This is a genomic window from Helicobacter apodemus, assembly GCF_000765745.2.
Taxonomy (GTDB): domain Bacteria; phylum Campylobacterota; class Campylobacteria; order Campylobacterales; family Helicobacteraceae; genus Helicobacter_D; species Helicobacter_D apodemus.
In genome coordinates this window covers 1-56700 of record NZ_JRPC02000011.1, presented here as the reverse complement: position 1 = coordinate 56700, position 56700 = coordinate 1, and the positions used below count along the sequence as shown (strand labels likewise).

Genomic DNA, 56700 nt, shown 5'->3' with positions numbered 1-56700 from the left:
ATTTTATCTTTCATCACAAGCGGACGCACTTGCAGACAATAAAGCTTATCCTCTTTAGTCATAGCAAATTCAACATCCAAATAATTGCATTCAAACAAAGATTCAAGCTCTAAAATCAAAGCGATAATTTTTTGCATTTGTGGATTCTTGCACTCTACAAAACGATAATGAAAAAAACTTACTACCTCTTTAGAAGTGCCATCAGTAATACCACTGCTAGAGCCACTTTTGTCATATTGCAAGCAAAAATAAGGCGAAAAATTTTCTTTATCGACACTAAACCCCACTCCACAAAGTGTAATACTCTTAAGCATAGGTTGAATGAGGATCTCATCCTCATCATTAGGCATAGAATCCGCTACTTCATCTAAAGCCTTAAGCAAAGAAGATTCTTCATTTTTGATATTTGCAAGACTTAAAAAAGCCCCCGCATTAGAACATTCTTGACTATCCTCATTACAAGAAGAACTCCTTATGATAACATATTCACTCCCTAAAGATTGTATTGCTAAAAGAGCCTTTTGCCTATCTTTAGCTTTAGTAATAACTAAGGGCAAAATTTCCGCACTCTTTAAAAGAGGCTTTAGCTGCTTAAGATTCTGTGCTTTAGAAAGAAATTTTAACGCCATTACTATCCTTTAACTTTTGTTAATCTTTAAGGAATTTAATCACTAAGACTGCATACAAATTTAAGTGCAAATTATACCGAAATTCTCTAACACCTTCACCCTAACATTCCTCCTCTCCCTCACAAATCCTAAGAAACTCTTGATAATATTTCCAAGACTTTACAATATCAGGTCTTACTTCCTTAATATGCATTAACTCCTCATCCAAAATAGCCTTTAGATTTTCTTTTACTTTTGTATTATCTCTCAAATATTCCAAAACATCCTTTTCTTTTAGCATCATCTCCTCTGTCCTATCAAGCTCTTCTTTAATAGCCTCACAAAAGTCTTTTAAATACTCTTTTGTAGCACTATAAAATTCTTTATCATTTTCTAAAATTTCTAAATGTTCTTTACTCACATAAACCCCCATATCATTACACAAATCATTTTGGATAATTTGGGGCAAAATATTAATAACATTTTTATCATTTTGTAGGCGATTAAGGGTTAAAACCACACTATTTTTTTCATCAATTAAAAAATTTTCCTTATTTTCTTGATCTTTTTTAAATAAATTTGGAATATCTGCTTTGTTTGCATATAATCTTAAGGGGAGCAAATACCTAATATATCCTCTAAATTCTTTCATCTTAAAAATCATCTTACTTTCTTCGCTTGGTGGATTAAATCCAAATTTATGAGCTAAATTAGTCATAGTTTCAAATGCTCTTTGTTGGCTTATCTCACTCATATCAATATAATAAATGTTACGAGTATTAAAATATTTTATCAATGCACTATAAATAAAACAAAAACGTTTCATATATCTAAAGTCATCATCATACATACTTCTCTTGCTTGGTTTCAAAAAATCTGAGTAATTATGCCAATTATGAGTCAAATTAAATTTGGTTCTATTTCTTTTATTTGCAGCAAAGAAGCCTCTAGCATCTCTCCCATAAACATGCTTAATCAATCCTATTGGATCTCTTATAGTAAAGACGATAGGTAAATTTTGATTAAATAATGATAAATATTTATCATAATCTTTTGTATAGACAAATTCAGAAATACTAATTACTTGAGCCTCTCCATTGTTGATAGGTCTATAGTTATTACAATATTTTCCTTTCCCATCTAATTCAATCCTAGGCAAGATACACGAAACCCCACAACATCTAATGAGGTACCTATAAAAAGCGGTAGCCCCAGCACCATGTGGTGTAATCCACAAAAATGTAGCGGGCAATGGCAAATTCAAATCCCAAGCAAGGGAAGCAGGAATACTCTCATAACTTAAGTTTGCATAAGGCTTTAAATTCTCTTGTATATTATCTCCTTGTTGCTTACTTAGCTCTTCTTTACTCTCCTTATCCTCTCTTTGAGATTTTACTTCTATGCTTTCTTTCTTATATAATCTCTTAGGATTAAGTAAAGGGGGATAAGGATGATTAGTCTTTATATATTGTTCTTTAAATTCTTTAGATTCTAACCATTCTAAAATAATTTGAGAATGGTTTAAAAGAAAATCTAAATGTTTAGAAAATAACACTTCAAAGTTAATAGCCCTAGCCTTTGCAATAATAAGTTCTAATCTTTCTAAAGGATAAGGATTAGTTTGTAAATCTTTGATGAGTATTTCTAATTTTTTAAGCGGAATAGTATTAAAGATAGAAGCATAAGTTTCTAAAAAAGCTTTTTGTTTTTGAAAGATTTTATAGTCTTCTTTGGCTTTTTTAAGATTAGTGTAGAGTTTTAAATATCCTCCCTTATACCAAGTTTTATTAGCTAAGATAAAAGCTTCTCCTAATTTATAAGAAAGATGATTTTTAAGTTTTATAACCTCTAAAGCAGGATAGGAAGAAAGCGGAGGATTTTTAAGTTGTGGGAATACCTCAAGGGCTTGGTTGTAGAATCTTGTATTAGTTTTATGTCTTTGCTTTATTTTATAAAGGCAAATTAATAAAGATATTTCCCCCCCCCCCCTCTTATAAAGTTATAGAGGTTAAGGAAAGGATTATTGCTATTCTTTAGCATTAAGTGTTGCTTTCTTTGTTTATCGTAATCTATAAGTTTAGAACCTAATTGGTATGCTAAATGGTTTTTTATTCTAAAGGAAAGGTTAAAAGAATTAAGGGGGGAATCTTTATAGGGATTGGGGCTGTTTGGATTAAAGTTAGGGTTAGAGTGAGACATTCAAGGATTCCTTATTGTTAAGATGTTTATTAATTTTGTTATTCATCATTAATGTTTTCTTTAATTGCTTTAGTTTATTTTAGCTTCATTGCTTTCTTTGAATAAAGATTCTCTTTTAGAAGATAAAAGTCAATTAATCTTAAACATAAACTATAAAAATAAAGAAATTATTATAGCAGATAATGGGGGGGGGATTAGGTAATATTAGCATCAGCACAAATCCTAAGAAACTCTTGATAATATTTCCAAAAGTTTCTTAGGATTTGTGAGGAGGTGGATTAAATCCTGATTACATAAAGATAAATAGAGTGAATGGCGTAATAAAGTCTCCTTGATTTTAATCAATATTAAAAAAAAATATATTATGATTAGGGCTTTAGTATGTTGTGCAAGGAGTGTAAGTGGGATTTGCGGATTTTTTTAAAAATTTTACGAAAGATGAAAGAGCTACTCCCCAAGAAGCCCCTAGTCATTGGGTGAAATGTCCTAGTTGTAATGCACTCACCTATTATAAGGAGGTAGTATTGCAATTCCATACTTGCCCAAAGTGTAATTTCCATATGAGAATTAGCCTTGATGATAGAATCGCTTTGCTTTGTGATGAAGGTAGCTTTATCGAATATGATAAAGAATTATCCCCTAATGATCCTTTGAAATTTGTTGATAAAAAAAGCTATAAAAAACGGATTGAGGAATACCAAAAAAAATGTGGGCGACCCAGTTCTATTGTTAGCGGTGAGTGCAAAATTGAAGGAATAGAAGTTGAATTAGTTTTGTTTGATTTTAACTTTATGGGGGGATCTTTAGCCTCTGTAGAGGGTGAAAAGATCGTGCGTGCTATTAATCGTGCTATTGCTAAAAAATTCCCTTTAATTATCATAAGTGCAAGTGGTGGAGCTAGAATGCAAGAATCTACCTATTCTTTAATGCAAATGGCAAAGACTTCTACAGCCCTTAATGCTTTAAGTGCAGAGAGATTGCCTTTTATCTCTATACTTAGTGATCCTACAATGGGGGGTGTTAGTGCTTCTTTTGCCTTTTTGGGTGATATTATTATGGCAGAGCCTGGAGCAATGATAGGATTTGCTGGTGCTAGAGTGATTAAGCAGACTATTGGGGAGGATTTACCGCCAAGATTCCAAACCGCGGAGTTTTTGTTAGAACACGGATTGATTGATATGATAGTACAACGCAAAGAGATGAAAAGCACCCTTGCACAGCTTTTAGAATATTTTAAAGTGAATCCTTGATTAAGGTAATAGTTTATTATATTGCAAAAGATGCTCTAAGCAATCATCTTTGTGAAGAGTATAAACGTCTAGTCTCTTATTTTAGAGTCAAAATGGAATTTGTGAATATGTTTTGCAAAAACATTAAGGATGGTCAAAAAAATAATGGAATAGAAGCAAAAAGGGCTTATACACAAGCATTTCTTAAAGTTTTTAAAGAAACTTCTTATAAGGTTGCACTCACTCCAGAGGGGAGAAGCCTAGATACCTTTGGGTTTGCTGAAATATTAAAAGATAAGGCAGAGATTGTATTTTTTATTGGAGGGGCTTATGGATTAGAACAGGGGTTTTTACACGAGTGTGATTTATGCGTTTCTTTATCATCATTAACTTTTAGTCATAGTATAGCAAGAATTGTATTGAGTGAACAAATTTATCGGGGTTTTTGTTTGTTAAACAATCATCCTTATCATAAGTGAAAGGGAGAGTTATGCATCAGGATAAGTTAGAGGGTTTTAAAAAGGTTTTGTTGGCTAAGAAGAATGCGATTTTGGAGCATAATGCTCAACACCAAAGCAATGTCGAACAAATGCGTAATATAAAAGGAGATGAAGCGGATTATGCAACAATGAGTGCAGAAAATACTTTAGAGAAGTCAATTTTTCAAAAGCATCGTCAAGAATTAGAATATATTGAGATAGCTTTAGAAAAAATAGAAAATGGAGTGTATGGGATTTGTGAAATGTGTAATGAACATATAGCACTTGGGAGATTAAAAGCAAAACCCCACGCAAAATATTGTATAGTATGCCGAGAAATTATTGAAAAAGATCTAAAGGATAAAGTATGAAATGGAAATATTATTTAGGAGCTTTGCTAGTCTTTGTTGTGCTTTTGGGATTGTATGTTTATTCTTTAAGTGGAGAGAGATATACTTATCATATACCTTTTAGTCCATATACTATTACATTACCTTTAGCAATTTGGTTTGTTATTCCTGTTTTATTGTTTTTTATCATTATTGTGTGTTTGCGTCTTGGTGGTATATATCGGATGTGGAGAAGAGAAAATAAATATAAAAATGATTATAAGCTTTTATTAGAACAAATTGAAAATCAACTCTTAGATAAGAAAGTATCCCTTAAGCAACCAAGTATGGATTGCTATAAAAGGCTTTCTATTTTACTTGATAATCTTACTTTTGGTGTTAAAGAGGGAGTGTTAGCAAAAAGTGGTGAGAGCAGATTAGATGAGCTTTTAGAGATTTTAGGAGATTTAAAGAAAGGAAAAGATGTGAATCTTAAACGTTTCTCGCTCCCTAATAATTCCTCTTTTATGCGTCAAAATACTTTTAATCAAATTGAAAATGATGAAAAATTTGCTTTAGAGGTTTTAAAAAAATCGCATTTTGACAATGAATATAAGCAAGCAGCGTTTAAGAAGATTCTTGATAAAGGTGCTACTAAGGATATTAAGCATTTTCTTAGTGAAGTAAAGATGAATAAAGATTTAGCCGATACAATGCTTGGAATGTGCTATGCTAAAAAAATCCAACTTAATAATGAAGAAATTGCTAAACTTTGCAAGGAAGTAGAATATACCAAAGAAGACTATTTGCATTTAGCACAAAAAATCAAAAAATGCTATGAGCCGGGTTTATGGGTTAGTTTATTTGAAAACTTAGCAAATGAGGATGAGAAAGCTGAAATGGCGTATTTTTATGTTTTATTAGATTTAGAAATGCTTGATGAAGCTAAAGAGCGATTAAATACTTATCCCCAAAATGAGTTTTTAAAGATTCGTGCCTATTTGGATTTAAAAAGCGTTGGCAAAAAATATCCCTTAGAACTCTTTTTGTTGGATTAGGAGAGATTGTGAAGCTTTGTGTTGCTCTTGATTTAGCAAGTGCAAAAGAAAATCTTGATTTATTAGAACTTTTAAGGGATTATGGGATTTGGGTTAAAGTTGGATTACGAAGCTTTATACGCGATGGACAAGCATTTTTGCATGCTATTAAAGCCATTAATCCTGCCTTTAAGATTTTTTTGGATTTGAAGCTTTATGATATTCCTAATACAATGGGTGATAGCATTGATGAAATCGCTAAGCTTGACGTTGATATGGTTACTCTACACGCTAGTAGTGGTAGAGGGGGTATGCGTGAAGTTATGGAACGTTTAAAAGTTATTGAAAATCCTCCTTTGGTTATGGCAGTTAGTGCTTTAACAAGCTTTGATGAAGAATCATTTTTTGAAATCTATCATAGGGATATTCCCTCCCAAGTCTTAGAGTTTGCAAAAATAGCTTCTAGCGTTGGAGTAAATGGCATAGTGTGTTCTTGTCTAGAATCTTTACAGATTAAACAAACCTTTAGTCGGGATTTTTTGACCTTAACACCAGCTATAAGACCTTTTGGTGAGGGAAGTGGAGATCAAAAGAGGATAGCGAATTTGCAAGATGCCAAAGAAGCAATGAGTGATTTTATTGTCGTAGGACGCCCAATTTATAAGGCGGCAAATCCACAAGAAGTTGTTAAGAAAATTTTAGAGACTATGGAATTATCTTGTTAGAAGTTTTAACACAAGATTCAAGCTTTACACTCTTTAATCAATATTTTGGTGAGCATTATCATAATCTCCGCGATGGTGCTTTAAAAGAAACAATGCATAAGCATATTTACCCAAGTTTTGCTTATGCTTTCTATAAAGATTCTTTAAAGGTTTTAGATATTTGTTTTGGATTAGGTTATAACACACTTGCCTTGATAAGCTATACAAGAGATAGGGGATATAAGGGTGTTTGGGAGATTCACTCTCCAGAGATAGATAAAACACTCCTTGCATCACTTAATGCTTATAACTACCCTAAGAATCTAGATAAGCATATTTTAAACAAACTCATCACAGAACAATATTATGAGGAGAAAAAACTTAAGGTTTATCTGCATTTAGGAGAAGCTAGAGAGACTTTAACGCATTTAAAAGGAAGCTTTGATATTGTCTTTCAAGATGCCTTTAGCCCTAAAAAGAATAAAATGCTTTGGACTTATGAGTATTTTAAAAAGCTTTTTGAAATGACTTCAGGGGATTGTATTATTACGACTTATTCGCAAAATTCTTCTATGCTCTATAGTGCTTATTTAGCGGGTTTTATACCTTATTTGTTAAAGCAAAAAGAGGTGCGGGATTCTGTTATTTTTACCAAAGTGGCTAATCCTTGTTTGGAAATTGAAAATGTTTCAAAAATTATAGCTATAGATATTCCCCATAAAATTGCTTTAAATAAGTGTTTAAAAGCCTTATATGATGAAAAATAATATATATTTAAATCTTAATTCCACAAACAAGAGCAGGATACTTAGCTTTTATCAACAAAGTTTTACTAAATGCAGATTTCAGGATTTCAATCCATAAACAAAAAAGTTTAGTTCAAAGGTAGAATATGCGTTTCTTGGTGAGTATTTTAGTGATCTTGCAAATTTCTTTAGCGGATTCTTTTGCTACAGCCAAGACTACTTTAATCCAGTTTTTACAAGATAATCCCCATTACCAAAGGGATTTTTATTGTAACACCCCTTTTAGGTGGGTGAAAAATAGCTTCCAGATTATTCCTAGCCCCTCTTATACCCCTAGAAACAGATACACTAAAGAGGGTAAAATCAACTTAAGGGCTAGACAAATAGAGCTAGAACATATAATGCCAGCACATACCTTTGGCAAACATTTAGCTTGTTGGAAAAGAGGAGGTAGGAGGGAATGTGCCAATGATTCTTTATTTAAGAAAATGGAGGGAGATTTGCAAAATATCGTTCCTACTATTGGTGAGATAAATGCCGATAGGGGGAATCTTCCCTTTAGAGAAGCCCCTAGAAGATGGCTTTTAAATCAATATGGACAATGTAAAGTTTATGCAAATTTCAAAGATAAAGAATTTTATCCAGCAAATTATTCTAAGGGTTGGATTGCTAGGAGTTATTTGTATATGGAAAAAACTTATAAAATAAGGCTCTCTAAAACAGAGCGTCAATTAATGCAGAGGTGGGACAAGATGTATCCTATGGATAAAAAAGAGCGGGATTTTAGGAATTTTTTAAGAGTGCAAAAAATGCAAAAACTTATGAGGTTTTAACGAGGTTTTTATGGTGGAGATGGATATAAAGCTGTAAAACCTCTAAACTAGCAGGTGTGATACCGCTAATTTCACTAGCTTCAAAAAGACTTTTTGGGGTGAATTTCTTGAGTTTTTCTATAATTTCTAGGCTAAGACTTGGGATTTCATAGTTAAAATTATCCGGAATTTGAATGCTTAACATTTTATCCATATTATCAATAAGCATTTGTTGCTTTTGGATATAGCTTGCGTATTTTGCTTCTATTAGAATTTGCTCTAAAGCACGGAGTGAAAAGGATTTAAAAGGCGTTGGAATGAGTGTAGAAATTTGTAGGAGTTTAGATAAATCAAAACTCCTGCGGCTAAAAATAATTTGCCAAGTTGTTTTATCGCTAATTTTTTCTTCTTTTAAGGATTGTAGGAGATTTAGAATTTCTAGTGTTGGGGTTATAGAAGTCTCCCTAAGCCATTTTAACCCCTCTTGTATGCATTGCTTATCTTTAAGTAATCTTTGATATTCTATCTGTGGCATTAAGCCTAATTTATAGGCTAATTCCCCAAGTCTAAAAATCGCATTATCTTCACGCAACAAGAGGCGATATTCTGCACGGGAACTAAACATTCTATAAGGTTCTTTTGTCCCTTTGGTAACTAAATCATCAATCATAACTCCCAAATAAGCTTCATTGCGTTTAAGGATAATAGGTTCTTTACCCTTAGCACTTAAGGCAGCATTGATACCAGCTAGGATTCCTTGAGCGGCTGCTTCTTCATAGCCAGTTGTTCCATTAATCTGCCCTGCACAATAGAGATTTTTTATTTTTTTTGTTTCTAGTGTATGTTTTAGCTCTGTGGGATTAATATAATCATATTCAATAGCATAACCATAACGCACAATTTCTGCATTTTCTAAACCTTCAATACTATGAATAATTGCTTCTTGAACATCAAAGGGTAGAGAGGTTGTTAAGCCATTAATATAATATTCATTAGCCTCTAATGTTTGGGGTTCTAAGAATAGCTGATGTCTCTCTTTATCGCTAAAGCGATAAACTTTATCTTCAATGCTTGGGCAATATCTTGGACCCACACCTTCAATTTGCCCTGTAAAAAGAGGGGTGCGATGAAAATTATCGCGAATGATTTGGTGGGTTTTAGCATTAGTGTAGGTTACATAGCAGGGTAGTTGGGTTGGGGCAAATGTTTGCTCCCCTAATTCTTTAGTGGTTTCTTGACTAAAATAAGGGGCTGGGGTATCGCCATAATGTTTTTCTAAACATTCAAAGTTAATGCTACTCCCTTTAATTCTCGCACAAGTTCCTGTTTTTAAACGCCCTATTTCAAGCCCTAAAGATTCTAAACATTTGCCAAGTTCCATAGCAGGAGGCTCTCCAGAACGTCCATTACTAGAAGTATTCTCCCCAATATGAATTTTACCCCTTAAAAATGTCCCTGTAGTTAAAATCACTTTTTTTGCCCGATAGATTTTGCCAATATTGGTTTTTACACCCTTAATGGCGTCTTTTTCTATAATAAGGGATTCTACGATTTGCTGGGAAACTTCTAGGTTTGGTGTTTGGTAACATAAATCTCTTGCTAAGATTTTATACCTATCCATATCAATTTGAGCTCTTGTCCCACGCACGGCTGGACCTTTTGAGGCATTAAGAGTGCGGAATTGAATCCCTGTTTTATCGGTGATATATCCCATAACTCCACCAAGTGCATCTACTTCTTTAACAAGATGCCCTTTACCAAGTCCGCCAACAGCAGGATTGCAACTTGCAGCACCAATTTGCTCTACTAAAATGGTTAATAAAAGTGTTTTACAACCCATTTTAGCCGCTATGATAGAGGCTTCAATACCAGCATGACCGCCCCCAATAACTAAAACATCATAATCCATTTCTAACCTTTAGGGAAATTTTGTGGAATTATAGCTAAGTTCTTTGTAATTCCTCATCATCCCCCTTAAGGGGCAAAATTCTTTTAAGATTCTAATCTATCTATCCTCTCTAGAAGTTAGACTAAGATTTTCTGTCTTGACCCTCTGAAATTTCTCATTTTTATTATCATAGACCCAATTCATACCCACACTTGTCCCAAGAAAGCTATTATCCTTACTTGTAATTTCTGCTTGCATGTATCTTGGTATAATCCAAACTTTCATTAATACAACATAGACAATGAGGCTTACAAAAAAACCTACTAAAAAAGCATAGCTCGTAAAATAAATGGCTAAACCCCCTCCAATTAACCAGCTTAAAAGACCTGCAAAATTAAAGCCTTTATAAAAGACAAACTGCCCATCATAGCGGTATAGATGAGGGACATTTACTTTTCTTTTGCGGATAATGTAATAATCTGCGATGATGATTCCTGCTATACCAGAGAGGACTGCACCATAGTAGCCAAGGAAAACAAAGAGATTATCTAAGATGAGCCAAGGCATAATGATAGTCCCAACGATACCTGCAAACACAACAGCGGTGAAATAATGAATCTTAGGTGCTCCAGCATTAACAAAGGCTAAAGCCGCAGGGATAAGGTTTGCAGGGGCATTAGTAGACCATTGAGAGAAAATCACCATAACAAGTAAAACAATCATTGTAAGCCCTGTGCCATTAGCCTGTATAACTTCTATAGGATTCCAAAGTCCTGCTGCTAAAAAAGAAATACCTCCAATAACACCTATCCAAGCCTGTGTAGCTGGAAGTGCTATAAGTTGTGCTATAAAGACATTTTTGTTTCTTTTAAAAAAGTTTTTTGCACCACTTTGGGTTTTTAAAAACGCGTGAGATTAGGAATATCTATGGCTAAAGCAGACCAAAAGGACATATTTGCAAAGAAAAAGACAAAGAGATTAATATTTTCGCTACCTGCAAAAGTCCAGATATTAACGCCCTTAATCTGTGCTAGCTCTTCTAATGTGAAATACATCCAAATCGTTACGGCAATAATACAAGGTGCTGCCACTGAAGTAATAACCTCCACGGCCCTAATCCCCATACCTGTGCTAACTATTTGAATAAAGGCAAAAAGCACATACCATATAAACCAATTATCAAAACCTAGTAGATATTCGGAGATTCCATTTAAGGCTAATGCCCCCAAATAGGTTTGAATCCCAAACCATATCGATGCTCCAATACCTCTTGCAATGGAAGGGAAATGTGTGCCTCTTATCCCAAAGGGGGCTCGTAAATACACCGCAAAAGAAAGCCCGTGTTCTACACCAATATCTGCTACAAGGGTCATAATAATAGCAATAGCCACATTGGCAATGAAAATTATGCCCAAAACTTCAAAAAGCGACATAGACTTAATGCCTGTCTCTCCTAGCGAAAAAGTAGCGATAATAACTGCCATACTTATCCACATCCAAATAAAACCTATAAATCCTATTGTTCTTTGGTTATTCCATACCGGCAATATAGCCTCTTCTAAGAGATGATTTTTTTCTTGCATACTTTGCCTTTTAAATTAAATGTATAAATTTACCTTATTATAAATGATATTGCTTAAAAACCTTTTTTTATGCCTATAAATTTATATAATATTCAAGTGATTTGAGTTTAACATATCATCTTTTAGGCTGTAATAATTTTGTTATTTTTTCTTTTGTTTTTTCTATAAAGTAACACAGGTTATAATTCTTATGTGAAACCTCATTTATTTGGGTAATTAAGAGTGTAACATAAATCACATTACAAGGGGATATTTAGAGCTAGTGCATCATAAAATAGTAATCTTAAGAACTTGTAATTTTACGATAAGATATTCTTAATCAACAAAAGTCTTTTTTTAAAAAAATAATAGTAAAATTTTACAAAGTTAAATCTATACAAGAAAAGGAAGATTATGAAGTTTAGCACCAAAGCCATATCTGTAGCTGAAGAGCCTAATTTAAGTGGTAAAACCTCAAGTGATGTTATAAGCTCTATCCATCTAGCAAGCACCTTTGCAAAACCAGATTTTGAAAATACTATTAGGGGATTTGGATATTCTCGATTAACCAATCCTACAAGGGAAGTTGTAGAGAGTAAATTAGCCGCCTTAGAGAATGCAAAATACGCCATTTGTTATGCAAGCGGTCAAGCGGCTGAATGTGTGAGTTTGCTAAGTTTTTTAAAATCTGATGATGAGATTCTTTGCTTTGATGATATTTATGGAGGGACAAGACGACTTTTAAGCAAAGTGTTTAACCATTTTAATATCAAGGTAAAATACCTTGATATGACAAAGCTAGAAAATATTCAATCTGCTATTACGAATAAGACTAAAATAATTTGGTTAGAATCCCCAACAAATCCACTTTTGCAGCTTTGCGATATAAAAGCTATTTGTAATATGGCTAAGAAGCATAATATTTTAAGTGTGGTAGATAATACTTTTGCTACACCTTATTTACAAAAACCCCTAGATTTAGGTGCCGATGTTGTTGTGCATAGTATGACGAAATATATTAATGGGCATAGTGATAGTGTTGGAGGGGCTGTTGTTTTAAATGATGATTCTTTGTACGAGAAATTGCGTTTTGTTTCTAATTCTACGGGTATGATTCTTGCTCCTTTTGATTCTTATTTACACGCTAGGGGATTAAAAACTTTAGCATTAAGAATGGAGAGGCATTGTAGTAATGCTTTAGAAATCGCACGATTTTTAGAATCTCATAATAAGATAGAAAAGGTGATTTATCCAGGACTCCCCTCACATCCCCAACACGAACTTGCAAAAGAGCAAATGAATGGTTTATTTGGCGGTGTTGTGAGTGTTTATTTAAAAGCAGAATATCAACAAGTGCAAGTTTTTGCTAAAAACCTTAAACATTTTATTTTAGCGGAGAGTTTAGGTGGTGCAGAAAGCCTCTTTGGCTGCCCTTATTATATGAGTCATGGAAGTGTGGATGAGGTGGTTAAAAAAGAGCTAAATATTACTAAGAATCTACTCCGATTGTCGATTGGGTTAGAAGATGTAGAGGACCTAAAAGAAGCATTAAGTAATGCTTTGGATAAAATATAGGAGGAGGATAATTAAGGAATAGGATTTTGGTTTTTAGATTGCTTGTTGGCAATTAGTATGGGGGAATTGATTAATAAATTTTTTTATTTATGAAGGTTTTTGTGAAGATTCTATAATTATCGTTATTTATTTAGAGGATATGTAGGAATCTTTTGGGTAATTATACAGAAGATTTAAAAAAGGATATTTATGAAAATAATCTATATAGCAAATTTAAGGACTTTGTATGCTGTTGCTTTAGTGGCTCTGATAGGGATAGTAGGCTTTATAGGTTGCAGCAATTCACAAGAGTTGCAATCACAAAATACTATTAAGGTTAAAGTAGGAAGTGAAGGGGCTTATAAGCCTTATAGTTATGTGGATAAAGAGGGTAAGGTTACAGGATATGATGTTGAGGTATTAAGAATATTAGAAAAAATAGATCCTACTTTATCTTTTGAGTTTAATTATGCTCCTTGGAGTGCTTTATTTTTAGGATTAGATTCTGCTAGATTTGATGTTTTGGCTAATCAAATTGTTAAAACTCCAGAGAGAGAAGAGCGGTATTTATTTAATAATCAAAGTTATTTTGTTTCAACTTCGCAGTTTATTACTAGGGCAGATGAGGAGAGCATTAATTCCATGGAGGATTTTAAGGGTAAAATTGCTGGTTGTGTGGTTGGATCGGCACATACAAAAATTTTAGAAGAATGGAATAAAACCAATGGAAATGTTTTGGAGATAAGATATTATAAGGATTTGAGTCCTCTTTTGCAAGATTTAGTCAATAAACGCATTGATGTGCATTTAAATGATCCTACAAGTATTGTAGATATTATTAAAGAGCAGAATTTGAAATTGAAAATTTTAGATGGTAGAGTTAAGGAAAGTAATGTTTATTTTATTTTTAGAAATGAAGAGGGTTCTAGGAAAATTATAGAAAAAATTGATGCTGCCTTAGAGAAAGCTAAAGAAACAGGAGAGCTTCGTGATCTTTCTATTGAGTTTTTTGGCATTAATCAAAGTCAATAATGCAACTTTTTGATTTTGAATATGCCTTAAGTGCTATTCCTGCTATTGCTAAGGGTGTGCCTCTATCTCTTGCCATAGCGGTTGTGGGGTTTGTTATAGGCTCTATTTTTGGATTAGTGTTAGCCTTATGTAGGATTTATAAAATCCTTTTTTTCTATCAAGTAGCTACATTGTATATTTCATTTTTTCGTGGGATTCCGGTATTAGTGCAAATTTTTTTAGCTTACTATGGTATCCCTTTAGTGTTAAGATATTTTAATCAAAAATATGGCTTAAATATTGATATTTCAAATATTAGTGCTATTTATTTTATGTATCTTGTGTATTCTTTATATTGTGCTGCTTATTTAAGTGAGATATTTCGTAGTGCAATTTTAAGTATTGATAAGGGACAATTAGAGGCAAGTTATAGTATAGGTTTAAGCACTCTTCAAGCTTTGTATTTAATTATCTTACCCCAAGGTTTATTAGTGGCTTTGCCAAATATTTTAAATTTCTTTATTTTACTCATTAAAGAAACTTCTTTAGTTTTTGCGGCTTCTGTTCCAGAGATTATGGGTGTTGCTACACTTGAAGCAGATAGAAGTTCAAAATTCTTAGAAGTCTATATTATTGCTGCTTTATTTTATTGGGGAATTAGCAGTATTTTAGAGAAAGTTTTTGGAATCTTAGAGAAAAAGATTGCAAGATATAAAAAGATTGTAGGCGCTAAATGATAGAAATTATGCATTTAAAGAAAAGTTTTCAAACACAGAGGGTTTTAGAGGATATTTGTTTAAAAATTGAAAAAAACAAAGTTTATGCCCTACTTGGTCCAAGTGGAAGTGGTAAAAGCACTTTGCTTAGGTGTATTAATTTGCTTGAGATGCCAGATAGCGGAATGATGAAAATGCAGGATTTAGTTATTGATTTTACAAAGATTTATAAAGGAGATTTACAAAGAATTCGTAAAAAAGTTGGGATGGTTTTTCAAAATTATAATTTATTTGCAAATAAAACCGCTTTAGAAAACATTACGCAATCTCTTATTAGTGTGCATAAGTATAGTAAAGCCGAAGCCAATAAAATAGGCTTTAAGTATTTAGATATGGTAGGATTAAGGGAGAGGGCGGAGTATTATCCAAGTATGTTAAGTGGAGGGCAGCAGCAACGAATAGGGATTGCTAGAGCCTTAGCTTTTAATCCCGAGATATTGCTTTTTGATGAGCCTACTAGTTCCTTAGATCCAGAGCTTGTTGAAGAGGTTTTAAATGTTATAAAGATGATTAAGGATAAGACGATGATTCTTGTAACACACGAGCTAAATTTTGCTAGAAAGATTGCTAATGAAGTGATATTTATGAGTGAGGGAAAAATATTAGAGCAATCCCCTCCAGAGAGCTTTTTTAATGCACCTAAAACGCATAGAGCAAAACTATTTTTACAGAAATTTAATAATGCTATATGAATTTTAATTTAAGCTCTTTAGAAAAGAAAACACAAAGCCCAATGATGATAATACCTAAACCTAGTATTTTTTGTAATGTAATAGGTTTGACGACTAGCCCAAAAGCTCCTATATTATCCAAAATAACACTCATTAAAAGCTGTCCTACAAGAGCTAGTAAAAACATATTAATTAACCCAATTTTAGGGGCAAGTAAAATAGTCCCAAAGACAAAAAATGCCCCCAAGATGCCCCCTAAGAGTTTCCATAAATTTTGTATAGAGAGTGTTTTAAGGGCAAAGAGATTCAAAGAGCCTTGCAAATAAGCAATAATTAGAAGACAAATAGAGCCTATAATAAATGAGGTTAGTGCAGCATTAATAGGAGAGTTTCCTAGAGCCTTAGCTAAAGAGGCATTAATAGGGGCTTGCATAGCAATAGCTATCCCCATACAAAAGGCGATAATATAATAGAGCATAGACTTCCTTTTAAACAATAAGTAAGAAAATTATAGCAAAGTCATTAAGCAAGTTGCGTTACTAGCATAAATCTCTAAGATTAGGAGGTAATTTTAAAAGGAAGTTAAAGATTTACTCAAAGCTAAGGGGGTTTGCAAAATCTAACTTTTATGGCTTGTAATCTTTTTGTATATAAAGGGTTTGTGCTATAAACTTCAATGTGATAGGGTGTTTCATTAGAAAGTTTATGATTTATTCAAGGTATTAAATAGCTAATCCCTACCCAAAGAATTTTAAAACCTTAAACATTAATTAAAGTTTTGTTGATTATTATCTAAAATTTATTTAAGCTATTGTAAAGCAAAGGGGAGGATATGGAGTTTAGAATCTTAAAAGCACAAAATACCCAAATATCTCAAAAGCGGAGACAACAAGCTTTAAAGGGATTTTAAAAAAATATGCAAAATCCAGAGTTTCCTTGTATTTTTGCACTTAAAGCCTATAAACTTCAAGGCATCTTATTTTTGTTTGTCCCTATTTGTCAGCCCAAAACATTCATAAAAGGTATGATGGAATACACAGAATTTGTAAAAATTACTCCCATTGATAAAAGACTTTATAATCCTTTGGTGATATTTTTTCAAAACTCTTTTACTAGCCTTTTTAAAGAGCAAATTTTTGCGTGGCAACAACTTCAATGTTTGCATAATAACGATACCAAAAAATGGCTAGAGCATATCCCTACAAATCCAAGTGATTCTGCGTGGAGTTTCTGCTTTAATGCAGTGGAATTGTTTTTTAATATAAGCTGCCCTCATCATCAAATTTTTAAAAATAGGAATTTAGGGGACTTTATTACATTTATAGTAAATCCTAGAGAAAATTTTGATTATGTAGCTAAGGGGGATAAAAAGCAAACATTTTCACAATGCCCTTTAAAAATCTTTAAAAGGAACTCTAATGCTTGAAGTTTTGTTTGCCTATATCTTAGCGGTTTTTTTGCTTATCGCTACTCCTGGTCCTGTGGTTGCACTTGTTTTACGCAATGCTTCATTTTATGGGTTTAAAGTAGCACTTTTTACAAGTATAGGCACAAATTTCGCTTCGCTAATTTTAATAGTCCTTGCTATTGCTGTGATTTTGGGCGTCTTTCAAGTTTCCCCTTTTGTGTTATCTCTACTTAGCCTTTTAGGTTGTGTATTTATCTTTTATCTGGGCTTTATCTCCCTTTATCAAACTTTTAAAAGTTATCAAGATGAATCTATTGATAATTCCAATGCACAACTACCAAAGCCTAATAATGCTAAAAAAACTTTTATTGCTAGCTTTTTAGAGGGTTTTGGCATCGCTATTAGTAATCCTAAGGATATTATATTTTTTATAGCATTCTTTCCACAATTTATTCACATAAGCCCTTCTATTACTCTAAGCTTAAGCTTATTGGTTGCAATATGGATTCTCCTTGATTTTAGTATCCTTATGAGTTATGCCATTCTTATGCAAAAGGTTATTTTCTTGCGGTATAAGAATGGTATTGGGATTGTTAGTGATAGTATTTTGATGTTAGTTGGGATATTTGGAGGTTATTATTTGTTGCGAGGCTTATATGAATCCTATTCTTTATAAGTGTAAGAAAAAATGCTTGATTTTTATAGATTAAGCTAGTTAGGGTTAATCTTTTATTTGAACAGCTCTCCTTAAGTATTAAGAGTATTCATAAATTACCTTTGTTATTGGCTTTAATACTAAGGATTCTAAGCTTCTTTAAACTATTAAATAGCTACAATCATAACTTCATTAATTTAAAAAATTTATCAATAAGGAATTTTATGCAAACACTTCTTATTTTTGCCCATACTTTTTGGGAGGATTCTAAGGTCAATAAAGCCCTTTTAGAGGCTGCAAAATCTCTTGATAATCTCACAATCCATAATCTTAGCACAACCTATAAAGATAACAACATTAATGTAGAATCTGAAATTACACTTTTACAAAAGGCTGATAAAATCATTTTTCAATTTCCGCTTTTTTGGTTTAGCACACCCTCACTTATGAAAGAATGGGAAGATAGAGTGCTAACCGCTATTCTCTATAGCTCTAATCCTAAATTATTACAAGATAAAACTTTTAGCATTATTACCACAGCACACGGGGAAGAGTCAAGCTATGATGGTCATCATGGTTATGGTATTAATACACTTCTCTCTCCCATTAATCATACTTTTGCTTATTTGGGTGCTAAGATAGAAGAAGCCTTTTGTATTTTTAGTGCTAATGCGGATAATCTCCCTTTATCGGAATACCTTACCAAACTAAAGGCTTAAAATTACCCAAAGATTCTCTAAGAATCTTTAGAAAGTCTAATTATTATATTCTTACCCCTTTTTTAATACAAAAACTCTTGCAATCCTTAAAGACTTATTAACTTTTATGAGAGATTTTGCAACTCTCCTTTTAGTAGCCCAACTAATGTCCGCACAATAAGCCATATAAATACTAGTGTTGTAAAGATTAATAGGCTTGTTGAAAAAAATGAAAATATTGTTTCAATATTAAGCAAGGGAGAAGTTAAGAGAGCAAAAGATTTTGGGAATTCTAAAATTTCTGTATTAATCCTTATGTTTGCGATACATATTGCCGCTAAAGGGAAGCTAATCGCCCACCAAGAGATTCTAAAAGGGCAACATTTTTTGATTTGGATAATTTGCGGCAATAAGGCAAAGAAAAGAAACAAACCAATTAAAAAGAGGATATAGGGTGTAGAATCCATTGCAAGAAATCCTAAAGAATTCTCTCCTAATGTAAGTGCTTGCATAGAAATAAAAACCATATATGCTCCAACACCAGCACCAAAAGGCGCAAGTAAAATAACTAAAGTAGGCATTAACTTATCAGGAAGCTTGGCAAAAAATACAATGCGTGCAAAGATAAGCGTGCAAAGCAAAATTGTAAAAGCAAAGCCCACTGCTAGGCAAAATATTGATATTAAAAACCCAACATCAGGCATTACATCAAATTGTGAAAAAAGCGGCAATGCAAGCGGTAAATCAAGTAATCCTACAACAGGGATAATCCAAGCAGGAGTTATATCAGATAATTCAAATTTGTGGCAAATCCAAAATTGAACAATATGCACACTAAAGATGAGCATTGATATTGCACCCATTATCCATATTATAAAGCTTATTATTTCAGGAACTTCAAGTCTTTGCAAAGTGAAGGGCAAAAACAATAGAGTGATACAAATAGTAGCAAAAAATGGACGCGTTATAGGAGAGAGAAACTCTTGTTTGCAACTTTCAAAACTTGTAATGAGCTTTATGGTATAAGCAATACTTAACATAATAAAAACAACAATGGCTAGAAGCGCAAAAATAAGCGAAAGCCTATCCGCAAAAGAAGGAGAGATAATAAAAGAGGATTGGGGAATATAGGTTAAATTATGTTGAGAATCTGTGGAATAAAGTAAGCTAAAATTTGACATTGCATACCACGCTACACTCATTGCACTTAACCCCATACACGCACCAAAAAAGCTTACAGGTAGAGAGCTTAACTTTTTATTTGGAGCTTCTTGCATTGGTTGGTCTTGTGGCATTGATATTCCTTTGATTAAACTTTAATATTGTTGTTGATTTGTATTATAAAATACAGATTATTAAGAGATAGTAAAAAATAAACCTGCCTTTAAACCTTTGCATAAATTAAGGAATCTTAGACTTTAGTCTTTGCCATAATATAACTTATTTAACTCTATTAACGAAATTATAGGCTCAAAGAATGGAGTAAATAATAACCCCCAAATACTCCAACAAATATTAAAATAATATTACTCATAAGCCCAATAATATTTTGGTATTTGAAAAAAATAGCTTTTTGTGTGAGTAAAACATAGCCAACAAGAATACCAACATCAAGGATGACCCATATAGTTACTAAAATGCTTAAGCTTAGAGTAATAGAATTAGTTATATGAATGAATTGTGGGAAAAACGCTACTAGGAATATAATATCTTTAGGGTTGCCAATAGCAAGTCCAAATCCTTCTAAAAAGCTAGAAGTTAAGGTTTTTTTTACATTTTTTTCATTGAGTGGTGTAGGAATCTTAGAGGATAATTGGTTTTTATAACTTTTAAAGGTGTGATAAAGGGAGCTAGCCCCTAAATAAAAGATAAATACACAGCCTAAAAGGCTAAGTAGGGATAATATAAGAGGAGAAACTTTTAATATACCTAAAATTATGGCAATAGCGGTTATTAGTAAGATTAAGGAAGCAAGATTTACCCCTATACTTGTAAAAAATCCTGTTTTAAATCCATAAAGTGAAGCATTGCGTATAATGAGTGCAATCACAGGACCTGGAGTTATGATGAGTAAGAAAACCGCTAGGGTATAAGTAAGTAAAAGCTCAATCATCAACATTCCTTGAAAAGGTGCTTAAAGGATATTGTAAAAACCTTGGGAAATTTGTTCCATTTTTGCTTTAAATGCTTTATAATAATCTATAAAGAAGCCATTTTAGGCTTTTATAAATTTTTAGAATATTTGTAGCACCTAAAAATTTCTATTCCATATTTGAACTTAGAAAATATGGAAAGATATAAAATTGCAGAAAATAAAAGCAATATTATTACATTGGTATTTTCAAAGGCAATCTCTACGAATTCCTTAATTGCAATCTATTTATAACGTTACATTCCAAGCATTCCATTAAAGTCATTTTCAATATTAAGTATATCCAGTGCTCCTGCAATCTGTCCGCGATGATGGGTTGCGTGGTTTAAAAGTGCTAAGATAAAGAATCCGCGAGGCTTTTTAAACTCTACACCAGGAAAGGTAAGTGTATCCACACTTTTAAAATCCTCAATAGATTCTATAAGCGTAATAATCTTGCTATCTACTTGACTTCGCAATCTCCCAAATGCCTCTATATCTTCATAAATTGCACTTTGCAATCTATGATCTGGATTAAGAGTTTGCAAAATTGCCTCCACTTCCTCTAAGGCTTTGGAAGAAAATGCTCTAAATCTTCCTAACATAATACCTATATCACTACAGAGAATATGCTCTGCTGTTTGCATTATACTGCCATAATATAATCCACAATCCCTATAAAGTAATTCTTTTGAAGCTTTTTTAAAAATTGCAATCATATTGGTATTAGCAAACTGATTGTATTGTGCTTGAAGTAATAAAGCCTCTTTCATTATATCTCCTTTAAATCTTAAAATGTGAATAGGGAATTTCAACCTTGTAATTTTATAGAACTTGGTATTAAAAAGCAAGTAAGATATTTTTTATCATATAGTATTATTTTTGATACTATTATGGTATATAGGGATATACTTATGTTATAATTTTTGAAAATTTTAGAATATCAAGAATGAGTAAGGAGGCAAAAATGAATGTATATATTTCATCTTGTCCAATCGAGACGACTTTAAATCTCATTGGCAATAAATGGAAAATCATCATTGTGCGGGATTTGCTTAATGGAACGAAGCGATTTGGCGAGCTTAAAAAATCTGTAAGTGTAACAAAAAATCAAAATATCTCTCAAAAAGTGCTTACACAAAACCTCCGAGAGCTAGAAGAGGCAAAGATTATAAAGCGTAAAATCTATGCAGAAGTGCCTCCACGTGTGGAATATAGCCTTACGACCTTAGGAAAAAGCCTAGATGTGGTGTTACACTCCTTAGAAACTTGGGGAGAACATTATAAAAGGAAGTATTGAAAAGAGCAATTTTCAATACAATATTATGAAAGCTGTATATACGCTAAATCCGTTAGATTAAACCTAATATAAAATAGGGCAATTAAAATATAATTTTAATAATTTTATACATTGTTTATATACTCTTTTAAAGAACCTAAAGATTTTTGTAGATTTTTAAAATCACTCAATCTCAACTCCAACTCATTAATCTTTTCCTTTAAATCACTAATCTCCTTTCTTAAGTTTTCATTTTCTAATGCAATGCTATTAGAGTTTATTAAATTATCATATTTGTGAGATTTAATTAAAGCAATCATCAATGCTGTAACATATCTAGGAAATTTATTCCTATTATTACCCCAATTATTTATAGAGTTATAAGGTAAATTAATAAAACGAGCAAAATCTTTTTTGGTTTTAAAACCAGCTTCATTAATTAAAAGCATAAAATTTTCTTTTGTTAATTTCATTTTGGATAAAAACCTCTTACAATAAAATAATTATATGTTTTTTATTTTATGTAATAACTACTTAAAGTAAATTTAAATCAAATTCAAATTACCAATTACTAAAAATTTTATTTAAATTAAAGTTTGCTTTTAAATGTATGCTATTTTTTGCATTCTTTTAGTGATTGTGCTATTTTCTTCACTAATACTACATTTCATTTAAAGGAACAAAAATGCCAACAGGAGAGCAAGAAACGCCATATAAAGACCTCGATTATGAAGCAATTTTAAATATGGATTATGGATATAGAACAGAAGCAACAATCGCACAAAATGCCAAAGACATTGCAAGAGAACATAATTTAGATGAATTAAGTGTGAAAGAAGAATTAGATAGGATTAATCAATTCCAACAAAAAGATAAAGAAACTAGAGAAGAAGAGATTGTAGAACAAAAGGAACAAGAAAAAAATCAGGAAGTAGGGCAGGTAGATAAAAAAATCGAAGAATCCACACAATCTATACAAAAACCTCTTATAATAGAACAATTAGAAAAAGAAATACAACAATGGGAAAAAACACAAGAGATAGAAACTAATAAAAACCATTCTCCTAGCCCTAAAGAAAAAATAGAGATTGCACAAAATACAATAACAGAGCTAAATAATAATAGCCCATTAGTAAAAGAAGCTATAGAAACAGAGCTTTCAAAACAAACTTTTCAAGAAGAGATTAACGAACTCTTAATAGAGAAAGAATATAGAAATAATCAAGCAATAAATCCACAAAACCAAGAAAATACTACCAATCCTCTTGATAAAATTAACTCACAAGAAACAAGAACAGAGGAAAATAAATTTACCAATCTAAGTGATGAGGAATTAGAAGAGAAAATTAAAGAGTTAGAGGCAAAACGAGGACAAGAAGAGGAGCATTTAAAAGAGATTGTTATGCAATTTACTCCCAAAGACATTGCTGAACTCCTCCAACAACTCTATAAATTAGATAAATCATTATCCCAGATTATAGAAACAGAACAAACTAAACAATTAGCAGAAAGTGAAAATAAAATGCGAGAGTTTCAAAAACTATTAGAAAAAGATAAGCTAGAAGCTCTTACAAAAATTGTAGGTGATATAAGCGATAAATATATTCAGCTACAAAGCGAGAAAGAACAAATCTTAGAATCTAAAAAAGAGTATGAAGCTCTTAACCAACTTATGGAAAATAAAGAGAAACCAGAAATCATTCAAGAGAGAATACAAAGAATCCATAAAGAATTACCTAATTTTAAAAAAGATTATCCCAATACCATCAAAAAAGCCACAGAATACCCAAAAGAATATGAAAAATCTCAATCCAAACCACAAGAGAAAGGAATAAGTTTATAATGAAGCAGTCTATAAAGAAACATATAAATACAAAATTTTTTAAAACAAAATGTATTCCATTGATTTTTCTTTCTTCCTTTAATGTAGTCAATGGAGCAGGAATCCCTGTGGTGGATGCTACAAATTTAAGCCAAACCATTATGGGATATGTGCAAGATGGATTAGCACAAGCAAAAGACTATGCTTTACAAATGCAACAATATACACAAATGGTAAATAATGCAAAAAGCTCGGGAGTTAATTTAAAAGATTTTTACGCTATTTATGGTTCAGCGATGAAAATTATAGAAACAAGTATTGACCTTTATCAAGATATTTTAGATTTACCTAATAATGTTTATGGGCGTTTTGAAAAAGCTTATGATACTTGTATGGCAATAAGAAGCTTACCACAAGCTAAAAATTTAAAAAATGCCTTAGAAAAAGGTAAGAAATTAAGGGGGAGATTTAGTTCTTGCACTACAGCTATTAGTAATTCAGGAGCATTTATAAAAGATATAGAATCTATCAATAATGAGATTTTAGAACTAGAAGCACAAAGAGCAAGAATAGGGGATAAAAGCGGAGAAATTACTAGAAAAATATTAAAAAAGCAAGAAGAAAAAAGACAGCTAGAACACTTAAAAATACAAGCAGAATCCGCAATGAAAGAATCACAATTAACAGACCTTGCTAATCGATTAGATTATATTGAAGAATCAGAAAACGAACAATATCTAAAAGATATGCGAAGAATGCAACAACAGCTTAACAAAGCGACAACAGATAAGGAGATTGCAGCAGCTACAAATGCTTTGCTTTATTACAATATTCAGCAACAGCAAAAAATGTATGAGCTTCAAAGTAAATATCTCAAAGTAGAAGTTGCAGAGAAACAAGCAAATTTACAGCCAATAAACGACTATCAAAAGCAAGAGATAGATACAAGAAGTTTGCAAGAAATAGATTCTAATTTTGCAGAGCAAGTAAAAAAAGGTAAGGAAGTTCCAAAAGACCCATTTGGAATCCCAATAATGAGAAAACAATAAACCAATATTAAGGAGAAAAAATGAGAAATTTTTTAATATCAAGAGTAATAAAACTTTCTTTTCCTGTAATACTTTTTATATGTAATACCTTACAGGCAGAAGTTAAAATAGAATATTTAAGTGGAGATACAAGGAGTGCTTGTGAAGCACTTATTTGTTTAGCTTCACCAGTAAAACCACCAGAGTGTGCTAGTGCAATAGCAAGATATTTTGCTATTAAATTTAAAAAGCCTTGGGAAACTTTACAAGCTAGAAAAAATTTTTTAAATCTTTGTCCAACAAATAATAACGATATAAATTTAAAACATTATCAAACAGGCATTTTGCCTTTTGTAGATGAGGAATGCACAATTCCCTCTTTAAATGCTAGAGTAGAAACAAAACGAGACGCTTTTAAAAAAACCATTTGCCATTATGATGTAGATGGAGAGCAAGTTTGCAGGGTTGTGGATAAAATAGGTTTTAGAATTAATCCAAATCTTACAAACTCTTGTAAATTATTAGCAAGTTCTCACTATTCAGATTATAGGCTAAAATACACTTGCAATAACAAATTCTACACAAAAGAAGAGTGGGAAAGCGGAAAAGAAATTATAGGTGAAATTTCAAAAGCAGAATTTGACAACTTACCTGTAGGAAAAAAATTATCTCTATCCAAATGGGAGATGAATAAGAGGAATAAACATAAATTCTTTAATAACTATATTAGTTATTCCCTAGTGTCAAAGTATTACAAAACACAAACAATTAATAAGAGTTGTTGGATTAATCAAAATAAGTAAGGGATTTATTCCCTTTTATTTAAACATTTAAAAAATAATAAATAACATTTAAAAACATTTTAAAAATGTTAAAAACTATTTTTTAACATTTAATAACATTGTAAATCAAGGATTAAGAATGGCAAGAATATCAAAATTGAATCCAGAAGAAACATTGCAACTTCCTTTAGACCAAATCCTGCTTAATTTGGGTTATTTTAAAGACAAAAACAAAAGCTCAAAAAACCACATTAAGCTTAAAAACGACAATGGAGACGCTTTGGTGATTTCACGCAATGCAAAGGGCGATTATCTTTACTTTAATCCTTATGATGAAAGGGACAAAGGAAATATTTTTAATTTCTGTAAAAACAGAGGATTAAAGGTGCAAGATTTGCTCCAGCTTCAGAAAGAAACAAATTTGCAATGCCATACTTTACCTAAAAACACTGAAAGAGATAAAGAAGTAGAAGAGGTGTTAGCTAAGTTTTTAACCTTTAAGAATTTACAACCTAAAAATCATTTTTCTAGTGATAGGGGTATTAGTAATGCAATCTTGCAACATTTAACCAGTGAAATTAAGATGGATGGAGATAATATTGCGATTCCAACCTATACAATCAAAACCTTACAGAATACACCAAATAAACCCAAGCAAGAGCAAACACAAGAACAACAAATCTTTTCTAAAACAGGCTACCAGCTTCATTTAAAGAATCCTATTTTAAAAAATAAAGAGGGAGAAACTTACACAAAACCTTTAAAGCAAATTTGCTATGGTAAAAAAGGCTTAGAAGCGATAATTTTTTCTAACAGCAAGGAAAAAGAAGAAAGAAGCAATATTGCAAAAATTATTCTTACAGAATCTAGTATTGATTCTTTAAGTCTCTTTGAAAAGCTCAATAATGAGAGATTAAACAAAATAAATACTATTCCAAACACATTAATTCTCTCTACTAATGGCATAATCACAGAAAGTCAGCTACAAGCTTTGCAATATCTTGATAAGAAATTTCCTAATGCTAAGGTATTTTTGGGATTTGATAGAGATAAAGCAGGAGAGAAGAATACACAAAAGGCACAAGAATGCTTTAAAAATGCGGAAGTGAATGTGATAAAGCCTTATTGTAAAGATTTTAATGAGGATTTAGTTCTCTCTAAAGTCTTAGAAATAGGTATAAATGCTATTACAAAAGATAATATTCATCAATCTTTGCGGGATTTTAATGAGAATTTAGCCTTTTTTAACAAAGGAGAAGAGTTTATTTATGAGCATTTAAAGCAACAATCTTTTCAACAAGGAATCCAAATTGCAACAAGGGTTTATTATGCGTTAAATCAAAATTTAGAGATTCCACAAGAGCTAAAACAATCTATGGAAAAAAACTTAGAAACTTTTAATCAAAAACTCCTTGCGTTTGAAAATAAAATGGAGAAATTAAAAAACTAAAATATCCTTTCAAAAACTTTTAAATGGCTTTAAATATTTTAATTAATAATTGCAATATTAAAATTAAGCTCTAAAATGGCTCTAAAATCATTAAAAAAGATTAAAATAATATAAAACCCTAGCTTTATCTATTTTTTTAATCCTATACCCATTAAAATTGATTTATGGAGGTATATAGTATTTTGGTATTTGTTTATACGAAAACTAAAACTTGATTTCTTTATAAAAGTATTCTTTAAAACTAAAATATCCTTTCAAGCTAAGAACAGGTTAAAAAGGAATATTTAAACATTTAAACAGAACTTTTTAACTTTCCTTTTAACTTTGATTAAACTATCTTAACTGGAATCTATCTTTAACTAGAAACTATCTATTGAAATTAAACTCAATATTAAACTCAATATCTCTTTCCCTTTTAGATTCTTTATAATATATAGGAAGGACTAAAAAATAATTTTTAAAAAATACAATAATGAGAATGAAAAAATATACTTAAATATTCTAATTTTAGAAACTTACAAGAATAATGAGAATCCATATTTTAAAGATAAAATCAAAAGCCTATTTTTGCGGAAATGGTAATTTTTGAAGTTTTAAAAATATCGTGGAATAGGGTTTTTGTAGTTTAAAAATCAAAAGCCTATTTTTGCGGAAAATTCATTATAAAGCCATACGCAAAATAATCATTAAAAATAAATAAAATTTATGGAATTAATCAAGAATATTTTAAAAAACTTTAAATTTCTCCAGAATATATTACAATTTTCTACAAAACTAGAATCAAAGTCTTAATGTTCTATTCTCATTATGGTTTTAAGAATGCAGGAGTGGAAAACCATATTTTAAGCTTATTTTTAACAAAAGGTTTAAAATGCGGTTAAGATTTTATGTGGAAAGTCGTATTTAAAGCTATTATTAGCCTTTTATTCTTTTGCATTTAAAAATACTTTAAGCAAAATAATAATCTTTAAACTACTAATTTAACGCACTTTCTTTAAAAATTTATTCCGCAAAAATAGGCTTTTGATTTTATCTTTAATCTTGTCAAATCTTTTGAAAAAGGATTTCTAGTTTCTTAAAGTTTTCCGCATTTTCATAGGTGTTTAGCCAAGCTTCTACCCAAAGAGGAATAGAAAGATTCCAAGTCGTGGGTGTTGAATACCCAATTCCCACCTTTTCACAAAATTCCGAGCGTGTTAAGTTGAGTGTTTTCAATCTTGATACAAAGTCCTCTTTTGTGAAGCTTTTATCCACTTTTGTAAGTTGTGATTCTACTATGCAGTCGTTTTTCAAAATTTCTATAAATTGTTCGTATTTTTGAGCAGTTTTGTAAATTTCTAGCCAAGAAATTGCATATTGTGGGATAGGATTTTTCGTATCCCAATGGTTATTCATCGTCTTATAATTTACTCCGAGCTTCTCACAAAAGCTTTTGCGTGTTAAATTGAGTCCTTTTAGCACTTCGTCTAATTCTTGTTTTGTCATAAGTTCTCCTTTGTCCCGCCTTTATCAAGGTTAAAGGCGGAAAAATGAGACTTTTAAGTCTCATTTTAAATGTTCTTAAAGCAGGGGGATACCCCCCGCAACGCCCCCCTAAAAAAGGGAGAAAAAGTTAGTGGATTATAGCATAAAAATTAAAAATGTGGTAAATTTTGTGTTTTTTTTGTTAAAATAGTTGCTTTTTTAATAAAAATATGGTATAATTTTTACATAAATCGATAAAAAGGTTGTAAAATGGAAACAGGATATAAAAGAGCTTCAAGGAAAGCAGTTACAATTTTAGTCCATTTTCAGCCCTCTTTTTGTTTATTATAGGGGGTTTAAAATGGATTGGATTAATTTTAATGATATGCCCGATTTTATTGCGGATATGGAAAATATTTTAAAAAGAGAAAATTTAAGCGTAACAGAAGAGGAAGTGTGGGAAATTGCAAGGGAATCCCCTTGTGTTCCTTTGTTTCAAAATATTTATATAGAATTGGTTTTTATGCACTTGGAGAGTTTGTGTGAATCGCATAATCTTTCTTGTGAATATCAAGTAAATTGTCTTGCAAGTTCTTTTAGTATAGAGGACGAGGAATTTTACACAGAAGATGATTATTACGACAAAATACGCAAAAGTGCTTAAAAAGGTGGTAAAATGGAAGCAATAGTAAAAAGTTTTCATTCTCTTATGGATAAGTTAGAAAATGAACTTAGTCAATCAAATTTTGTTGAAGTAAATAAAATTCTTAATAAAATTGAAAAAGTTGAAAATAACCTTATTGCACACTTAAGTATTCAAGAGAAAACAAAAAATTTTTCTTGCAACTCCATAATCCTTTTTTGGAGGAAAACAAAATACACGCAATGGGTTTTAACTATAAAGTTAAAAAATTTAGAGATGGCGTTATTAAGATTCAAGGGCATATCCCTAACAAAACAACTTTAAAGAGAAATATAAGATTATCTGAATTAGAAGTATTGCCCCCTCTGGGGATGAGAGATTATATCAAGACCACTCTATTAATCTTAGTGATACAATAACACAAGCTAAACAAAAATTATCACAAACAAAAGAGAGGGTTAAAGCAGGATGAAGCTCCACAAAAACAGGGTTTAAGTAAGAATATTTAAAGCAAAAAATTTGTATAATATGTGTGGATTTAAGGTTAGGCTTTTCTTATAAAAGGAGGGCTTAATGGCAGAGATAATAATTGTCTTAACGATTATTCTTTTGCTTATTCTAGTTGTGAAGAACTAGATAAGCTAAATTAATTTTTATTACAATCAGATTCTATGCCACTTCCGCTTATAAAAGTCTTAAATCCCTTGCAAATCTAAAGCCGCTTAAGCGGGAGTGGTTTTAGTTATAAGGAGAATGTGAAAGATTCTCTTTAATGTTTAAAGCTTCTTTGTTTTTACTGCTAGAAATTATTTGCTTCTTTTCTTTTATTTGTTGTGGAGATTTATTTTTAATCTTTTGTTCTAATTCTTTTAAAAATTCTATATTATTTTTTTCTAAAGCCTTAGAAAGCGTAGAAAATTCTTTAAAATTAAAAAGGGAAATTTCTTGTTTATTTTTAAGATATTTTTCTAAGAATTGGTATTTTTTCTCTAAAGTTTTATCCATAAAAGAAATGTTTCTATTGATTTTATCTAAATAAGAAATATGTACTTCACCTCTAATTGCCATAATGGAACATTTTAAAAGAATTTTTTTCATTTCTAGGAGTTTAAAAGCATTGGCTTTTTCTCCAAATATTTTAGAATGTTTGAGATTTGTTTTAATGTAGTCTAAAGTAAAATCATTGGCGGTTTGTTTTTGTAATATTATTTCTTTTTCAAAAAGATTTAAAAGGGTTTGTTGTTTCTTAGGGAGGTGCTTTCTTTTAAAATTTTTTTTCAAAAATTCTAAGTATTTTTCTTTTTCAAAAATGGAAGCCCAATCATTAGAAAAAGATTTGTCTAATTCCATATAATTATCTGTTAGATTTCTATCACGCTTAAGTTTTGAAATTTCTTCGTCTATATCTTTGTAATTACTATAAAAAAACTTCAATTTCTCATTTAATTTTTTGACTTCTTTAAATTGTTGGAAATAGATTTTATTTTTATTCATTTGATTTTTTAAAGCTTCCACAATAAGATTCTTTTTTTCTACTCTTAAATCCCAAATAAGTTTTCTTAAATTCAATCTTTTGTTCTCTAAATTATCAATTTTCTTTTTTAGGGAAGTGTGTTGAGATTCCAAAACATTTAAAAGAGCAATTTTAGAATTTAAGTTGATTTTTTCTAAATCTTTGAGGTTTTGTTCCAAATCATTTTCTAATTTCATTGTGTTTTTATAATTGTAACCTCTTTGGTTTAAAGAAGTGGCAAAATCATTGCGTAAATTATTAAAAAAATTTCTAATTTCTTCCCTATCTTTGAAGTGAATTTTTCTATCTGTGATTTGATTTCTTTTGTTAAGCAAAATATGAATATGAGGGTTATTTTGATGCCAATGTGGAACAAAAACAAAATCATTAAAAGGGAAATTTTTTTTGATTGTTTCAATAGCAGATTGAATTAAATAAGAACGACTAACAAAGGAATCTTGTTCCTTGATACTAAAAACTAAATGCCATACATCTTTTGAATTTGTATTTGTGCCAAAATCTTTCTCCCATTTTTTAAAAACATCTGGAGTAGTTAGCTCATTGTTTTCACTATCATAACAAGTGAATTTTTCGCTATGCTTAATGCAATAATTGAGTGCGTTTTTAAATCCATTTTTATTTAAATTTGAAATGTTTTTTATCACTACTTGCTTTTGTGTATAAGAGGAATCCCCTTTAACATTTTTAAACAAATAGATAAAATGATTTTGTGGATAATTTTCTATCCCTTTTTTATCGAATTGTTGTTTGACTTTTTTTGCTTTAATTTCCTCAAAATCAAAGAATAGTGCTTTATCTTTTTGCTTTTTAAATTCTCTAAAAGTTGGGAAGTAATTTGAAGCCAAAATAAAAATCCTTATATAAAAATATTTTCTATAACTTGCCTAAAAAATATTCTAATAGAAATTAATTTAAATTATTATTACAATATTTTTTGCAGGATAACCCTCTAATGTATGCTTTTTTAGAAAAAAAGTCTTTATTAATGCCTATAAATAGGGCATTTCTAAAGAGATTTTTTTGCAAAAATAAAGTTTTTAAAAAAAAATAAAAAGTTTAATCGTTAAATTCTTTGAAAATTCTTTAAAAATTTATTCCGCAAAAATATGTTTTTGATAATGAAAATTTTATAAAGGAATTAAAAATTTTTTTACAAAATTTTATTTGCGGAATTTGTAATATTTTTTAAACCTTTTGCAACTATCTTATATTGTTTTTTACAAAGCAATATTTTTTAAAACCTCTTGTAACATTTTAAAAATACTTTAAGCAAAATAATAATCTTTAAACTACTAATTTAACGCACTTTCTTTAAAAATTTATTCCGCAAAAATAGGCTTTTGATAATGAAAAAAAAGTCGTTAGTATTCCTCAAATTTTTCAAAAAAAGGAGCATAAATGCTTAAAGGTTTTTCACAAAAAATTTGGTTTATATGGTTTGTTGTTTTACCTATGATGATGTTTGCTGCAAATGATAGCGCACTTGGAAAATTTAAAGGTGAGTTTGAAACACAAGTTGAAAACACTGCAAGTGATGTTGCTTCTATGGTAAATACTTTTGTTAGTGTGATTGGGGTTTTATGGCTTGTAATTTTACTCATCATTGTAATGTTTAACAAAGAAAGAATGATGGAGCATATCAAAGGTATTATTGCAGTTTCTGTGATTTTAGGAATTGTTTGGGGAATCTCTAAATCTTTAATTTAATTTTGAAAGAAATAAGCAATGTTAAATTCATTTTGTTACAGGGAATTAACAAAAAAACCAAAAGCAAAAGGCTTAAGTATTACCTCTTGGATTATTTGGGCTTTTGCAAGTTTTATTTTTTGGTTTTTACTTCAACTTTATGCAATTCCTATTGCAATTATAATTTTGGCTTTGCTTTATACATTGGAATTTTTTGATGAGGATATTTATGATGTTATTCAAATGCGTTTTAAAATTAAATCAAGAAAATATTTTGCATAAAAAATAAAGATAAAAAAAATGTCTTTTTTAAAAAATTTTTTTGCAAAAAATCAGCGACAAGAAAAACTCCCTAAAGATTCTGCAAAAACTGAATTATTTTCTTTGATAAATAAAATTTTAAAAGAGGGTGATAGCATTTTTACAATTCTACAACCCAAAATTTTTTCTATGGCTTTGGAAAATAATATTGCACAAAAATATAATGAAGAAATTATTGTAACCAGTGATAAAAATTTATGTATTGGATTTGAATTATTTGGTTATAGCTATTCTGCAATTACTCCTGAAGAAGAACTCTCATTAAGTGAGGCAAGGAATCGTTTTTTTACTTCTTTAGGAGATGATGTAGTTGTAAGTATTGTTTGTAAAAAAGAAAAAATTCTTTTAGACTATATCAAATCTGAAATTAAAAACCCTTATGCAAAAGAAATTGTCGATAAATGGGAAAATTTGCGTGAAGCTTACCAAATTGTTTATTATTTTATAATCTCCACTAAAAATAAAGCGATTTTGGGAGAATTGAATAAATTTAAAGACAAATTTACTAAAGAAAAAGAAGAGGGGAATGGAATTTCTACTATAGAATTAGACAGAATCCAAAAACAAACAAAATCAATCAACTATGGCTTAGACCAAAAGGCAAACACACTAGAATCCATAAAGCAGGTTATAAAAAATACGCTCAATGAATTTAAACCAAGAATATTAAGCTCTGATGAATTAATTAACTTTTTTGCAACCTATGCAAATATGAATAAAACAAATCTAAAATATAGCTATGAGCTTTTAACAGATTGTTACATTACAAGTGATGTAGAATTTAAAAAGGATTACATTATTTTCCATACAAATAAGGCAGATAATGTGATTCCAATAGATGAGAATAATAATCCATTAGAACCTACACAAACAAGCGAAAAAATCTATGCTAAATTCATTAGCGTAAAAGCTTATGAAACAGAAAATATCTCCAGCAATATTAGCACTGCGGTTTTAAGAGAAAATATAGAATATAGTGTTTTTATTAGTTGTGAAGTTGTGCCAAAAGAAAAGGCTTTAAAGCACATTAAAGATAAATCAGTCTTTGCAGTGCAGGAAGCCAAAGAAATGCTTAATGCACTAGAACAAGACATACGAAGCGATAGAGAAAAACTTTTAGAAACAAGTTACTCCATTTTAATTCACGCTCCTAGTTTAGAAGAATTAAATGAGAAAACTAATCGTCTTAAAGGTGTGTTAGAAAATCAATATTTAGCAATGATTGCTGAAACATTAAATCTTGCACCTTTATTCTTTTCTTTCTTTCCAAGTAGAAGCAATTTGAATGCAAGAAAAAGAAGTTTGCAAAGCTCTAATCTAGCCACAATGATAAATTTAGAAAATGATATTTTAGGATTCAATAAAAATCGATGGGGTAATGCACCTGTTACAATTTTTAGACATCTAAGCGGAAGCCCATATTTTTTTAATTTTCACGCAACAAGTGGTAAGGAAGCAAGTGGGCATACAATGATTATCGGAGGAACAGGCACAGGTAAAACTGCCCTAACACAATTCCTAATGGCTAATCTTTTCAAATATGATATTAATATTTTTGCAATGGATAAAATGCGTGGTATGCACAATTTCACAAAATATATTGGTGGAGAATATCACGATTTAGACGATGAAGCAGGATTTAAACTTAATCCCTTTTCTTTAGCTAGAACGACTGAAAATTCTAATTTTTTAAGAGCGTGGTTAGCAATGATGATAGGGATTGATGAAAAAGATATTCAAGCCATTAATAATATTCAAGATACTTTAAAAAGATTAGAAATGGTGGAACACCCTAATTTTAAAGAGTTTCACAATTCCCTTGAAACACAAAATGACCCTAGCAAATTAGATTTAAAAATGGCATATCAACCTTTTTTGGATTCCATTTTCAACCACCAAGAAGACGCACTAAACTTTAAAGAACAACTCTCTATTTTAAATATGGACGCAATCATCAAAGATAAAACACTAGCGGGGCTTATGGCATTTTACATTTTTCATAAACTCTCTAACAATGCTAAAGCTACAAATAAAGGATTTTTTGTGTTTGTAGATGAATTGAAAGATTATTTGAATAATGAGATTATGCGTGAAAAATTACTAGAAGCAATCCTAGAAGTTAGAAAAATTAATGGTTCAGTAATGGTAGCAACACAAGATATTGGATTTTTTAAAGAAATCCCAAAAGGAAGCTCCTTTATTAATAATATGGTAAATTTCTTGATTTACCCCACTAAAAACGAGCAAACCCTAGAAGATTTACGCACAATGGCAAATCTTACAGGAAATGAAATTTCATTTTTAAATAAAACCAATCCAACAGAACGCAAAATTCTACTAAAAAGGGGAGATTATTCCGCCATTTTAGATGTGAATTTATCAAGATTGCAAGGGTATTTGAATGTCTTTAGTTCAGATGCTGGAGATGTGAAAAACCTTAAAGCATTAAAAAGAGTTTATGGAGAAAAAGAGTGGCGAGAGCTTTATATAAGAGGGCATAGAATGCCTGATGAAGATTATTAAGGAGGAATAATAAATGAAAAAGATTTTAACTTTAAGTTTAGTAATTACAAGTGTAATATTTAGTGCTTGCAGCAAACACGCTATTAAACAAAGCCCTTGTGCTTGTTATGATGTAGAAATTTTACAAGAGAATAAAGGCTAAAATGATGGATTTAAAAAACTTAAAAGACCCAAATTATATCTTTCAATTAGAGAAAAATATTACCAAAATCCTTTTTATTCTAGTTGTAATTCTAAGTGGATTATTATTTTTAGCCCTTTTTTCACTTGCAATTTTAATGCCGCTTAAAGAGACAAAACCCTATTTAGTTTTCTTTTCAGAGCCACAAGGTAGTTTTTTTAGAATAGAAACACAAGGTTTTAATGTTCGTAGCGACATTGCACTTTTAAAATCTCTCCTAGCGGGATATGTAATTAAACGAGAAACAATTAATAGAATTGATGATGATGTGCGTTATAGAGAAGTAGCACTTCAAAGTGAAAACAAAGTTTATAAAGTATTCCAACAAGCAGTAACTCAAAGCGGTTCAATCTATCAAACAAAGAATCTTTACAGAGAGATTGAAATCATTAATAGTCAAATTCTAAGTCAAGATGTTGCAACTATAGAATTTATTGCAAAAGAAAGACGAGGAGAACTGCAAACAGGCTATCAACGCTATAAGGCTACTTTGAAATTTGGATTTGAATCAAAAGAAATTAAAGAAAATGCGATTCCATTAAATCCCACAGGGTTTATTGTTTATGAATATGCCTTAAGCAAAGTTAATATTGAAAAAGATGGAACAATGAAAACAATCGCACAATAGGGGAAAAAATGAAAAAATTAATAATTTTTACTATCTTACTTCAAAACATATTGTTTGCCAACCCAAATGCTTTAAACCAAGCCACAATAGAAGATATTATGCAAGAGCGACAAGAAGAAGTAGAAAGAATAATGGCAACAAGACAACAAAGCGGAGAATCTTTATTTACTCAAAAACCTACCATAGAAAATAAAGATAAATACATTAGCAATAATGTGAGTATTAATAACACTAGTTCAAATATAGATAATTATCCACAAATGCAATATGAGCAACAATACTCACAAGAGATTCCAGCATACACTGAAGAACAATTACTCTTAATGAAACAAGCTATAAGAAACAAGGATTTAAGAGCAGTGCAAAAAAAGTTTTTAGAAAAAAAATATACAGGATTTGAAAACACAATACAAATTCCTTATGAAGAGAATAAAACACAGAAAATACGCACACGCTTCACAATGGCAACCACCATTATTTTTGAAAGTAAGATAGAAAGTTATATTTTAGGAGACCAAAGCGGATATAAAGTAGAAGAAATACCAAATATGCCTAATGCAATCAGCATAAAGCCTTTTTTAATTGGCATTGATACAAATTTGACAATTTTTACAAAGGATAAAAAAATCCATAATTTTTTCCTCTACTCCACCGATTACAAGAACAAAGAATTGCCAAATTTGCTTGTAAAGATTCTTGATGATGAGAGCAAAATCTTAACACAAAAACAAATGGAAGAGGAAGCTAGAAAATATTTTGTCATTAAAGAGGGAATTGCAGAAATTAAAGTAGAGAAAGAGCAAATGGATTTTTCTTATATCAAAAAAGCTAAGAAATATAACGAATGGCTAATTCCTAGTGAAGTCTTTAATGATGATACTTTTACTTATTTTAAATACGATAAAAAGCAAAATGGCAAAGTTCCAGTAATTTTTGCAGTTATTGATAAACACGATACACCTGTTGAAACAAAAGTCATTGGTGATTGGATTATCGCGGAAAGCAGAAACGATAAATGGACAATATGGAATGGGGAATCTTATGTTTGTATTGAAAAAGTAAAACCAAATAATCAAGAGCAAAAGGTTGTAGAATGAAAAAATCCTTATTTATTTCCTTAACTCTTTCTCCCTTTTTGGTTTTAGCTAATCCTAGCGAAAATATTTTAAAAGAAGAAAAAGTAATTTATCAACAAAGTTTGGATTATCTTTTTGATTCTAAATTTCCGCTAGATGATTATACTTATAGAAAGAAACCAAACCCTAATCAAGTGGTGCAAATTGAAGAAGAAGAAAATTTTAAAATAAAAGATTTTGAAAGAAAAATTACAGAAACCCAAAAGAAAGTGGAGGCTAAAAAAGAAGAATTAAAGCAAAATGCACCCAAAAAGAAAGTAAATCTTACTCCCGAGCAAAGAATGGACAATTTACTACGAGATTCTATTCTTGCAGAAAGAGGCTCACAAGAAATTTATTTTTCACAAGGTGCTAATCCCTATGGAGTAAATTCTTTTTCAAATCAAGAAAGTATCGACAATGCTACCAATGAACACAAACTCTTTAGAATGATAAGGGCAGGGCGTTTGATACCAGCAACATTAACAACAGCAATTTCAAGTGATTTAGCAGGGATTGTAAGTGCTCAAATTGAAGAAGATATTTATGCCACAATGGGAAGGGCAGTAATGATTCCAAGAGGTAGTAAGGCGATTGGTTACTATCAAAATAGTAGTGAGATTACAGGACATGCAAGATTGCAAATAGAATGGAGAGAGATTATCACTCCTCAAGGTGTAAATATTTTATTAACTAATGCTAAAACATCAGATTATATGGGAATGAGCGGAGCAGAGGGCAATTTAAACAATAGAATGTGGCAACGCTTCGGGATTCCTTATACACTTTCCACGCTTACCAATGTGTTATTGCTATCTATTGCTACACGAGATAACAATAACAATTCCAATCAATATGGTGATTCTATTTATAATCAAACCCAAACCGATTTGAGTGCAATCGTGCAAGAAATTCTAGCACAACAAAAGAGTATTAAGCCTGTAATACAGATTAAAGCGGGTAGCAGAATCTTTATTGTACCAACACATCATATTTGGTTTCCAAAACCAAAGAAAAACGAGATTATGACGCAATATTTTAAATAAGGAGAAAATATGGATTTTAAAAATGTAGCAGAGTTTGTTAGCAATATGCACCAAAACGACAAATTACTTGAGAATAAAAAGGAATCTCTTAAAAAATTAGTAAAACAAATTCAAAGAGAAGAAGCAAGGCTTATGGGACAAAAAATAAAAGCACAAAAAATATTAGAAGAAATCCTCTCTTTAGAGAAGTCAAAAGAAGAGAAAACAAAAGAGAAAAATACATAGGAAGTTTAGAATATGACAAATATTGAAATGATTAAAAATTCACAAGAAATTAGCGGGATTTTAAAAACATTACTTACCTATTTAGATAAATATTTAGACAGGAAGAAAAATGGAAACGCCAATGAATTAATCATTAATAAAGAATTTGAGATATGTCTTGATAAAGGCTCACAATGGGAATATATAGAAGATGAGAAACTTAATATTTTTTTCTTAGAAAGCTTTGTCAAAGAGTTAGCTACAAGAAGAGGATTAAATTTTAATAAAGATAATCCTACTTTGTCGTGTGAATTACCAGCACCTTATCTAAGATATAGACTACAAGCACAACACGAAAGCGTTTTATACAATTCAAAAATAGGAATTTCTATAAGGATTCCAAGTAATCAACGCTTTACATTAGAAAGTTTTGTCTTAAGTGATAATTGCACCAAGAAAGGTTGGAATTATGAAAAGATTAAACAGCTTGTTAGAGACCATAGAAGCATTTTAATTAGCGGAGGAACAGGCACAGGTAAAACAAGTTTTTTAAATGCCCTAGCAAGTGAAATAGACCCAAATGAGAGAATTGTAACCATAGAGGATTCTCAAGAATTATCACTTGTAAATAAGAATATTTTACAACTTGCAGTTCCAAAAGTAGAAACTAATAAATATAGCTACAAAATGGCAATCGATAATGCTTTAAGATTAAGACCTGATAGATTATTGTTAGGAGAAATTGACACTAGAAACACTTTACCTTTTCTTAGAGCTTCAAATACAGGACACGAGGGGAATCTAAGCACACTACACGCAAACACTCCAAAAGACGCAATCAAAGCTATTGGGATTAATGCAACATTAGGAGGTGGCTTACAAAATCCAGATACTAAAATGCTAAATTCCTATATTGCAAGTGGCGTTGATTATATTATTCAAATTAAACGCATACAAAATCAAAGAGTAATTACAGATATTCTAAATCTTAAAGAGATTCTTAAAGAGATAGATATTAATAGCATAGAGTAGCAAAATGGGGGAAAAAATTAAAAGCACAAGAGTAGGATTTTATCTCAATGAAGACGACCAAAGAATGTTGCAAAGCCTAAAAAATCGCAAGGGTATTACAAAAAATGCAATTATTAGAGAGATGATTAAAGAATGTTATTTCAGGGAGGATGATTCTAAAGAAAGCAAAAATATCGCTTATTTAATTATGCTTAATAAAACTTTCATTGATAATATCCACCGCATAGGAAACAATATTAACCAAATTGCTTATCATCTTAATGCAGGAAAAGAACTAAATAATCAAATAGAAAGCATTATTGGCAATATAAATGAAATTAAAAATATTCTCACAGAATATAAAAAAATTTTAAAAAAAGACAGAATCCACAATCTTTTTAAAAAATCAAAATACAGGAGAGTAAGCAAAAATGGATAAAAAAATGACATTGCAAAAATGGCTCTTAGGGTTGTTTGTTTGTATTGTTTTTGGAATCGTGCTTTTCTTTGCTTCTGTAAAATATATTTTTAATCCTAATTTTGCAGATGTTTTTCATACAGGACTTTTATTACTTCAAAATTTAACGAGTGGCAAATTAAAATTTAAAGCTTATTTAACCATTCTTTTTGCTCTTATGCCTTTAATTGTTTTAATAGTTTATTTTATTATTTATAATGAAAAAAGCTTAGAAGATTATGGAAATGCCTCTTTTGCCAAAAAAGAAGATTATAAAAAAATGGGAATTAATAACGAACAAGGCTTAATGTTAGGTTGTTTGTATAAGAAAAAAACTTTTATAGAAAAACTCAAAAACAAACCCGATGAAATAGAACAATTTTTAAGATGTGTAAGCCCTCTATCTTGTCTGATTGTTGCTCCCCCCGGAACAGGTAAAACTGCCTCTATTGCCTTGCCTAATCTCTTTAGTCTCCCTTGTTCTGTTGTAGTTTTAGATATTAAGGGGGAGCTTTTCTATCTTAGTGCAGGATATAGACAAGCAAAGTTTGGGAATAGAATTTTGCGTTTTTCTCCCCTTTATCCAGATGAAAATACAATGTTTTTTAATCCTTTTGATAAAAAAGTAATTGCAGATATGGATTATGTAAAGATGAAACAACTTGCAGACCAAATTGCAGGAACAATTTTTATAGGGGAAAAAGGCAAAGAAAATGACCATTGGATTGTAAGTGCTAAAACATTATTTACTTTTTTTGCCACTTATTTTATGCAAAAGAATAAACATACAAGCTTAGGTGAGATTGCACAAGCTCCTAAAAAAGATTTTTACGATGATATTCCAGATGATATTAAACTACAATTTGGACTAGCAACACAAGATGAATTTACACAAGAGATTAAAAGAGACCTCTCAAAAGATTCAAGCAAAGCATTTTTTAAAGCGGTTGCAAATGATGAAAGTTTGCACGATATTACAAGAAATCAAGCCAATGCTTATACGATTGTTGCCGATAATGAATTTGCAAGTGTTAAATCCACTTTTGATACTTTTATGGCTGTGTTTCAAAATCCAAATGTAGATAATGCCACCTCAAAAATGAGCTTTGATTATTACGATTTGAGGAAAGAAAAAATTAGTTGCTACATTGTAATTCAAACAGAAGATATAGATATTTTAGCTCCACTCATTAGAATTTTTGTAGAAACAATGTTTAAAAAACTGATGAGCGGAGAGGGAAATGCTGACCCTAATAAATTTATTTATTTTATTGGTGATGAGTTTGTCCGATTCGGGAAAATGCCTTTCTTGTTAGAAGCTCCTGCACTTTGTAGAAGCTATGGATTAATTCCTATTTATATTACACAAAGCTATGAGCAGATTAAAAAATATTATGGCGAAGATGATTTGAATATTTTACGAAGTAATGTAGGTTATCAAGTTGTTTTTACAATGAATTCTGCAAAAGACGCAGAGGAATTAAGCAAGATGATAGGTAAATTTACAAGAAAGAAAATTTCACGCTCACAAGGTAATTTAGATTTAATCAAATCTAGTGATTCTACTTCAAGTGAGGGGTATGAGCTTGTTCCAGCACAAGATATTTTAAATATGCCTAATACAGATATTTTAATTCTAGTGCGTGGATTTGTCAAAAATCCTATTAAAGCAAAGGTAAATTATTGGTTTAAAAACCCACAATGGAAAGGTGCGGACAAAATCCCTCTAAAATCTGATGAGGAATTACAAGAGACTAAAAAAGAATTACAAGAAGCAGAGAAAGAAAAAGAATCCATAGAAACTCCCAAAGTAAATTCTTATGTGCAAATTGTCAATGAGAATCCATTACAAGCTAAAGAAAATGAGCCTAAAGAAAATAGGGTAAATCCTTATATGCAAGTCGTTGTAGATAAAAATGAGGAAAAAGCACAACAAATTCTAGTAAGCAGGAAAAAACAAGAAGAAGCAAAACAAGAAATGGAAGAACAAGAAGTGTTAAATACAATACAACCTTTTACAGAAGAGGAAAAACAGGAAATTATCCGAAAAGCACAAAAAAACGATGAGAACGATGAGAAAGAGAATCCAGACGCAGAAACAGAAGAAGCAGAACAATCTCAACTCACTCCCAAAGATAAAATTGCTTACATTGAAAAAGAATTAGGAAAAGATGGATATAAAATTTTCTTACTCCATTTAGCAACTCCAGATGATTTAGATACAACACCAACAGAAACTAAAATGGAACAAATGAGAAATCTCATAACAGAGAACAAAATTTCAATCGACACAATTAAAACAATTATAAGGGAAATTAAAAATAAGAATGAGGACGAAGAACCATAAAGCTTTATGGCAATAGGTTAAAGTAAATTTATTTTAACTTAGATTTACTTTAGCCTATGTTGATAAATGTAGGCTAAAAAAATTTAAAGGAATAAAAATGCCAACTGAAGATTCTAAATCAATATCAGCAGAGGAAAAACCGCTTAAGCTATTTAATCCATATGAGAGATACACTCCTGATGAAATTAGGGCGTTTAATGAAGCTTATTTTCAAAATTTGCTACAAGAAACAGAAATCAGTGGATTAGAGCCAACCTCTGATTATGATGAAGAGGGTAATCCAATAGAATATTCAGAAGTTAAAAGCGGAAACCAAAGCAAGTAAGTTTATTTGTTTTAGTGTTTAGATACTTTAGATTTTTAATCTTAATACTATCGTTTTAAAATTTAGATACTTTAGATAAGGAGAATATTATGTCAGTAGTAAAAGAAGCAGAAACAGCAGTCGTAGAAAGAATGGATTGGGAAAAAGCAACTAATGCTGAAAGATTGGAAAATGTCAATAAAGGCAAAATTTCAGTTATTACACACGCAATGTATGCAGCAAGAGACAAGCTATTCTTAAATCAATCGATGACGCAAGAAAAAATGGATAAGACTATGCCCTATGATGTTACAACAGGCAAACCATTTATGGGATTGAATAATGCCTTATTAAGAACATTTGCCAATGGAAATGGCTATAAAAGCAATGATTTCATTGAGATTAAGGACGCTTGGAAATTAGGTGGAGAACTCAAAACCTATAAAGGCGTTACAAAAGAGGGCGAGTCTTATGAGAAAAAACCACCTTGCTATCGATTAGAATATATGGCTACTTGGGAATTAAGGAATAAAATTGACCCAAAAACCAATGAGCCAATGACTGCGGTAAATGAAAAAACAGGGCGAACCTATATCGTGAAAGAAAGAGTAGATTTGCCAGAACCAAAACTGCAAACTAAATTGCTTTATCATATTAGTGAGTTTAAAGGGCTTGATAAGAGTCAATTTAAAGAGCGTGATATGAATGCGATTAAAAACTACAGAGAAAAACTAGCAAATGGTATCTCTAATGGATTGCCTAATCTTAAAAGAATTGGTATTGAAGGTGTGGTTGCGGATTCTTTAATCCGATTTATTAATGTTCAAAACAAAGGGCAGGAATATACACCAACCCAAGCACATATCAATATGATTAACAAAACACAATCTCAAACACAAGAGAAAGTGCAAGAAAAGGAAAATCAAGGAAGAGGGCGATAATTTGTTAAGTAATTCTTAGGGAATAAGCCAAGAGTTTTTTAGAATCTTTTAAGGAGGCATTGACTTCCTTTAAAAGAATGAAAGGAAAAGAAAATGTTGTTTAGTTTTTTAAATTTTTTAGGATTAAATGAAAATTCTACAAAAACAAGTCAAATCACAACACAAGAAACCAAAGAAAGTATTAAAGAAAAGGATATTCCTTATAAATTAGAAGATTCTATACCTTTACAAAAGACTACAACACAGCACATTACTCAAATAGAGGGTAATACGATAATAGAAAAAGAAATCATTACAACACAAATTTGTAATGGAGAATCCATAAAAGAAAAAACACAAACCAATATTCTTTCAACACAAACTTTTTCAAAAGGAATGTAAATGGGAAGAGAAAGTGCAAAAGGATTATTTGAATCACTTTTTGGACAATTACATGAAGTTGCTTCTAATCTTATAAGTATGATTTATAGTGCGGAACAAGTAATCTTTTTTAATGGATTAGCTTATTCTTTAATAGGATTAATTGCGATTTTTTGGCTTATTAAAAGACTACATAAAGGCGGAATTGATAAAGAGGACGCTTATCAAGCTTTAATTTGGATAGTTATTGTAAGTATAATTTATGTAATAATGGGAAATGAGGGGGCTTATTATGAATTTTTAAATTTACTAGATTTACCCATTAATTATGTTTCAGCCATTACTGCACAGAGTTTTGGAAATACAGATTTTGCAACAAGCTTTGGAAATGGTATTGATACCCTAAATAATGGAATAAGTGCAATATATGAAAGTTTATTTAAGTATTTTGAAGGACAAGGTAAAGGTTTTTTGTTTGATGACCCTACATTTTTAACTACTATCTATACAATCATTTATATGTTTTTTTGGGGAATAATGTGGCTAACTTATATGATTTTAATCTTAGCCATTACCTCTATTTGTATTGTTACAAAGTTTATGGCAACAATCATTTTATCGATTGCTCCTATTGTAATTCCTTGCTTGATGATGAATCAGTTAAGGGGATATTTTTTCTCTTGGTTAAAGCTTTATCTCTCTTATTCTATGTATGCACCTATTGCAATGATTATAGGTAATTTTCCTATGAAAGCATTAGAAAAAGTAGAATTAATACCAGATAATACTTCACAATTAACACAAATTATTGCAAGTTTTACATTTATATTTTTTAAACCCATAAGCTTAATGATAGTTGCAATCATTGCAATTATGGTTTTAGTAAAAGTTCCAAGTTGGGTAAATCAAATTTTAGGCACTCAAAATGATGACGCAGTGGGATTAGCACCTCTAAAAGCAGTAGGTTCTGCAATTACAACAGGTGCAATGACAGGAGGAGCAGGTTTAATAGCAGGAGCAGGAATCAAAGCATCATTAGGAAAAGGAATGGCATCAATGCTACCTATGGGACAAACTGCTACAAAATTATATGATAGCTTTAAAAAGGGTGGTGGTATAAGCAATGGAAAAACAAGTGCTATTTCTGATTTTTTTAAATGAATTTAGGAAATAAGTAATGAATTTGTTTTAATAGGAGATAAAACCACCGCTAAAGTAGCAAATTTTAGCGGTGTATCAAAGGTTGTAAATTTCTTTTATCCATTTTACCTACCATAAACTTATAAATAAGGAGAAAAAATGCAATTAAACGATACTTTAATCATCATTGAAAGCCCAAACAAAGTGGAAAAAATCCAAAAAATCACAGGTGCAAAAGTCTTTGCAACAGCAGGACACTTTAAAGGTTTAACACAAGATTTTCTAAAAAATTTTGATAATTATGAGCCAGTTTTTGATTTTACCGATGAGAGAAAAAAGAATAATATCTTTAAGGCTTTAAAAGAAGCAGAGGGAAAAGAAGTTTATATTGCAACAGACCCAGACAGAGAGGGATATGCGATTGGTTATTTTTTCTATCAAATGTTAAAAAACAAGAATCCAAAGAGCATTAAAAGGGCAGAATTTTTTGAGATTACAGAAAGTGGTATTGAGAAAGGTATTACAAATGCAATTCCTTTTTCACAGAGTAATATAAAGATGTTTGAGAGTTGGAAAGCAAGAGCGGTAGGAGATAAATTAGTAGGTTTCATTCTAAGCCCAAAATATGCAAGAATTTTTAAAGAAAAAATTAGCATAGGTAGAGTGCAAACCCCTGTATTAGCATTAATTGTGCAAAGACAAGAAGAAATAGAAGCCTACGAGAAGCTTCCCCTAAAAGAAAAAGTGGATTATAAGATTAAAGCTATTTCTAGCAAAGATGGTAAAGAATTATCTCTTTTAAATAATAATCTCTATAATGATAAACAAGAAGCTGTTTCTATTATTAATGATTTACCAGATGTTGCAAAATGCTATGAAATTGAAAGCAAGGAAGTTAAAAGCTCCCCAAAAATGCCTTATAGAACCTCACAATTACAAGAATCTTTAAGCAAAAGATTAGGAATTTCCACAAAAGAAGTAATGGATTACGCACAAAAGCTTTTTGAAAAAGGCTTAATTACTTATCATCGCACAGACTCTAATGCAATTTCTAAAGAATTTTTAGATGAATTACAATCCCATCTAAGCAATGAAGAATGGTATCAAAGAAGAGAATATAAAGCAGGAAGCCAAAGCCAAGCAGAAGCTCACGAAGCAATTAGGATTACACACTACCACCCTTTAAATCAAATAGATGAGATTGCTAAAGAAAATAATCTAAACCCTAAAGAAAAAGAGATTTACCAAGCCATTTATCAAAATACAATCCTATCACAAGCAAAAGATTGCATTAACTCTGTTACAGACTACACATTTACCATTAAGGCAATGCTTTTCCATATCAAAAGCACAAAATGCTTATACAAAGGATTTAAAGGCGTATTTGCAGAAGAAACAGACGAAGAGGAAGCAGAAGATAAAATGATTAAGGACATAGAATTTAGCAAGGGCGAAGAAATTATGATTACTAAATTTGATGCACAAGAAATTAAGAAAAAAGCTCCAAGCCCTTATAAAGAAAGTAACTTCATCTCCCTTTTAGAGAAAAACGGAATCGGGCGACCTAGCACCTATGCAACCTATCTCCCAATTCTAATAGAGAGAGGCTATATTATCTTAGAAAAAAAAGGCAAAGAGCATATCATTATTCCCACACAAAAAGGAATTAGTCTTATCCAAACACTAAATACTAAAGAGGAATGGATTACAAAAGCTCAATTTACTAAAGAAATGGAAAATGTTTTAGATTGTATTGCAAATGGAGAATTAAAATATACAGATTTTATACGACCCTTACATCAAAAAATGGAATTTGCTCCTATTAACCAAAAAGAAATTACCAAACCAAGTGAAAAACAGATAGCCTATGTAGAAAAATTAGCAAAAGAACAGGATATAGAGATTCCAAAAGAAGTGTATGAGGATTATAAAGAGTGCAGTGCCTTTATTGAAAAGCTAAATAAAACTAAAGCCCCTACACCACCAAGTGAGAAACAAATCAAATTAGCAGAGGATTTAGCAAATAAAAATAATATGGAATTGCCAAAAGATTACAAAGATGATTATAAAGTATGTTCCGCATTTATTGATAAATGTTTTAAAAGTAAAAAATAAGAATATTCCACGCAAGATAGAAAGTATCTCATAGGAGGATAAAATGGAAAAAAGAAAATGTTAAAAAATATTTTTTAAATGTTTTTAAATGTTAAGAACTATTTTTTAACATTTTTATAATGTTAAAAACCATTTTTAAAAGGATAGAAAATGAATATTGTAACACTTTGTGGATATTTAGGTAACCATTGGGAGAATAATGTAAAGGCTGAAACAAAAGAGGAAGAATGGTTTGCAAGAAATACCCTTGCAATTTCTAAGGCTTGGATAAACAAGAAAGGACAAAGAGTAGAACAAACATCTTGGATTCCAGTAGTAGTATTTGGAAAAAATGCAAAAACAGCAGTAAATTACACAACAAAAGGAAGTGGCTTTCTTTTAAGTGGAGAGTTAATAACAGAGATTTATCAAGTAACAGATGAGACAACAGGGGAAGTTAAAAATAAACAATCTTGGCAAGTGGTAATTAAGCAGTTTGATTTAAAGGCGAGTAATAATAAAAAGCCAATGGATACTGATGAAGTGCAAGAAGAAGATAAAGAGAAAGAAATCGACATTGCTTATTATGATAAGAATGGAAATGAAATTCCACAACAAACGCAACCTGCATAAATGGAATATAAAGAGAGGAGATTCTCTCTTTTTTGTTTAAATTACTTAAATGAAATATAAAGAGGGGAGAGGAGAAATTCTTATTAGTTAATGTAATCCTTTTGTTCTATCAACAATATGAGGGCAAAAATTATCATTTCCTGCATTAAGACATTCTACATAAATAAGTTTATAATCTGAATCATTTTTGTAGGCAAAAATCATATCTACATATTGTTTTGTTTTATCTTCTGTTCTTTTTGCTACAAAATCTCTTGAACTTACAAAAGCTTTTTCACCAAGCTTTAAGAATGGAACACTTTTTAAAGATTCATAGGAATATAATTTATAATCGGGGTATTTTTCTTGCACTTGTTTTACTCCATAGTCGTAAAGCTCACTATTATACCCATTATTTTTAAGTTCAACTAATCCATTATCTCCACACGCCACAAAAAGACCTACAATACCCGCTAACAATAGTAATTTAAGATTTTTCATCATTTTAATTTTCCTTTGTTTTGAAATAATTTAAGATATTGATTAGGGGGGACACCCCCCAACCCCTTAAAAAAGGGAGAAAAGTTAGGTAATTGCTTTAGGTGGAATTATAGCATAAAAATTAAAAATGTAGTAAATTTTGTGTTTTTTTTGTTAAAATAGTTGCTTTTTTAATAAAAATATGGTATAATTTTTACATAAATTAATAAAAAGGTTGTAAAATATGTTTAAGGAAAATGTTATAGGAGAAATTGTTCTTAGCGAGGAAGATTGCTTGAAAATGGCAGAGAAAGAAAAAGAATATAAAAGTAAAGTAGCGCAGTGGAAAGAAGTGAGTGAGAAAGAGTATTGGGAAATGTTGGATATTCTTCCTCCTATTTGGTTTGGAAGTGGTTTTTTTATGCGTGAAGCTCTTTACGCTGATTTTCACGATTTTTACATTAAAAAAGAGAATAAATACTATAAAGCAGTTTTTTCGCGTAATAACACTTGGGGAGAAATTAAGGATTCTTTGGAATCTTTTATAAAGGAAGAGGAGGAATAATGCGTAGAAAGGAAAGTTATTACTTGCAGTTGCAAGAAGATTTTCATAATTTCTTAAAAACTTTGGAAAATCAAGAATTGTTCCTTTTAAAGTCGGTTGTTTGCACAAAGGCTTTTAAGGAATATTTGAAACAGAAAGAAACAAATGAGAGGATTCCCTCTTTACTTAAATATTATGGAATTAATTAAAAAATTATAAGGAATTAAAAAATGTTATTAAATGTTATTAAATGTTTATATTATATAATAAAAATTAAGGAGTGAAAAATGGTTTTTTCCATTTGCAATGAAAAAGGTGGAAGTGGCAAAACAACATTTGCGATTAATCTTGCAACCAAGTTAAACGAGCAGGGTAAATGCCTTGTAATTGATTTAGACCCACAAAAGAGCATTAGTGCTTTCCTCTCTTTTAGAGAAGAGAAAAAAATGCCTTTTGATTTTAAAAATAGTCATAGTAAAGAATTGCAAGAACTCATTAAACAAGCAAAGAAAAGCTATCAAAATATTGTAATAGATACAGGAGGAAGAGACTCTACTGAAATGCGTAGTGCGATGATTTATAGTAATATTTGCATTATTCCGACTATCCCTAATGGACTAGATGTAGTTGTTTTAAGCAAAATGTTAGAATGTTTAAAGGAGGCTAAAAAGATTAATCAAGATTTAAAGGGCATAGTTGTTATTGCAAAAGCAATGACTAATCCATTTTTGCAACACAAAATAGGAGAATTTCAAGAATTTATAAAGAGTAAAAATGAGAATGATTTTTTCTTGTTAAAAAATATCATTTTTGAGCGAGAAGCTTTGAAAGAAGCAATTTTGCAGGGTAAAGGAATTATGGAAGAGGGGATTAAAAATTCCAAAAGAGCAAGAGAGGATTTTTTAAAAGTTTTTAAAGAGTTAATGGAGGTAACCAATGAATAAATTTGAATCAAAAAATAAGGAAATCAAAGAAAGTGAAGTAGAGAATTTTATCAATAAAAAGGTAGCCAACAAGGGAAGAAAGCCAATTAATGAAGAGAAAAAGAAAACAAAACTTGTGAGCCTTTATTTTTCTGAAAGTGATTATCAAATAATCAAAGAAACAGCAGATAGAAAGCGATTAAGTGTCAGTCAATATATTGTTTCAAAAATCTTTGAATAAACACTCTAAAACCCTCTTTAACTCTTCAAAACCTATGAAGTTTTCAATGTTTTGGAACAAAAATCAATTACAATATTTTCTAAATATGTTTTAAAATCTCCCTTTGTAAGTTTTCATTGCCCCAATTTTTTTGCAGCTTTTAAAACCCTAATCTGTTTTCCTAGAACGATTTTTTTATATCTTTCTTTTTTGCACTCCAGCAAAGCATTTTTTATTTTAAAAAGGAGAAAAATATATTTTTGTCTGCTAAAAAATAATTTTGAGAGATACAATCGCAGATAATACCCATAAATTACAACAACATTAAAAGCTAAAACAATAGTAGAATCTCTTTGCAAAAAATCTATCTTCGCTTGTTTTAGTGCATTATCAATAGATTTTATTTCTTTTATAACTTCTCTTTGTCTATCACAATCACACATTTTTAACTCCCTCTTGGAAATTCTTTACAATATTCTAATAGGTGTAATCGTTGTGTATTAGGATTATTCCCCCATTGCTTAAAGAAGAATGGCACATCTTTTTTTCTACATTGATTCCATATAGATTCTGCGTATTCTGTCTTTAAGGGTCTTGACTTATTGGGATTGTTAGGGATTTTTTCACCCGCTAAAATCACCCAATCTAAATATTCAATATACGCACTTAAATCTATATTCTCTAAGCAAGGCTCAATAGATACAAATATTTTTAACTCTTGGTGGAAATAATCCTTAAATAGGTTTTTAAGTCTTAATATGGAATATTACTTTGTCCCAACCAAAATAGTATTTAGGCAATCTTATAGTGATTAGATTATCCTTTTGACAAAGACACTGATACATATTGAGGCGATACTTACTATCGCATCTTTGGCTCATTTCTTCATGGCAAAATTTACATATCATAGGCTTATGTGCTTCTTTTCTTGCCATTCCTTGCAATCTTTTTGTCATTGCTTTAGCATAACAATTATCACACGCAGGGCTTATTTGCGTGCAACCAGTAATTACATTCCAAGTTTTATCTGTCCATTCTATTTTGTTCATTTGTTCTCCTTTTTTTATTATCTTCCTCTACTAAAAGATTGTTCTTGCTCTTTTGTAGGCTTTGGAATAGTTTTTGAATCTCTTTTAAGTGGTAAAGTTTTAGATTCTTGTGTTTGATTTACCTCTTGTTTCTGTGTTTTAGATTGTATGGATTCTTGTGCTTTGGGATTTTCTTTTTCTTGTCTTTGTAAAATCCTATCTACTTCCTTTTTAACTTGCTCTATGGGTAGATGATACTCTTTAGCAATCTGTTCAATAGTGTATTGGATTGTTTTTTCTGTTCTAAACCCTTTATCTGCATTTAAAATTGCTTCATAATCAGGAGGAGAAGTTACTTTTTGTGGAGATTCATTTAAAACAATTTCATTTTGTAGATTCTTAGTATTTGGAGTAGGAGTTACTCCATTTTGTTGATAGGCTTTTAGTGCTTGTTGTTTATAAAAATTAGATTGTTGTATAAGGCGATTTGTTTCTTCTAATCTTTGACTTCTTGTTTGTAATTCTTGGAGCGATACTCTGGCTTCAAAATCTCTTCTCCATATTTCATCACCATTGATTCCATAAATGCTTTCGCATCCCTCGCAAATGCTTCCGCTTCCTGTCTGAATTTCCTCGCTTCTTGCAATTCTTTTTCCGATAATGCTTCTAATTCGTCTAATGATAGTGCTGGTATATCTTTCCACGCTTGTGGAATCTGGTTGCTTGATAAGACTTGCATTTTCTATCTCCTTTAATTCTTTTTGGATATTAATTTTATCAAAAGATTCCTTGCTATTAGGTTCAAAAAGATAAATTTCTGCATTGTCTTTATCAATGACAAAATGAAAATTTGTTTCTTTTTCTAACTCTTTTAGCTTTAAGAGTAAATCAAAGTCTAGTTCTTGATTCATTGTTCCTCCTCTTTTAAAATAAATTTGGTTGCTTTAGTTGCAATCCATTTTTACTATCATATGAATATATTTCCTCTTTGCGTCCCTCCAAAAGAATAAAATCTTGAGAATATTGTGCTTCTAAAATCACTTCTTGTATCGTGCAAGGATTTAAAGATTTTAGATATTTCTCACAAAAAGAAATAAGATTCTCTTGTGGCTCTTTTCGCTTTTTCTTGCAAAGATGATTGCGGAAATAATCTTCAAAATAAAACACACCTTGCACTTCTCGTATCTCTAATAAAAGATTTCTTTCTTTATCTAAAAGTCTCATTACTTATTCCTTTAATTTAAATTCCTCATTATCGGCTTCTATAAAAGAAAGCTTGTAAGCTACGACATTATGCGTAACTTTATTATTAGTTGTTACTTTGTTTTCTTTGATTGTTTCACAGATAAGTTTATCTCTAAAATAGGGATTGCCTAAATAGTTTTTTCCATTTAATTCTTTAAGGGCAGGGGAGAGATAAAAATTTTGAACTTTTGTAGCTTTGTATTTATTTTTATGGCTTTCTTTAATATCCATAATATTTTCTAAAAGAAAGGAATTAACAACCCAGCTCTTGCTTTTACTTCTTTCAATTTGTTTTGCGATTCTATAAAGGTTTTTGGAATGTTTAGAGCTAATAAAAGAAAATTCCTCTAGCGAAAAAGCCACAAGATTATATTCATTGACATTGTTAAAAAATTTTACTGCTTCAGGAGTAATTTTTACATTAATGAACTTTAAAATTCCATTTTCATAATGGGAACTGACATTAAATAAGGTAATGCGATATAAATCGGTTGTTTTACCATTAATCACATAATTTTTAATAAATGAAGTTTGTAGCTTTTCACAAAAGGATTCTATGTTTTCTAAAAGACGAATTTTGTTCTTAAATCTTGTTCCATTGGAATCAATTAGATTAATTAATTCATTAATTTCAAACTTTATAAGTTTCTTATTTTTATTATATACTTTTTTAACGATAAAAAATAATATATCCATATCAATTTTAGTAAAGTTTTTTAGTGCCACTTGATTAAACAAGGAACTGAAATTTACAATATCTTTAGATTTTGCTTTTGATTTACAATTAGTTTTAGAAATTAAATTTAAATCTCTGTTTAACTGCATATACCTTTCCTATAAAATTAAAGATTAAACAATTCTTAAGAATATAAACAAATTTAAACAGATTTAAACGCATTAATTTTAAATTTTGTATTGAAAAGAGCAATTTTCAATACAAAGACAATGCTTCCACCCCACCCTTTGCGATTCCTCCCACTTGGGCGTGGGTAAGATTGGGGGATATAGTAGAAATAGTAAGCGGAGAGCCAATAATACCGATAAATTTTGATTTGCAAAATAATCAGTGTGCTAGGGGTGGGGGATTGTAAGGGGAACAAGTGGCTCTACTTGCGAAGCGTTCCCCTTATCCCCCTTACAAAAAATAAAGACTTGCCTATTTTAGATGTTAAATACCTAATAAATGGGGGTGATAAAAGTCTAACTAATGGTGGAAATATGGTTTCTGCTAACGATAGATTAATCTTAATGGATGGAGAAAATTCGGGAGAAATTTTTATAGCAAATGAAAAAGGATTTTTGGGAAGCACTTTGAAAAAATTAAATTTTACTTGTTTAGTAAAAATTGAATTTATGGATTATATTTTACTTTACTACTAAAGATTTTTTTAAAGGCAATAAAAGGGGAGCTGCGATTCCTCACTTAGATAGAAATTTGTTTTTTAATTTAGAAATTCCTCTCCCGCCTCTAGCGGAGCAAAAAGAAATCGTCCAAACCCTTGATACACTTTTTGCACTTACTAAGGGCTTAAAATGCGAGTAAAATTTATCAAAATCGCAACCTATCCTTATATGTAATGTTAAAAGATAGTTCTAATTTTTCTTGAACAAACTTTGTTAAGTTAAGCCATTTTATCCCTTTTACTTCGCATATCTTTGGAATTTTCTTAAATAATTTATTGTCATTTTCTGCTAAACTTTCCTCCGTTATTATCGTGCATTGCGGATTTTGTATTGCATAATGAATGAGTTTAAAATCGGCGCTTTGTATAAATATTTGTTTTTGACTTTCATACTCTTGTTATTCTAATCTATTTTTCTTGGCTAATGAAACAATAAAATTATTATCTATTTCTCTATGCATTGTTAATGTAGGACTTCATTAAATAGAATTGGTTTTATGTTCGTGGGTTCTAAAAATTTTTCAAATACCAATCCTTGCCTTGCGAAACACTTTTACATTCATTCTCTACTTTTTTGATTAATAAAAATTCTTTTTGATTGAAGCCCTCACTTAAGAATCTTTGCAATTCCTTTTTTTCGTCAAAGGGTAGATAATATCTCACAAAAGCAATTAAAGAGCTTGTATCAAACAGAATTTTATCCATAGATAAATCTCTCTAAATTATTATCTTTGATGTGTCTTTTAAAATGAGTGCGCATTATGTATTCGCTTACCGCTCCTTCTAAAAACGCATTAATAAAAATGTCTTTTTGTAGAGGTGAGAGGACAGGAATAGGCGGTTTAAATTTCTTATTCTCTTGATTCTTTTTATTTTCTTGTTTTTTGGTTATATGCATTTTGCAAATCTTCTTTGAGCTGCTTGTATTTTGTCCATTGTATTTTATTGGTATTAGCAAAATGATAAAACAGAGCAAGCCTACTAATGTGTTTTTTGTTTGAAAGATTTTGTATTGTTTTATTTTCAAGGTTTATTGCATTTGAGGGGATATGATCTAGCTCATCTAAACTTTCGCCAAGCAACAAAGCAAAGGCAAACTGATTGCACCAAACCTCCTCACTATTTGGGTTTTGCATAAAGATATTTTCATCAATATTTTCATTATTTAAAAGATAATGCCCCAATTCGTGAGCTAGAGTAAAGATTTCCCTTTTTCGTCCCTGCTGTTTTAGCGCAATAGCATTTGGTTTGATAAAAAATCCGCACAAGCTACTTTTATATTTTTTATTATGAGATTCTATATTTTCCAAAACCAGAATGTTTTGCTCTGCAAGATTATCAATAAAAGACTCTAAAAATTGTTTATCAGATAGCTTTTTTGTAGGGAGCAAAAACTGCATTTGTTTAGCAACTTCAAGTGGGGAATCTTGTAATGCAAAACTCTTAAGCTTGCGCGCAGTAAATGAAAAATCTCCGAGCTTTGCCAACCCACTAATATAATTAATTTCTTTTTCATATTGAGCGATAAACTGCTTATCTCCAATCTTTAAATTCTCTTTAAGATTATCTTTCCTAAACAAAATACTTGATTTACTTGTATTTAAGGGAGAGGGATCGGTATAGAAATCTAAGCCCACTTGAAAGATAGTATCAATGGCTTTTAGTGATGTTTTGTTTAATGGCTTACTAAAGTCAATTTCTTTTTGAATAATCTTTTGTAAATCTTGTTTTGAGAGATTAAAGAGCTTAAGTAAATACTCTAATCGCTGTGGATTAATGCTTATTTGAACTGCTTTTGCCATTTTTCCTGCACTGATAAAAATATTTTAGATTGTATCAAAATACAATGAATTAGAAAATAAATTTTACTCGCATTTTAAGCCTTTAGTGAGTGCAAAAAGCGTATCAAGGGTGCGCACGATTTCTTTTTGCTCTTTTAAAGGTGGGAGGGGGATTGAAATATCCTTTATCATAGGTATCGTTAGTTGTGGGATGCTTGTTCCGCTTGATTTTGGTATAAGAGGATTTAAAGCGTAGGCTAGATATTCTAAAATTATACTTGAGTTTGGAATTGCTACTAAAAGCCTAATAATTGGGTAAAATGGCTCGTATCTTAAACATATAAATCCTATTGTGCCACGCCCAGATATTGTTATTGCTGATTTTTCTATAAAAGGTTTATTTGTAAAACCATATAATCCATTATCTTTAACGCCATTTGTATAAATAGGAAATTTAAAATAATCTGTTTTGTTGTAAGAAATTTCACTTGGTTTATCTCCGCCTACAACTAATTCCTCGCACACTTCCCCCAATCTTACCCACGCCCAAGTGGGAGGAATCGCAAAGGGTGCGCAATCCTCATTTAAAGGCGTAATGCTTTTAAGCTTTGCTATTTCTTTTTTTAGATTCTGTATTGTTTGTTTTAAAGTCTGTTTTAACTCTTTATCTTTTTGTGTTTTGAGTTTTGATTCTAACTCTTTTAGCTCTTTTTCCTTAGATTTCTTATCTTTTAGAATCTGTGCGTTGTAGGATTGTATCTCCAAAAAAGCGTTAAGATTTGTATTTTGTCTGCGAAAAAGCTTGCTTAAATTGCCTTGTATGGCATATTCAAGTAAGCTCTTTTCTATCCTCTTTTCTATCCTCTTTTCTATCCTCTTTAATTCCTCTTTGGTTTTATCAAATGTATTTGCCAAAGTGATAAGAGAATCTAAGGTTTCTACTATGGCTTTTTGCTCCGTTAAAGGCGGGAGGGGAATGAAGAAGTTTGTTACAAATTCTGTGCTTACCCTTTGTTGTCCAGCGGTTCCTTTAAAGTTTTTCATTGCATTTTCTACAAATAATGGACAATTTACAAAATAAAATAAATATTCTTTTAATAATATATTTTGAGGCAATAAAACAATTAATTCTGTCGTTCCAGCACCATACCCATTTTTTAAATCATTAACAATAAAAGATTTTCCATTTTCAAAACAGGGTGTAATTTTTGCAAATGCTACGCTATTTTCACATAAATGGGAAAAGCCACTTTTAACTTCTTTCCACTTTTTGGATTCATAAGTAAATCTATTTTGAAAACTATTAGCTATTAACGCCATAGGTATAAAAGATACTTCTAATTCATCATTAATTTGATTTCTAGGGTTTATCTCACACACATCCCCTAACCTTACCCACGCCCAAGTGGGAGGAATCGCAAAGGGTGCGCAATCCTCATTTAAAGGCGTAATGCTTTTAAGCTTTGCTATTTCTTTTTTTAGATTCTGTATTGTTTGTTTTAAAGTCTGTTTTAACTCTTTATCTTTTTGTGTTTTGAGTTTTGATTCTAACTCTTTTAGCTCTTTTTCCTTAGATTTCTTATCTTTTAGAATCTGTGCGTTGTAGG

The 56700-nt window shown here is 30.6% G+C and carries 67 protein-coding genes and 1 pseudogene (1 of these 68 only partly in view); 44 read left to right on the top strand and 24 right to left on the bottom strand.

Annotated features, from left to right (window positions below; genetic code table 11):
* Both LS72_RS05300 and LS72_RS05295 read right to left on the bottom strand, forming a co-directional pair.
* On the bottom strand, positions 1–629 hold the 5' portion of the coding sequence (locus LS72_RS05300; RefSeq protein ID WP_034554851.1) for a PEP-utilizing enzyme. It extends 1690 nt beyond the left edge of the window; the window shows 629 of its 2319 coding nt (coding positions 1–629); it begins with the start codon at positions 627–629; its stop codon lies off the left edge, out of view.
* 100 nt (positions 630–729) lie between these two features.
* On the bottom strand, positions 730–2163 hold the full coding sequence (locus tag LS72_RS05295) for a DUF2972 domain-containing protein (RefSeq protein WP_138155149.1): 1434 nt from the start codon (positions 2161–2163) through the stop codon (positions 730–732).
* 1045 nt (positions 2164–3208) lie between these two features.
* On the opposite strand from LS72_RS05295, the gene accD reads away from it, so the two are divergent.
* The 7 genes from accD (at position 3209) to LS72_RS05260 (ending at position 8164) form a co-directional block, all read left to right on the top strand.
* Positions 3209–4057, top strand: coding sequence for an acetyl-CoA carboxylase, carboxyltransferase subunit beta (gene accD / locus LS72_RS05290; protein WP_034552646.1), 849 nt, complete (start codon positions 3209–3211; stop codon positions 4055–4057).
* Positions 4054–4515, top strand: a complete 462-nt coding sequence (locus LS72_RS05285) for a 23S rRNA (pseudouridine(1915)-N(3))-methyltransferase RlmH (protein ID WP_034552644.1) — start codon at positions 4054–4056, stop codon at positions 4513–4515. Before accD ends, LS72_RS05285 begins: the two co-directional genes overlap by 4 nt.
* 11 nt (positions 4516–4526) lie before the next feature.
* Positions 4527–4886, top strand: coding sequence for an RNA polymerase-binding protein DksA (dksA, locus tag LS72_RS05280; RefSeq protein WP_034552642.1), 360 nt, complete (start codon positions 4527–4529; stop codon positions 4884–4886).
* Positions 4883–5902, top strand: coding sequence for a hypothetical protein (locus tag LS72_RS05275; RefSeq protein WP_034552640.1), 1020 nt, complete (start codon positions 4883–4885; stop codon positions 5900–5902). Before dksA ends, LS72_RS05275 begins: the two co-directional genes overlap by 4 nt.
* Before the next feature lie 8 nt (positions 5903–5910).
* The gene (pyrF, locus tag LS72_RS05270) at positions 5911–6606 is read left to right on the top strand and encodes an orotidine-5'-phosphate decarboxylase (RefSeq protein ID WP_034552638.1); all 696 of its coding nucleotides are present in this window, start codon (positions 5911–5913) and stop codon (positions 6604–6606) included.
* Positions 6600–7352: an MnmC family methyltransferase gene (locus tag LS72_RS05265; protein ID WP_034552635.1), complete on the top strand. Its 753-nt coding sequence runs from the start codon at positions 6600–6602 to the stop codon at positions 7350–7352. Before pyrF ends, LS72_RS05265 begins: the two co-directional genes overlap by 7 nt.
* A gap of 137 nt (positions 7353–7489) precedes the next feature.
* Positions 7490–8164, top strand: a complete 675-nt coding sequence (locus LS72_RS05260) for an endonuclease (protein ID WP_238700718.1) — start codon at positions 7490–7492, stop codon at positions 8162–8164.
* Here LS72_RS05260 and mnmG read toward each other — a convergent pair.
* Entirely contained in the window at positions 8151–10052 is a 1902-nt protein-coding gene (gene mnmG, locus LS72_RS05255) for a tRNA uridine-5-carboxymethylaminomethyl(34) synthesis enzyme MnmG (protein WP_034552630.1), read from the bottom strand. The genes LS72_RS05260 and mnmG overlap by 14 nt on opposite strands.
* Before the next feature lie 96 nt (positions 10053–10148).
* Positions 10149–10832, bottom strand: coding sequence for a cytosine permease (locus LS72_RS11580; RefSeq protein WP_269149282.1), 684 nt, complete (start codon positions 10830–10832; stop codon positions 10149–10151).
* Here LS72_RS11580 and LS72_RS11575 point away from each other — a divergent pair.
* Positions 10765–10944 carry a hypothetical protein gene (locus LS72_RS11575; RefSeq protein ID WP_269149280.1) on the top strand — a complete coding sequence of 60 codons (180 nt, stop codon included), beginning with the start codon at positions 10765–10767 and terminating at the stop codon, positions 10942–10944. The genes LS72_RS11580 and LS72_RS11575 overlap by 68 nt on opposite strands.
* On the opposite strand, the gene LS72_RS11570 is transcribed toward LS72_RS11575, so the two are convergent.
* Entirely contained in the window at positions 10931–11614 is a 684-nt protein-coding gene (locus LS72_RS11570; RefSeq protein WP_202978617.1) for a cytosine permease, read from the bottom strand. The genes LS72_RS11575 and LS72_RS11570 overlap by 14 nt on opposite strands.
* A 393-nt stretch (positions 11615–12007) precedes the next feature.
* On the opposite strand from LS72_RS11570, the gene LS72_RS05245 reads away from it, so the two are divergent.
* The 4 genes from LS72_RS05245 (at position 12008) to LS72_RS05230 (ending at position 15626) form a co-directional block, all read left to right on the top strand.
* The gene (locus tag LS72_RS05245) at positions 12008–13168 is read left to right on the top strand and encodes a trans-sulfuration enzyme family protein (RefSeq protein WP_034552627.1); all 1161 of its coding nucleotides are present in this window, start codon (positions 12008–12010) and stop codon (positions 13166–13168) included.
* A 189-nt stretch (positions 13169–13357) separates the two neighbouring features.
* Positions 13358–14179 (top strand): transporter substrate-binding domain-containing protein, encoded by an 822-nt coding sequence (locus tag LS72_RS05240; RefSeq protein WP_052087214.1) that lies wholly within the window; start codon positions 13358–13360, stop codon positions 14177–14179.
* Entirely contained in the window at positions 14179–14895 is a 717-nt protein-coding gene (locus LS72_RS05235) for an amino acid ABC transporter permease (RefSeq protein WP_034552625.1), read from the top strand. Before LS72_RS05240 ends, LS72_RS05235 begins: the two co-directional genes overlap by 1 nt.
* Entirely contained in the window at positions 14892–15626 is a 735-nt protein-coding gene (locus tag LS72_RS05230) for an amino acid ABC transporter ATP-binding protein (protein WP_034552622.1), read from the top strand. The genes LS72_RS05235 and LS72_RS05230 overlap by 4 nt, the downstream gene beginning before the upstream one ends.
* On the opposite strand, the gene LS72_RS05225 is transcribed toward LS72_RS05230, so the two are convergent.
* On the bottom strand, positions 15619–16083 hold the full coding sequence (locus tag LS72_RS05225; RefSeq protein WP_034552619.1) for a DMT family transporter: 465 nt from the start codon (positions 16081–16083) through the stop codon (positions 15619–15621). The genes LS72_RS05230 and LS72_RS05225 overlap by 8 nt on opposite strands.
* Before the next feature lie 438 nt (positions 16084–16521).
* Here LS72_RS05225 and LS72_RS05220 point away from each other — a divergent pair, with 438 nt between their 5' ends.
* The 3 genes from LS72_RS05220 to LS72_RS05210 all read left to right on the top strand — a co-directional run bounded on the left by LS72_RS05220 (position 16522) and on the right by LS72_RS05210 (position 18387).
* Positions 16522–17031: a YqcI/YcgG family protein gene (locus LS72_RS05220; RefSeq protein WP_052087213.1), complete on the top strand. Its 510-nt coding sequence runs from the start codon at positions 16522–16524 to the stop codon at positions 17029–17031.
* On the top strand, positions 17024–17689 hold the full coding sequence (locus tag LS72_RS05215; protein WP_034552617.1) for a LysE family translocator: 666 nt from the start codon (positions 17024–17026) through the stop codon (positions 17687–17689). Before LS72_RS05220 ends, LS72_RS05215 begins: the two co-directional genes overlap by 8 nt.
* A 203-nt stretch (positions 17690–17892) precedes the next feature.
* Positions 17893–18387, top strand: coding sequence for an NAD(P)H-dependent oxidoreductase (locus tag LS72_RS05210; RefSeq protein WP_034552615.1), 495 nt, complete (start codon positions 17893–17895; stop codon positions 18385–18387).
* 104 nt (positions 18388–18491) lie between these two features.
* On the opposite strand, the gene LS72_RS05205 is transcribed toward LS72_RS05210, so the two are convergent.
* From LS72_RS05205 to LS72_RS05195, 3 genes are all read right to left on the bottom strand, one after another.
* Complete coding sequence (locus tag LS72_RS05205) at positions 18492–19661, bottom strand: SLAC1 family transporter (protein ID WP_034552611.1); 1170 nt, start codon at positions 19659–19661, stop codon at positions 18492–18494.
* Between the two features lie 167 nt (positions 19662–19828).
* Complete coding sequence (locus tag LS72_RS05200; RefSeq protein WP_052087212.1) at positions 19829–20479, bottom strand: LysE family translocator; 651 nt, start codon at positions 20477–20479, stop codon at positions 19829–19831.
* 275 nt (positions 20480–20754) lie between these two features.
* Complete coding sequence (locus LS72_RS05195; protein ID WP_034552606.1) at positions 20755–21270, bottom strand: DinB family protein; 516 nt, start codon at positions 21268–21270, stop codon at positions 20755–20757.
* 194 nt (positions 21271–21464) lie between these two features.
* Here LS72_RS05195 and rrpB point away from each other — a divergent pair, with 194 nt between their 5' ends.
* Complete coding sequence (gene rrpB / locus LS72_RS05190; RefSeq protein ID WP_034552604.1) at positions 21465–21797, top strand: MarR family transcription factor RrpB; 333 nt, start codon at positions 21465–21467, stop codon at positions 21795–21797.
* A gap of 104 nt (positions 21798–21901) precedes the next feature.
* Here the strand turns inward: rrpB and LS72_RS05185 are convergent, their stop codons facing one another.
* Positions 21902–22249: a hypothetical protein gene (locus tag LS72_RS05185; protein ID WP_034552602.1), complete on the bottom strand. Its 348-nt coding sequence runs from the start codon at positions 22247–22249 to the stop codon at positions 21902–21904.
* A gap of 212 nt (positions 22250–22461) precedes the next feature.
* Here LS72_RS05185 and LS72_RS05180 point away from each other — a divergent pair, with 212 nt between their 5' ends.
* The 4 genes from LS72_RS05180 to LS72_RS05165 all read left to right on the top strand — a co-directional run bounded on the left by LS72_RS05180 (position 22462) and on the right by LS72_RS05165 (position 26858).
* On the top strand, positions 22462–23619 hold the full coding sequence (locus LS72_RS05180) for a coiled-coil domain-containing protein (protein ID WP_034552600.1): 1158 nt from the start codon (positions 22462–22464) through the stop codon (positions 23617–23619).
* Entirely contained in the window at positions 23619–24647 is a 1029-nt protein-coding gene (locus LS72_RS05175; protein ID WP_034552597.1) for a TrbJ/VirB5 family protein, read from the top strand. Before LS72_RS05180 ends, LS72_RS05175 begins: the two co-directional genes overlap by 1 nt.
* Before the next feature lie 20 nt (positions 24648–24667).
* On the top strand, positions 24668–25429 hold the full coding sequence (locus tag LS72_RS05170) for a TrbM/KikA/MpfK family conjugal transfer protein (RefSeq protein WP_084590119.1): 762 nt from the start codon (positions 24668–24670) through the stop codon (positions 25427–25429).
* A gap of 118 nt (positions 25430–25547) precedes the next feature.
* Positions 25548–26858 carry a toprim domain-containing protein gene (locus LS72_RS05165; RefSeq protein WP_052087211.1) on the top strand — a complete coding sequence of 437 codons (1311 nt, stop codon included), beginning with the start codon at positions 25548–25550 and terminating at the stop codon, positions 26856–26858.
* A 1044-nt stretch (positions 26859–27902) separates the two neighbouring features.
* On the opposite strand, the gene LS72_RS05160 is transcribed toward LS72_RS05165, so the two are convergent.
* On the bottom strand, positions 27903–28343 hold the full coding sequence (locus LS72_RS05160; RefSeq protein WP_138155147.1) for a hypothetical protein: 441 nt from the start codon (positions 28341–28343) through the stop codon (positions 27903–27905).
* A gap of 340 nt (positions 28344–28683) precedes the next feature.
* Here LS72_RS05160 and LS72_RS05155 point away from each other — a divergent pair, with 340 nt between their 5' ends.
* Complete coding sequence (locus tag LS72_RS05155; protein WP_034555038.1) at positions 28684–28986, top strand: hypothetical protein; 303 nt, start codon at positions 28684–28686, stop codon at positions 28984–28986.
* A gap of 12 nt (positions 28987–28998) precedes the next feature.
* Complete coding sequence (locus LS72_RS05150) at positions 28999–29289, top strand: hypothetical protein (protein ID WP_034555034.1); 291 nt, start codon at positions 28999–29001, stop codon at positions 29287–29289.
* A gap of 414 nt (positions 29290–29703) precedes the next feature.
* Here LS72_RS05150 and LS72_RS05145 read toward each other — a convergent pair whose 3' ends face one another.
* Complete coding sequence (locus tag LS72_RS05145; RefSeq protein ID WP_034555032.1) at positions 29704–31344, bottom strand: relaxase/mobilization nuclease domain-containing protein; 1641 nt, start codon at positions 31342–31344, stop codon at positions 29704–29706.
* 553 nt (positions 31345–31897) lie between these two features.
* Between LS72_RS05145 and LS72_RS05140 the strand changes: the two genes are divergently transcribed.
* The 17 genes from LS72_RS05140 (at position 31898) to LS72_RS05065 (ending at position 47490) form a co-directional block, all read left to right on the top strand.
* A complete protein-coding gene (locus LS72_RS05140) occupies positions 31898–32206 on the top strand; it encodes a hypothetical protein (protein ID WP_034555031.1) in 309 nt (102 codons plus the stop codon).
* Positions 32207–32224: 18 nt separating this feature from the next.
* On the top strand, positions 32225–32467 hold the full coding sequence (locus tag LS72_RS05135; protein ID WP_138155145.1) for a VirB3 family type IV secretion system protein: 243 nt from the start codon (positions 32225–32227) through the stop codon (positions 32465–32467).
* Positions 32468–32485: 18 nt separating this feature from the next.
* Complete coding sequence (locus LS72_RS05130; RefSeq protein ID WP_138155143.1) at positions 32486–35029, top strand: VirB4 family type IV secretion/conjugal transfer ATPase; 2544 nt, start codon at positions 32486–32488, stop codon at positions 35027–35029.
* Positions 35030–35042: 13 nt separating this feature from the next.
* Positions 35043–35171, top strand: a complete 129-nt coding sequence (locus LS72_RS11565) for a hypothetical protein (RefSeq protein WP_269149279.1) — start codon at positions 35043–35045, stop codon at positions 35169–35171.
* Between the two features lie 4 nt (positions 35172–35175).
* Positions 35176–35838 carry a VirB8 family type IV secretion system protein gene (locus LS72_RS05125; protein WP_034554905.1) on the top strand — a complete coding sequence of 221 codons (663 nt, stop codon included), beginning with the start codon at positions 35176–35178 and terminating at the stop codon, positions 35836–35838.
* An 8-nt stretch (positions 35839–35846) separates the two neighbouring features.
* The gene (locus tag LS72_RS05120; protein ID WP_052087363.1) at positions 35847–36935 is read left to right on the top strand and encodes a TrbG/VirB9 family P-type conjugative transfer protein; all 1089 of its coding nucleotides are present in this window, start codon (positions 35847–35849) and stop codon (positions 36933–36935) included.
* Positions 36932–37999, top strand: coding sequence for a DNA type IV secretion system protein ComB10 (locus LS72_RS05115; protein ID WP_138155141.1), 1068 nt, complete (start codon positions 36932–36934; stop codon positions 37997–37999). Before LS72_RS05120 ends, LS72_RS05115 begins: the two co-directional genes overlap by 4 nt.
* Before the next feature lie 9 nt (positions 38000–38008).
* Positions 38009–38224: a hypothetical protein gene (locus LS72_RS05110; protein ID WP_034554825.1), complete on the top strand. Its 216-nt coding sequence runs from the start codon at positions 38009–38011 to the stop codon at positions 38222–38224.
* Positions 38225–38236: 12 nt separating this feature from the next.
* Positions 38237–39235, top strand: a complete 999-nt coding sequence (locus tag LS72_RS05105) for an ATPase, T2SS/T4P/T4SS family (RefSeq protein WP_238700716.1) — start codon at positions 38237–38239, stop codon at positions 39233–39235.
* Positions 39236–39239: 4 nt separating this feature from the next.
* Positions 39240–39653 carry a plasmid mobilization relaxosome protein MobC gene (gene mobC / locus LS72_RS05100; protein WP_034554826.1) on the top strand — a complete coding sequence of 138 codons (414 nt, stop codon included), beginning with the start codon at positions 39240–39242 and terminating at the stop codon, positions 39651–39653.
* Positions 39646–42018 carry a type IV secretory system conjugative DNA transfer family protein gene (locus LS72_RS05095; RefSeq protein WP_084590196.1) on the top strand — a complete coding sequence of 791 codons (2373 nt, stop codon included), beginning with the start codon at positions 39646–39648 and terminating at the stop codon, positions 42016–42018. Before mobC ends, LS72_RS05095 begins: the two co-directional genes overlap by 8 nt.
* A gap of 97 nt (positions 42019–42115) precedes the next feature.
* Positions 42116–42343, top strand: coding sequence for a hypothetical protein (locus tag LS72_RS05090; RefSeq protein WP_034554827.1), 228 nt, complete (start codon positions 42116–42118; stop codon positions 42341–42343).
* A gap of 89 nt (positions 42344–42432) precedes the next feature.
* A complete protein-coding gene (locus LS72_RS05085; RefSeq protein ID WP_034554828.1) occupies positions 42433–43263 on the top strand; it encodes a hypothetical protein in 831 nt (276 codons plus the stop codon).
* A gap of 93 nt (positions 43264–43356) precedes the next feature.
* Positions 43357–43644, top strand: a complete 288-nt coding sequence (locus tag LS72_RS05080) for a hypothetical protein (RefSeq protein WP_034554829.1) — start codon at positions 43357–43359, stop codon at positions 43642–43644.
* Complete coding sequence (locus LS72_RS05075; RefSeq protein ID WP_138155138.1) at positions 43645–44784, top strand: type IV secretion system protein; 1140 nt, start codon at positions 43645–43647, stop codon at positions 44782–44784. It begins immediately after the preceding gene.
* A gap of 138 nt (positions 44785–44922) precedes the next feature.
* Positions 44923–46878, top strand: a complete 1956-nt coding sequence (locus tag LS72_RS05070; RefSeq protein ID WP_138155136.1) for a type IA DNA topoisomerase — start codon at positions 44923–44925, stop codon at positions 46876–46878.
* 150 nt (positions 46879–47028) lie between these two features.
* The gene (locus LS72_RS05065) at positions 47029–47490 is read left to right on the top strand and encodes a single-stranded DNA-binding protein (protein ID WP_052087382.1); all 462 of its coding nucleotides are present in this window, start codon (positions 47029–47031) and stop codon (positions 47488–47490) included.
* An 87-nt stretch (positions 47491–47577) separates the two neighbouring features.
* Here the strand turns inward: LS72_RS05065 and LS72_RS05060 are convergent, their stop codons facing one another.
* Positions 47578–47973 (bottom strand): hypothetical protein, encoded by a 396-nt coding sequence (locus tag LS72_RS05060; RefSeq protein WP_138155133.1) that lies wholly within the window; start codon positions 47971–47973, stop codon positions 47578–47580.
* Between the two features lie 220 nt (positions 47974–48193).
* Here LS72_RS05060 and LS72_RS05055 point away from each other — a divergent pair, with 220 nt between their 5' ends.
* The 4 genes from LS72_RS05055 to LS72_RS05040 all read left to right on the top strand — a co-directional run bounded on the left by LS72_RS05055 (position 48194) and on the right by LS72_RS05040 (position 49657).
* Positions 48194–48514 carry a DUF1419 domain-containing protein gene (locus tag LS72_RS05055; RefSeq protein WP_034554680.1) on the top strand — a complete coding sequence of 107 codons (321 nt, stop codon included), beginning with the start codon at positions 48194–48196 and terminating at the stop codon, positions 48512–48514.
* Positions 48514–48702, top strand: coding sequence for a hypothetical protein (locus LS72_RS05050; RefSeq protein ID WP_034554679.1), 189 nt, complete (start codon positions 48514–48516; stop codon positions 48700–48702). Before LS72_RS05055 ends, LS72_RS05050 begins: the two co-directional genes overlap by 1 nt.
* Positions 48703–48780: 78 nt before the next feature.
* Positions 48781–49437: a ParA family protein gene (locus LS72_RS05045; protein WP_034554678.1), complete on the top strand. Its 657-nt coding sequence runs from the start codon at positions 48781–48783 to the stop codon at positions 49435–49437.
* On the top strand, positions 49430–49657 hold the full coding sequence (locus tag LS72_RS05040) for a ribbon-helix-helix domain-containing protein (protein ID WP_034554677.1): 228 nt from the start codon (positions 49430–49432) through the stop codon (positions 49655–49657). Before LS72_RS05045 ends, LS72_RS05040 begins: the two co-directional genes overlap by 8 nt.
* A gap of 113 nt (positions 49658–49770) precedes the next feature.
* Here LS72_RS05040 and LS72_RS05035 read toward each other — a convergent pair whose 3' ends face one another.
* From LS72_RS05035 to LS72_RS05010, 6 genes are read right to left on the bottom strand one after another with little or no spacing between them, the layout of a single operon-like run.
* On the bottom strand, positions 49771–50079 hold the full coding sequence (locus LS72_RS05035) for a hypothetical protein (protein ID WP_034554676.1): 309 nt from the start codon (positions 50077–50079) through the stop codon (positions 49771–49773).
* A 2-nt stretch (positions 50080–50081) separates the two neighbouring features.
* The gene (locus LS72_RS05030) at positions 50082–50333 is read right to left on the bottom strand and encodes a DUF5131 family protein (RefSeq protein ID WP_269149281.1); all 252 of its coding nucleotides are present in this window, start codon (positions 50331–50333) and stop codon (positions 50082–50084) included.
* Between the two features lie 49 nt (positions 50334–50382).
* Entirely contained in the window at positions 50383–50685 is a 303-nt protein-coding gene (locus tag LS72_RS05025) for a DUF5131 family protein (RefSeq protein WP_034554675.1), read from the bottom strand.
* A gap of 17 nt (positions 50686–50702) precedes the next feature.
* Positions 50703–51575, bottom strand: coding sequence for a hypothetical protein (locus LS72_RS05020; RefSeq protein ID WP_034554673.1), 873 nt, complete (start codon positions 51573–51575; stop codon positions 50703–50705).
* A 13-nt stretch (positions 51576–51588) separates the two neighbouring features.
* Positions 51589–51888: a hypothetical protein gene (locus LS72_RS05015; protein WP_034554671.1), complete on the bottom strand. Its 300-nt coding sequence runs from the start codon at positions 51886–51888 to the stop codon at positions 51589–51591.
* A gap of 3 nt (positions 51889–51891) precedes the next feature.
* Complete coding sequence (locus tag LS72_RS05010; RefSeq protein ID WP_052087346.1) at positions 51892–52734, bottom strand: replication initiation protein; 843 nt, start codon at positions 52732–52734, stop codon at positions 51892–51894.
* 520 nt (positions 52735–53254) lie between these two features.
* Between LS72_RS05010 and LS72_RS05000 the strand changes: the two genes are divergently transcribed.
* Positions 53255–53452: a restriction endonuclease subunit S gene (locus tag LS72_RS05000; protein ID WP_052087344.1), complete on the top strand. Its 198-nt coding sequence runs from the start codon at positions 53255–53257 to the stop codon at positions 53450–53452.
* A gap of 6 nt (positions 53453–53458) precedes the next feature.
* Here LS72_RS05000 and LS72_RS11695 read toward each other — a convergent pair.
* The 5 genes and pseudogenes from LS72_RS11695 to LS72_RS04980 all read right to left on the bottom strand — a co-directional run.
* A pseudogene (locus LS72_RS11695) lies at positions 53459–53689 on the bottom strand (DUF4411 family protein); the annotation flags it as partial.
* A gap of 133 nt (positions 53690–53822) precedes the next feature.
* Positions 53823–54017 carry a hypothetical protein gene (locus LS72_RS04990; RefSeq protein WP_034554669.1) on the bottom strand — a complete coding sequence of 65 codons (195 nt, stop codon included), beginning with the start codon at positions 54015–54017 and terminating at the stop codon, positions 53823–53825.
* Complete coding sequence (locus LS72_RS10820) at positions 54010–54210, bottom strand: hypothetical protein (protein WP_034554668.1); 201 nt, start codon at positions 54208–54210, stop codon at positions 54010–54012. The genes LS72_RS04990 and LS72_RS10820 overlap by 8 nt, the downstream gene beginning before the upstream one ends.
* Complete coding sequence (locus LS72_RS04985; protein ID WP_034554666.1) at positions 54182–55114, bottom strand: ImmA/IrrE family metallo-endopeptidase; 933 nt, start codon at positions 55112–55114, stop codon at positions 54182–54184. Before LS72_RS04985 ends, LS72_RS10820 begins: the two co-directional genes overlap by 29 nt.
* Before the next feature lie 63 nt (positions 55115–55177).
* Positions 55178–56700: restriction endonuclease subunit S (locus tag LS72_RS04980; RefSeq protein ID WP_138155131.1), on the bottom strand; the 1523-nt coding region annotated here is incomplete at its 5' end.

Coding starts and splice junctions, on each gene's coding strand:
- LS72_RS05245 (WP_034552627.1), top strand. CDS start 12,008: ATGAAGTTTAGCACCAAAGCCATATCTGTAGCTGAAGAGCCTAATTTA.
- LS72_RS05180 (WP_034552600.1), top strand. CDS start 22,462: ATGCCAACAGGAGAGCAAGAAACGCCATATAAAGACCTCGATTATGAA.
- LS72_RS05120 (WP_052087363.1), top strand. CDS start 35,847: ATGAAAAAATTAATAATTTTTACTATCTTACTTCAAAACATATTGTTT.
- LS72_RS05110 (WP_034554825.1), top strand. CDS start 38,009: ATGGATTTTAAAAATGTAGCAGAGTTTGTTAGCAATATGCACCAAAAC.
- LS72_RS05105 (WP_238700716.1), top strand. CDS start 38,237: ATGACAAATATTGAAATGATTAAAAATTCACAAGAAATTAGCGGGATT.
- dksA (WP_034552642.1), top strand. CDS start 4,527: ATGCATCAGGATAAGTTAGAGGGTTTTAAAAAGGTTTTGTTGGCTAAG.
- LS72_RS05095 (WP_084590196.1), top strand. CDS start 39,646: ATGGATAAAAAAATGACATTGCAAAAATGGCTCTTAGGGTTGTTTGTT.
- LS72_RS05275 (WP_034552640.1), top strand. CDS start 4,883: ATGAAATGGAAATATTATTTAGGAGCTTTGCTAGTCTTTGTTGTGCTT.
- LS72_RS11570 (WP_202978617.1), bottom strand. CDS start 11,614: ATGCAAGAAAAAAATCATCTCTTAGAAGAGGCTATATTGCCGGTATGG.
- LS72_RS05165 (WP_052087211.1), top strand. CDS start 25,548: ATGGCAAGAATATCAAAATTGAATCCAGAAGAAACATTGCAACTTCCT.
- LS72_RS05230 (WP_034552622.1), top strand. CDS start 14,892: ATGATAGAAATTATGCATTTAAAGAAAAGTTTTCAAACACAGAGGGTT.
- LS72_RS05175 (WP_034552597.1), top strand. CDS start 23,619: ATGAAGCAGTCTATAAAGAAACATATAAATACAAAATTTTTTAAAACA.
- LS72_RS05035 (WP_034554676.1), bottom strand. CDS start 50,079: ATGTGTGATTGTGATAGACAAAGAGAAGTTATAAAAGAAATAAAATCT.
- LS72_RS05240 (WP_052087214.1), top strand. CDS start 13,358: ATGAAAATAATCTATATAGCAAATTTAAGGACTTTGTATGCTGTTGCT.
- LS72_RS05075 (WP_138155138.1), top strand. CDS start 43,645: ATGGGAAGAGAAAGTGCAAAAGGATTATTTGAATCACTTTTTGGACAA.
- LS72_RS05235 (WP_034552625.1), top strand. CDS start 14,179: ATGCAACTTTTTGATTTTGAATATGCCTTAAGTGCTATTCCTGCTATT.
- LS72_RS05045 (WP_034554678.1), top strand. CDS start 48,781: ATGGTTTTTTCCATTTGCAATGAAAAAGGTGGAAGTGGCAAAACAACA.
- LS72_RS05205 (WP_034552611.1), bottom strand. CDS start 19,661: ATGCCACAAGACCAACCAATGCAAGAAGCTCCAAATAAAAAGTTAAGC.
- LS72_RS05025 (WP_034554675.1), bottom strand. CDS start 50,685: ATGAACAAAATAGAATGGACAGATAAAACTTGGAATGTAATTACTGGT.
- LS72_RS05160 (WP_138155147.1), bottom strand. CDS start 28,343: ATGACAAAACAAGAATTAGACGAAGTGCTAAAAGGACTCAATTTAACA.
- LS72_RS04985 (WP_034554666.1), bottom strand. CDS start 55,114: ATGGCAAAAGCAGTTCAAATAAGCATTAATCCACAGCGATTAGAGTAT.
- LS72_RS05155 (WP_034555038.1), top strand. CDS start 28,684: ATGGATTGGATTAATTTTAATGATATGCCCGATTTTATTGCGGATATG.
- LS72_RS05210 (WP_034552615.1), top strand. CDS start 17,893: ATGCAAACACTTCTTATTTTTGCCCATACTTTTTGGGAGGATTCTAAG.
- mobC (WP_034554826.1), top strand. CDS start 39,240: ATGGGGGAAAAAATTAAAAGCACAAGAGTAGGATTTTATCTCAATGAA.
- LS72_RS05185 (WP_034552602.1), bottom strand. CDS start 22,249: ATGAAATTAACAAAAGAAAATTTTATGCTTTTAATTAATGAAGCTGGT.
- LS72_RS11565 (WP_269149279.1), top strand. CDS start 35,043: ATGAAAAAGATTTTAACTTTAAGTTTAGTAATTACAAGTGTAATATTT.
- LS72_RS05015 (WP_034554671.1), bottom strand. CDS start 51,888: ATGAGACTTTTAGATAAAGAAAGAAATCTTTTATTAGAGATACGAGAA.
- LS72_RS05080 (WP_034554829.1), top strand. CDS start 43,357: ATGTTGTTTAGTTTTTTAAATTTTTTAGGATTAAATGAAAATTCTACA.
- LS72_RS05200 (WP_052087212.1), bottom strand. CDS start 20,479: ATGATTGAGCTTTTACTTACTTATACCCTAGCGGTTTTCTTACTCATC.
- LS72_RS05220 (WP_052087213.1), top strand. CDS start 16,522: ATGCAAAATCCAGAGTTTCCTTGTATTTTTGCACTTAAAGCCTATAAA.
- LS72_RS04990 (WP_034554669.1), bottom strand. CDS start 54,017: ATGGATAAAATTCTGTTTGATACAAGCTCTTTAATTGCTTTTGTGAGA.
- LS72_RS05020 (WP_034554673.1), bottom strand. CDS start 51,575: ATGAATCAAGAACTAGACTTTGATTTACTCTTAAAGCTAAAAGAGTTA.
- LS72_RS05225 (WP_034552619.1), bottom strand. CDS start 16,083: ATGCTCTATTATATTATCGCCTTTTGTATGGGGATAGCTATTGCTATG.
- LS72_RS05195 (WP_034552606.1), bottom strand. CDS start 21,270: ATGAAAGAGGCTTTATTACTTCAAGCACAATACAATCAGTTTGCTAAT.
- LS72_RS05070 (WP_138155136.1), top strand. CDS start 44,923: ATGCAATTAAACGATACTTTAATCATCATTGAAAGCCCAAACAAAGTG.
- LS72_RS05040 (WP_034554677.1), top strand. CDS start 49,430: ATGAATAAATTTGAATCAAAAAATAAGGAAATCAAAGAAAGTGAAGTA.
- LS72_RS10820 (WP_034554668.1), bottom strand. CDS start 54,210: ATGCATATAACCAAAAAACAAGAAAATAAAAAGAATCAAGAGAATAAG.
- LS72_RS05010 (WP_052087346.1), bottom strand. CDS start 52,734: ATGCAGTTAAACAGAGATTTAAATTTAATTTCTAAAACTAATTGTAAA.
- LS72_RS05055 (WP_034554680.1), top strand. CDS start 48,194: ATGTTTAAGGAAAATGTTATAGGAGAAATTGTTCTTAGCGAGGAAGAT.
- LS72_RS05115 (WP_138155141.1), top strand. CDS start 36,932: ATGAAAAAATCCTTATTTATTTCCTTAACTCTTTCTCCCTTTTTGGTT.
- LS72_RS05090 (WP_034554827.1), top strand. CDS start 42,116: ATGCCAACTGAAGATTCTAAATCAATATCAGCAGAGGAAAAACCGCTT.
- LS72_RS05060 (WP_138155133.1), bottom strand. CDS start 47,973: ATGATGAAAAATCTTAAATTACTATTGTTAGCGGGTATTGTAGGTCTT.
- LS72_RS05140 (WP_034555031.1), top strand. CDS start 31,898: ATGCTTAAAGGTTTTTCACAAAAAATTTGGTTTATATGGTTTGTTGTT.
- LS72_RS05125 (WP_034554905.1), top strand. CDS start 35,176: ATGGATTTAAAAAACTTAAAAGACCCAAATTATATCTTTCAATTAGAG.
- LS72_RS05085 (WP_034554828.1), top strand. CDS start 42,433: ATGTCAGTAGTAAAAGAAGCAGAAACAGCAGTCGTAGAAAGAATGGAT.
- LS72_RS05215 (WP_034552617.1), top strand. CDS start 17,024: ATGCTTGAAGTTTTGTTTGCCTATATCTTAGCGGTTTTTTTGCTTATC.
- mnmG (WP_034552630.1), bottom strand. CDS start 10,052: ATGGATTATGATGTTTTAGTTATTGGGGGCGGTCATGCTGGTATTGAA.
- LS72_RS05050 (WP_034554679.1), top strand. CDS start 48,514: ATGCGTAGAAAGGAAAGTTATTACTTGCAGTTGCAAGAAGATTTTCAT.
- LS72_RS05065 (WP_052087382.1), top strand. CDS start 47,029: ATGAATATTGTAACACTTTGTGGATATTTAGGTAACCATTGGGAGAAT.
- LS72_RS05150 (WP_034555034.1), top strand. CDS start 28,999: ATGGAAGCAATAGTAAAAAGTTTTCATTCTCTTATGGATAAGTTAGAA.
- LS72_RS05135 (WP_138155145.1), top strand. CDS start 32,225: ATGTTAAATTCATTTTGTTACAGGGAATTAACAAAAAAACCAAAAGCA.
- rrpB (WP_034552604.1), top strand. CDS start 21,465: ATGAATGTATATATTTCATCTTGTCCAATCGAGACGACTTTAAATCTC.
- LS72_RS05170 (WP_084590119.1), top strand. CDS start 24,668: ATGAGAAATTTTTTAATATCAAGAGTAATAAAACTTTCTTTTCCTGTA.
- LS72_RS05130 (WP_138155143.1), top strand. CDS start 32,486: ATGTCTTTTTTAAAAAATTTTTTTGCAAAAAATCAGCGACAAGAAAAA.